The organism is Rugamonas rivuli (assembly GCF_009380165.1).
GTDB lineage: Bacteria > Pseudomonadota > Gammaproteobacteria > Burkholderiales > Burkholderiaceae_D > Rugamonas > Rugamonas rivuli.
Genome location: NZ_WHUF01000001.1, coordinates 974,933 through 1,029,976, shown reverse-complemented (window position 1 = coordinate 1,029,976; position 55,044 = coordinate 974,933). Strand labels below are relative to the sequence as shown.

The window sequence follows — 55,044 nt, the reverse complement described above, 5'->3', positions numbered from 1 at the left end:
TGGCGCGCCATCTCGCGCAGGTCGGCGGGATCGACCAACTGGTCGCCCTCGGCGCCGACGATCAGCACCGGGCACTTGATCTCCGCCAGGCGCTCCATCAGATCGGGGCGCTCCATCGACGCGGTGAACTGCGCCAGCAGCACGTCCTTACCCAGGTCCACCGCCATCTGCTGGATGGTGTCGATGATGGACTGGTCGCCGAGGTGCGTCTCATGCAGCAGCTCGCGCAGGCGCATGCGCGTCATGCCGGTGTAGGCGTTGTTCTTCAATATGGGGATGATGCGGCGGCGGGTTTCCTTTTCGGTCTCGCTCAGACCGCGCGCCGAATTCGCGATCAGCACCAGCGATTGCACGCGCTCCGGGTGCAGCAGCGCGTATTCGATGGCGAGGTAGGAACCTAGCGAGAACGCCACCAGATGCGCCGACGGCGCGCTGTGCGCCGCGATCAGCTCCTGCATCTGCTCACGTGTGTGCGCCTTGTGCAGCGGGACGTGGTTGAATTCGAAACCGTCGCCCAGCAGCGGCGTCAAACGGGACCACATCCTTTCGTCGCACAGCGTGCCGGGGATGAAGTCCAGTTGCGTCATACCGCCATCGGCGCCGTGATCGGCGCGTGGTGCTGGTAGCCTTCCAGCGAGAAGTCGGAAGGCTCTACCTTCTCCAGCCATTCCGGCTCGTACTTGCCGGTCTTGGCGAAGTCCGGCACGCGGTCGGATATGCGGAACTGCGGCGCCGGGAAAGGCTCGCGGGTCAGCTGTTCCTTGACCATGTCCATGTGGTTCTCGTAGATGTGGGCATCGCCGATGAAGTAGGTGAACCAGCGCGGCGTGTAGCCGGTCAGGCGGCCGACCAGGTGCATCAGTGCCGCGCCCTCGGCGAGGTTGAACGGCGTACCCAGGCCCAGGTCATTCGAGCGCACGTAGAGGCACATCGACAGTTCGCGGGTGTTCGGGTTGGGGATGAACTGGTACAGCAGGTGGCAGGCCGGCAGCGCGACCGAATCCAGCACGGCCGGATTCCAGCCATGGAACAGGATGCGGCGGCTGCCTGGATTGTTGACGATGGTGTCCAGGCATTCGCGCAGCTGGTCGATGGCCTTGTGCAGCAGGACTTTGGTCACGCCTTCGTCTTCGATCTGCGAGATCAGGCGGAAGCCGTTCTTTTGCGCGTCGGCGATCTGCGCCGGTTGGTCGACGGCGATCAGCTTGAAGCCCGGCCATTGGCGCCACTGCACGCCGTAGACCGGACCCAGGTCGTCTTCACCCAGGCGGTAGGGATTGTCCAGCCATTGCTGGTTTTCGTTGGCGTTCTGGTCCCAAACTTTGCAGCCCAGCGCGCGGAAATCGGCGGCGCTGCTGGAGGCGCGCAGGAAGGCGCACAGTTCGCCGACCACGGATTTGAATGCCAGTTTTTTGGTCGTCACGGCGGGGAAGCCGCCGTTCAGCAGGTCGAAGCGCATCATCGCGCCCGGTACGCTCAGCGTGCGGATGCCGGTGCGGTTGTCTTGCCAGCTGCCGGTATCGAGGACGGTCTGGATCAGTTCCTGGTATTGCTGCATTCAATTCTCCAACGTGGTGCGCGGGCCGCAACGGCCCGGAAAGGTAGCTATTTTATCAGGCGGCGCACATGGCCGCCCCAAGCGCTCAGCGTGGGCCAGTCTTGCGGCCGCCCGGCTTTGCGGTGGCCTTGCCCGCAGTCCGCGCAAGAGACTTGGCGCCACGTCCGCCGGTGACGACGACTGCCCCCTTGGGAGCCGCTGCTGCCGGCTTGGCGCCGCCGTAGATGCGGCCCGTGGGGGCCTTGCCGCCTGCGGAGCGCGCTCCACCGGCTGGCTTGCCAGACGGCGGAGGCGGTGCCCACGTGCCCAGCGAGGCGTCGCCGCCAGCCGGACGCGCGGTCACGGCGGGCTTGCCCGCCGCCGCAGCTGCCTTGCCGCCGGCAGGGCCGGTGAACGGGCGCTTCTTCTTGGCCGGCGCTTCGGCAGCGGCCTTCTTGGCCAATGCGGCGGCCACGCCTTTCGGGCCGGTCTCCGGCACGCGGTGGTCGGCTTCGAAGCCTGGCTCCTCGATGCGGGCGATGACTTGCCGCGTCAGCGTTTCGATGGCTTTCAGGATCTCGACTTCATCGGCGCAGACCAGCGACACGGCTTCGCCCTCCATGCCGGCGCGGCCGGTGCGGCCGATGCGGTGGATGTAGTCCTCGGCGACGGTCGGCATGTCGAAGTTGACCACCTGCGGCAGCGCCTCGATATCGAGCCCGCGCGCGGCGACGTCGGTGGCCACCAGCAGCTGGACCTCGGCCTGCTTGAAGCGGGCCAGCGCGCGCAGGCGGGCCGGCTGGGTCTTGTCGCCGTGGATGGAGTCGGCCGAAATGCCGTGTTCCTGCAAGGTCTTGACCAGGGTTTCGACGCCCTTGCGGGTCTTGACGAAGACGAGCACCTGGCCCCACTTCAGCTTCTTCAGCAGATGCAGCAGCAGTTCGGGCTTGCGGCGCTTGTCGGTCGGGATCAGCCATTGTTTGACGGTCTTGGTGGCGGTATTGCTGGCGCTGACCTGGATCGACACCGGATCGCGCAGCATGCCGCCGGCCAGCTTGCGGATCTCGTCCGAGAACGTGGCCGAGAACAGCAAGGTCTGGCGCTGCTTGGGCAGGGCCGCCAGCAGGATGTCCAGATCGCGCTCGAAACCCAGGTCCAGCATGCGGTCGGCCTCGTCCAGCACCAGCGTTTGCAGCATGGCGAAGCTGATCGCGCCCTGGTTGTGCAGGTCGATCAGGCGGCCCGGCGTCGCCACCAGCACGTCCAGGCCCTTGCGCAGCTTGGTGATCTGCGGCTCGATCGGCACGCCGCCATAGGCCACGGCCGATTTCAGCGGCAGGTTGCCGCCGTAGCTGCGGAAGCTCTCGTAGACCTGCTCGGCCAGTTCGCGCGTCGGCACCAGCACCAGGCAGCGTACCGCTTTCGGGCCGGTCACGCCGTCCATCGTCAGGCGCTGCAGGATGGGCAGGGCGAAGCCCGCCGTCTTGCCGGTGCCGGTCTGCGCCGCCGCCATCAGGTCGCGGCCCGCCAGCACGGCGGGAATGGCTTGCTTCTGGACGGGCGTGGGCTGCTTGTAGCCCAGCGTGTCCAGCGTGCTCTGTATGGGGGCGATCAGGCCGAGGGCTTGGAAGGTCATGATGTACTCAGTAATGTCAAAAATGCGCGAAAAGGGGCGCAGTGTAGCCGGTTGTACCGGCTTGTGCAGAATTTAGTTGGACATCGCGTCCGACCACAGCGTGAGGATTTCGCGCACGCGCTGGTCCGGCAGCTTGACCAGGTTGTCGCCGATGTACAGCTCCACCGAGCTGCGGCCGGGCAGCGCGGCATGGCTGGCGGCGTTGAACAGCCACACGCCGTGCTGCTCGGCGATGCGATTGCGGATCTCGTTGGCGCGCTCGCGGCTCACCGGCAGATGCAGGTGCAGCATGCTGGCTTGCGGACGGGCGGGATTGGGCGTCAGCAGCGGGTAGTCGCGCAGCACGTCGTACAGCCATAGCGTGCGCTGGAAGTAGACCGGCATGGCCGCCAGCCTGGCGTCGAACTGCATCGCGGCGGCCACCACGTACGGCGTGCGCTGGTAGACATTGCCGCCCTGGCGGCGGAACCACTCCTGGGCCTTGGCGACAAAGGCCGCGCTACCCAGCAGCATGGCGCCGCCCATGCCGCCTATGCCTTTGTACATCGACAGGTAGACGGAATCGAAGCCGGCCGCGATGTCGGCGGCGGGGCGGCCGTATGCGGCGGCAGTTTCCAGCAGGCGGGCGCCGTCCAGGTGCAGGTGGATGGATTGTTCGCGGCAGTAGTCCTTGATGGCTTGCAGCTCGTCCCAGCTTGGGCATTGGCCGCCGATCTCGCGCATCGGCAGTTCCAGCGTGGCTGCGCCAAGCTTGTCCGGTATGCCCTGCAGCTCTTCCAGCGTCCAGGGGCGGTGCGGGTCGCCGATTTGCAAGGCCTGGAAGTGCTCGAATAGTTGATGGTTGCCCCGTTCGTGGCGCAGGATGTGCGAGGTCGGATGCAGCGCGACCAGCCGGCTGCCGCGCTCCATGCAGGCGATGCGCAGCGCCGTGGCCTGCACCATGGTGCCGCTGATGCAGAACAGCGCCGATTCAAAACCCAGCAGGCTGGCGATCTTCTGCTCGAAATCCTGTATCAGCGCGCCGCTGCCGTAGGTATCGTGCGCTACGCCGTTGGCCTCGCACCATGCAGCCATCGCCCCGAACAGTTGGGCGGGCGAGGGCTGGCGGTGGCCTGGAAGGTGGGTTGTGCAGCTGAGCCGCAGTTCGGCGTCGGTCAAGGCGTTCTCCTGAAAGGGAGAATGTTACCGGCTTTTTGCGGAGGCGGCCAAAAACCCTGCTTTGCTGTAGTGCGTTTCATAGTCCGGCGACAGGGTGCCCATCATGCGGTCCCAGAATAAGAAGTACCAGCCGTAGTTGTATCGGCCCCGCGCGTGGTGGGTGTTGTGGGCGGTGGAGGTGTTGATCCAGCGGCCCAGCCAGTGCTGCGACATACCTCGCGGGAAGATCTCGTAGCCGAGGTGCGTGTAGACGGCGTATGCCGTGTTGAGCCAGGAAAAAATGAATAGCGCCACATAGTTCCTTGGCACTAGCAGCAGTATGACGATGATGGCGCTGCTGTCGACCACTGCCTCCACTGGGCTGATCGCGTAGGTGGACCAGGGGTTGGTGTTGGTGGAGCGATGATGAGTGAGATGCGTCCAGCGGAACAGCCGGCGGTGGTGCATCAGCCGGTGGGTCCAGTAGAACCAGGTGTCTTGTACTATCATCATCAACATCACGATGCCTGCGGTGGACGCCCAGCCGTGACTATAGTCATCCAGCCCGGTGTAGATCGGCGAATAGCGGCGCAGGCCCAGCGCAAAGGCCAGCGGCAGCACGGCGCCGATCACCGTCAGGCTGACAACGGTGGTGAGAACTTCACGCCGGAGTTGGGGCAGGCCGACGCGCTTGGCCTGCAAGCGCTGCCTGCGGCCTGGCAGGAAGTGCCACCACAGCCAAAGCAGCGTAAAAATACCGGCCACCAGGACGTATGACCAGGCGCCTCCGAGAATGTTATGCCATATGTTGCGTAGCAGACGTTCCAGCATAACGGTTCCTTGATTTTAAAATAACGCCATATTAGCGTGACCCGGAACCGTTGTGCTTATTTGCTAAATTATTTTTTAATTAACCCGCGTGCTGTTCGACGTGGACGTTATGGAACTGCAGCGCCGCCAGGTTGGCGTAGATGCCGCCCAGCGCCACCAGCGATGCGTGGGTGCCGGTTTCGACGATGCGGCCATCTTCCATCACGATGATGCGGTCGGCGCGCTGCACGGTCGCCAGGCGGTGTGCGATGATGACGGTGGTGCGGCCGACCATCGCCGCTTCCAGCGCCTTTTGCACCAGGCGTTCCGATTCCGCGTCCAGCGCGCTGGTGGCTTCGTCCAGCAGCAGCAGCGGCGGGTTTTTCAGCAGCGCGCGCGCAATCGCGATGCGCTGGCGCTGGCCGCCGGACAGGCGCACGCCGCGCTCGCCCAGGAAGGATTGATAACCCTGCGGCAGGCGTTCGATGAATTCATGGGCGGCGGCCAGCTTGGCGGCCTGGATCACTTCAGCGTCGGTGGCGTCGGCGCGGCCGTAGCGGATGTTTTCCATCGCGTCGGCCGAGAAGATCACCGTATCCTGCGGCACGATGCCGATGGCGCCGCGCAGCGTGTGCAGATCGAGGCGGGTGATGTCGACGCCATCGAGCTTGATGCTGCCGCTCTGCGGATCGTAGAAGCGCAGGAACAGCTGGAACAGCGTAGTCTTGCCGGCGCCGGAAGGGCCGACCACGGCCACCGTTTCACCCGGCTTGATGTCCAGTGAGACGTGGCCCAGCGCCGCCGTATCGGGACGCGAAGGGTAGGAGAAGCTGACGTCCTGCAAGCTCAGTGCCGCGCCATTGGCGGCGCGTGGCGGCAGCGCCAGCGGCTGCGCAGGCGACTGGATGGCCGACTTGACCGACATCAGTTCCAGCAGGCGCTCGGTGGCGCCGGCGGCGCGCTGCGCCTCGCCCATCACTTCGGACAGGGCGCCGATGGCGCCGGCCACGATGGACGCGTACAGGATGAACTGGCCAAGGTCGCCACCGGTCATGTCGCCGTTGAGCACCGCGTGCGCGCCCAGCCACAGCACGAACACGATGGTGCCGAACACCAGCACGATGGCGATCATGGTCAGCAGCGCGCGGGCGCGGATGCGGCGCATTGCGGTGGCGAAGGCGCCTTCGACCGAGGCGCCGAAGCGGTTCGATTCGATCTTCTCGTGCGTGAAGGCCTGCACCGTCGGCATGGCGTTGAGGATTTCGCCGGCCATGGCGGAAGCGTCGGCGATGCGGTCCTGCGAATCGCGCGACAGCTTGCGCACGCGGCGGCCGAACATCACGATAGGCAGCACGGTCAGGATCAGCAGGCCGATGATGATGGCCGACAGCTTGGCGCTGGTGACGAACAACATCACCAAGCCGCCGACGAACAGCAGCACGTTACGCAGCGCCATCGAGATGCTGGTGCCAACCACTGCCTGGATCAAGGTGGTGTCGGTGGTGATGCGGGACAGGACTTCGCCGGTCTGCGTGGTCTCGAAAAACTCGGGGCTCTGCGTGACCACGTGCTTGTAGACCGCGCTGCGGATGTCGGCGGTGACGCGTTCGCCCAGCCAGGACACCGTATAGAAGCGCGCCGCCGTGGCCAGCGCCAGCACCGTCGCCACGCCGAACAGGGCCAGGAACACCAGGTCGACGTGCTTGATGCTCTTGTCGCCGGCGCCGCCGAAGCCCAGGTCTATCATCTGCTTGAAGGCGGCGGGGATGGCCAGCGTGGAGCAGGCGGCCACCACCAGCGCGATGCCGGCCATGGCGAATTGACGTTTATACGGCAGCAGGAAAGGCGTCAGTCCGCGCAGGGTGGCTAGACTGCCTTTCTTGGCTTCCCTTGCTGTACTTGGAGCGGCGGCGGACATGGTGCTTGCGGTGGTGCTGTTGGTCATCGTGTGGCTGCGGTTTGTAAGTATTCTTTGTTGACGATTCGGGTGATGCTAAATTGTTCGGTGCTGCTAAAACTTGATCGGCTGGACATAGCCGGTCAGCTCCATGTAGGCGCGGCCGGCCGGTTTTCCGTCCCGCTCCAGCGTTACCGCGCCTTCCCAGTACACCGCGCCGGTGGAGCGCCGCGAGTCCAGTTCCTGATCGTCCTGCAAAGGGACGATCTGCCACACGGTGCTGCCGGTGGCCAGCTGGGTCGAGACGGGATACTCGGCATTGGTGCGGGGCGAACGCCACCGCCGTTGCGGGGTAAAGCTGACCTGCTCCGGCGAGAACTGTGTGATCTTACCGGATGCATCGCGCCATGTCGCGTGCGCCCATAGTTTAGCACCTGTCTTGCCGCGCATCTGGAAAGCCATCAGAGCACCTCCGTCGGCCAGGTTGGCGCCGAGCCAATCCCATCCTGCGGCATCGGCGGCGACGTATTGGGTGGACCATTCGTGATCGAGCCAGCTGGCGCCCGTGACGGCGACCGGCCGGCCGGCGCGCGTGACGGTGCCGGTGGTGGCCAGCTGCGGTTCGCTGTAGTAGTAGCTGCTGTCGATAGGCCGCGGACCTTTGCGCGAAAAGCCACGGTCGCCCTGCGGCAGCACGGGCTGCGTAGGCTTCAGTTTCAATTCCAGCTTGAAGCTGGCGGCGTCGAGATGCACCTGGTAGCTGCCGTCGGCGGCGCGGGTCATGTGCCAGTCTTCTAGCTTGACGTCGGTGTCGCCGACCTTGGCGTAGGACAGGCCGAAGCCTTCGCGCGCGCTGCGCTGGTCGTGCAGCAGCTTGCCGTTGGCCGGGTCGGAGACGGCCGCGTGGCCGATGATCAGCTGCTTGGGCGCGAACTTGCTGGGATTGGCGGGATCGTGCGGCGTGGCGGTGCGGAAGAACGTCACCTGGAAGCCCAGCGGCTTGCCGTCCGGTGTGTTCAGCCAGCCGGTGACGTACCACCATTCGGTCTTGTAGCCGGGATGGGCGCCGAAATCCGCCGGGAAGCGCAGCGCGGCGCCGGGCGCCAGCGGCGTCACCGTCTGGAATACCGGCTCGGCCGCCTGCGCGGACATGGTCATCAGCAGCGCCAGCGCCGCTGCACATAGTCGTATCAGTATCATCACCAGTCCTCCCTGACTGCGCGTATCGGCCCGCCCGACAGCGATTGGCGGCCGGCCAGCAGCGCGGTCAGTGCGGCGGCGGCCAGCAACAGTCCCGCCACAGTGGCCAGCAGAGGCCACGGCAGGTGCAGTTGCATGGACCAGTGGAAGGACTGTGGATTGACGACAAACACCAGTATCAGGCTGATGATCCAGCCCAGCACGAAGCCGGTGACGATACCGAGACCCGTCAGTGCGCCGCCTTCGATGGCCAATATCGACAGCACCTGGCGGCGCGTGACGCCGACGTGCCGGAGCATGCCGAATTCCTTGGCGCGTGCCAGCGTCTGCGCCGAGAAGGTCGCGGCCACGCCGAACAGGCCGATGACGATGGCGATTGCCTCCAGCAGATAGGTGATGGCGAAGCTGCGGTCGAAGACCTTCATGCTGATCTCGCGGATTTCGGTGGGCGCGGTGGTCGCCAGCGCGGCGCCGAACGGCAGCTGCTTCAGTGCCTTGTCCGTGTCGGCCGCCTTGGCGCCGGGCTTGAGCCACAGCGCGACGTTGCTGGCTTCCATGTCGCCGGTGATGGCGCGGTAGTCGTCCAGCCGTATCTGGACCGAGCCGGTAGGACGCGCATAATCGCGCCAGACGCCGGCCACCTGGAACGCATGCAGCTTGCCGTTGAGCGGCAGTTCGATGCGCTGGCCGACGTGCGTGCCGTACAAGTCGACCATGGCTTCGGACACCCATACCGGCGGCGGTGCGCCGGGCCCCGGCACCTGCGTGGCGCCGACAATGGCCAGCGCTGCGCCGGGATCGGCGACGTCGAGATTGCGCGCCATGAGGGCGACCGGCGGCCGGGCCGAGGTCAGCGAAACGGCGCGCACCCGCAGGAAATCAGCCTTGGCGACGCCGGGCAGGGCGGCGATGGCGGCCTGCTCCTGCGGCCGCAGGCCTGCCGTGGTGCCTGCGCTGGCGACGCTGACGTAGATATCTGCGGGCAGGATGTGCTGCAGCCAGTCGTCGAGCGACACGCGGAAGCTGGAGACCATGATCGCCATCGCCACCATCAAACTAAAGCTGGACAGCACGCCGCCCAGCGCGATGCCGGCCTGGCTGGAGGCGTTGGCAAGCCGCGACAGCGTCAGCGTCACCACCGGCGAGGCGCCAGGCTTGTGGGCTGTGGCGGCGCTCCAGCGCTGATGCGCCAGGCGAAACACGATGGCGGCCAGGCGCGGCATCAGGGCGATGGCGCCGACCAGCAGCAGGGCAATCGACAGATAGCCGAACAGCGGTAGTTCGAACACCGGCGGCGCCTGCGACAGCAAGGCGGCGAGCGCGATGCAGGCCAGCGCCGGCCAGGCCCGGGACAGCCGCGACATCGCCGCTTCCTCGGTGCCCGACTTGAGCGCGACCGCAGGCTTGGCGCGCGCCGCATCCAGCGCCGGCGCGGCGCATCCCAGCAGGGCCACGACCACGCCCAGCGTAAAGTAGACGATGGCGGCGACCGGCGTGAACTGCACCTGCGGCCGCACGCCGGAGAAGAAGCCCGCGCCCAGGTCGGCGCCCATGAAGTGCAGCGCCGCCGCCGCCATGCCGTAGCCGGCGGCGATGCCGATGACGGAACCGGCGATGCCCAGGCTCAGGCCTTCGATCAGGATCTGGCGCAGCAGGTGCTTGCGGTCCATGCCCAGCACGCGCAGCAGCGCGAACTGGCTGCGGCGGCGTATCACCGACAGCGCCTGCGTGGAGAACACTAGGAAGGCGCCGGTGAACAGCGCGACCAGCGCCAGTACGGTCAGGTTGACGCGGTAGGCGCGGCTCATGCCTTCGTTGCGGCTGTTCTGTTCTTCGTCGTTGGGCTGGTTGACGCGGAAGCGGCCGGGATAATCGTGCTGCAGCTGCTGCTCCAGCTCCGCCTTGAAGGCGTCGCGATTGACGCCGTCGCGCAGTTTGAGGTCGACGCGGGACAATTGGCCGAGCTTTTCGAAGCGCCACTGTGCTGCGCCGAGGTCCATCACGCCGATGCGCTGTCCGGCGCGGGCGCGTTGCAGCGAGCCGGCCACGCGCAGTTTCAGTTCGCCGACGCCCACTTGCAGCTTCAGTTGTCCGCCGTCGGCAAGCTTGAGCCATTGCTGGGCTGCGGTCGAGAGGAACAGGGCGTCGTCCGCCAGCGTATCGGTCACGTGGTCTTCGGACGGAGCGCCGACCAGGTCGGAGGAGATGAAGCTGGCGCGGAAGGCGTCGATGCCGAGGATTTTCAGCGCTGTAGATTCGCCGGGCACGGAGGCGTCGAACTCCAGCACCGGCGAGGCCACGGCCACGCCCTGGCGCTGCGCCAGCATCGGGTAGACGGCTTCGTCGAAGAACGGTTCGGTGCCGCGTACCTGGATGTCGGCCACGCCGGACAGGCCCTTGATGGCGGACGAGAATTCGTTGAACGCGGCGGCGTTGATCAAGTGGATGGCGAAGCCCAGCGAGATGCCGACGGCGATTGCGGCAATCGCCACCAGCGCCCGCAGCGGGTGCGCGCGCCATTCGCCCAGCAGCAGCCAGCGCGACAGGCGGCCCATGGCGGCGCTGCGAGTGGATTCCTGTATCGGTTCGGGCATTACTGTGGGCACTCCAGCGCCAGGGCTTCAGCGGCGCGCTTGGCACGAAGCTTGGCGTTATCGAGTTTGGCGACAGATGCGCGGCGCACGTCTTCGTCGGCCCATTGCTTGTTCAGTTTGAGCTTGCCGCACTTCTTGCGCTGTACGGCTGCGGCCTGCGCGGCCTTTTCGGCGGCGCGGTCGTCCTGGTCTTCGCGCCGGTGGCGGGCTTTCTCCAACGCGGCCGCTTGCTTCTTTTGCCGCGCCAGATCGGCCGCAGCCACCGGATCGGCCGGTGGCGCAGCCGGCACCGCCAGCGTCGTTGCGGATGCTGCGGCTGATGGACAAGGCGTGTCGCTATAACTGACCTTGCCGTCCACGGTGCATTTGTGGACGCTCTGCGCCTGTGCGGTCAACGCGGCGGCGCACATCAAGACCCCGCACAGCAATGCCTTCATAGCACCTTCCCCGGATTCATGATGCCCAGCGGGTCCAGCGCCGCTTTGATGGCTCGCATCATGTTCAGCTCCACCGGCGATTTGTAGTGGGCCAGCTCGTCGCGCTTCAGCGCGCCGATGCCGTGTTCCGCCGAAATCGAACCGCCGAAACCGACCACGCTGTCGTGCACCACGCGATTGACCTTGTCCTGATTGCGCAGGAAGTCTTCATTGGAGATGCCGTCCGGCGGCGCCACGTTGTAGTGCAGGTTGCCGTCGCCCAGATGGCCGAAGCACACCAGCTGACAGCCGGGGAACGCCGCCTCCAGCAAAGGGCCGGTGGCGGCGATGAAGTCGGCGATGCGCGACACTGGCAGCGAGATATCGTGCTTGATGTTCTTGCCGGCCTTGGCCTGCGCAAGCGGGATGTGTTCGCGCAGCTGCCACAGCCCGGCCGATTGCGCCACCGAAGCCGCCACCACGGCATCGCTGACGATGTCCCGGTCCAGCGCCGCGCCGATGGCGTTTTCCAGCAGGCCGACGGCGTGCTGCTCCGATTCGCTGCTTGACAGCTCCATCAACACGTACTGTGGATGCTGCGCGGCGAACGGCTTGGGCAGCGACGGGAACTGCTGCGCCACCAGGTTCAGGCAGTACTGCGACATCAGCTCGAAGCCGGTGAGGCTGGAGCCGCAATGGTCTTGCATCAGGTTCAGGAGCTGGAGCGCGTGCGTAGGCGAGGGCAGTGCGGCCAACGCGGTGATGCTGGCCTTGGGCTGCGGGTAAAGCTTGAGCACCGCGCCGGTGATGATGCCTAGCGTGCCTTCGGCGCCGATGAACAGGTCGCGCAAGTCGTAGCCGGTATTGTCCTTGCGCAGACCGCGCAAGCCACTCCAGATCTCGCCTTGCGGCGTAACGACCTCCAGCCCGAGGCACAGCTCACGCGTGTTGCCGTAGCGGAGAACCGCCGTGCCCCCGGCATTGGTGGACAGGTTGCCGCCGATGGTGCAGCTGCCCTCTGCCGCCAGCGACAGCGGGAACAGGCAGCCCTCGGCGGCTGCGGCTTCCTGCACTTGCTGGAGGATGCAGCCCGCGTCCACGGTCATGGTGCGGTTGATGGGATCGACCTGGCGAATGGCGTTCAGCCGCGCCAGCGACAGCACCACTGCGCCACCGCCGGCATCGGGCACGCTGCCCAGCACCAGGCCGGTGTTGCCGCCCTGTGGCACCAGCGGCACGCGCCACTGCGCGCAAGCCCGCACCAGCGCCGCCACCTGTTCCACCGTCGCAGGGCGCAGCACCGCCAGGGCCTTGCCGGTGAAACGGCCGCGCCAGTCGGTGAGGAAGGGCGCCATGTCCGCAGGCGCGTCGAGCACAAAAGCATCGCCCACCACGGAGCGGCAGTGGGTGAGGAAGTCAGTCATTTGACGGTGTTGACCTTGACCTTGTCCAGCAATTCCTTGGCCAGCTTCTTCGCTGCCTTTTTATACGGACGCAGATACATGACGGCGCACACGAAGTAGACGCAGACGATCAGGGCCTCGCCCCAGCCCAGCCACGCGGACAGGCTGCCCTTGTCGCTCCAGCCGCGCACCACGCCTTCGGTGAAGTACAGCAGTATCATCATCGAAGTCCACTGCAGGGTATAGATGTCGCGCTTCCACACTCCGTACAGCGGCAGCAGCAGCGGCGCGGCCTTCAGCACCAGCCACGAGCCGCCCGGATGCAGCGGCGCCAGCACCATCTCCCACAGCACGCACCAGATAATGAGCGTCACCAGGCTGCCGATGGCGCCCCAGTGACAATACTTTTGCATCGTGTTTTCCATCATGCGTCCCTGTTCAAGCGGCGGCGCGGAGTTTGACGGCCGTTTCGGCCAGGCGCCGGCCCAGCGCGATGGCCAGGCGTTTTTCATCTTCGGTGATGGTCTTCTTGCCGTCAAGGCCGGACCAGTGGCTGGCGCCGTAGGGCGTGCCGCCGCTGGAAGTGGTCATCAGTTCCGGGTTGGTGTAGGGCAGGCCGAGCACCATCAGGCCGTGGTGGAACAGCGGTATCATCATCGACAGCAGCGTCGATTCCTGGCCGCCGTGCAGGCTGCCGGTGGACGTGAACACGCATGCCGGCTTGCCGGCCAGCGCGCCGGACAGCCACTGGGCCGCCGTGCCGTCCCAAAAATACTTCATCGCCGAGGCCATGTTGCCGAAGCGCGTAGGCGAGCCGACCGCCAGGCCCGCGCATTCGGCCAGGTCTTCCAGTTCGACGTAGGGAGCGCCGTCGGCCGGCACGTCCGGCTCAGTGGCTTCGGCCACCGTCGATACGGCTGGAACCGTGCGCAGGCGCGCGTCGCAGCCTGGTACGCTTTCCACGCCCTGGGCGATCAGTTCGGCCAATTTGCGCGTGGCGCCATGGCGTGAGTAAAACAATACGAGAATAATCAGATTGGCTTGGTTCATCGGCGGTATTATAGGGCGCTTTAGCGGGTGGCAGCGTCGCCACCTTGTATTTCGATTATCGCTCATGTACGAAAAATATATACACCCGGTTTTACAGTATGTTTCCCGCAGTTGCCGTAGCGGGATAGACACAGTACGTTCGTTGTCCTGGCCCGAAGTGCGGGACCTGTTCCTGTTTGCCCATCGCCGCCTGCGCGAGGAGAGCCTGCCGCAAGTGGCCGGCAGTCTCACTTTCACCACGGTGTTCGCGCTGGTGCCGCTGCTGACCATCGCGCTGGCGATCTTCACCACCTTCCCGCTGTTTAATACCTTCCGCACGTCGCTGGAAGCCTACTTCGTGCAAAGCGTGATGCCGAAGTCGATTTCCAGCACGATCCTGAACTACCTGACCATGTTCGCCTCCAAGGCCACGCGGCTGTCGGCGGTGGGTGCGGTGGCGCTGATTTTCACGTCGATCGCGATGATGAATTTGATCGAGCGCGTTTTCAACCGTATCTGGCGCGTGCGCGCCGAGCGGCGTTGGACCAAGCGCATCCTGGTCTACTGGGCCATCATCACGCTCGGGCCCTTGCTGATCGGCGTGTCGCTGACCTTGTCGGGCCAGGTCTTCATGGCCACCAGCGACCTGATAGGCGACGTGCCGGTGATCGGCGCCTTGATCTACACGGTGTTGTCGTTGGCGCTGACCACGGCCACCTTCACGCTGCTGTACGTGGCGGTGCCGAACCGCGACGTCGACTGGTACGACGCGGCCTGGGGCGGCCTGGTGGCCGGCCTGGCGTTCGAGGTGGCCAAGCGCGGTTTCGCGGTGTTCATCACGCAGTTCCCGACGTATTCGAAGATCTACGGTGCGCTGGCGGCGCTGCCGTTGTTCCTGCTGTGGGTGTATGTGTCGTGGATGATTACGCTGTTCGGCGCACTGCTGGTGGCCGCGCTGCCGGTGGTGAAGTACGAGCGCTGGTGGCATGAGGCGCAGCCGGGCGGCGAATTTGTCGATGCGATGGCGATCCTGCGGGTGCTGCATGTGGCCTGCAAATGCGGCGACACGGCGCTGGTCAGCGCCGGCGCGATCCGCGCACGCACGCGGCTGGGCTTCGATGAGATGGACACGCTGCTGGAAAAAATGATGGCCGAAGGCTGGGTGGGGCGCGTGAAGGTCGATGCGCCGCAGCGCGTCCAGTGGGGCAAGCGTATCAGCGACGGCGGCGATCATTGGGTCATCCTGGCCAATGTCGAGAAGCTGACGCTGGCCGAGGTCTATCGCCTCTTCGTGTTCTCCGGCATGCCGATCAACGCCGGTGTGGTATCGGACAGCGACGATGAGCGCGACTTGCAGGCCGCTCGCGCCGCCGCCTCGCTGGCGCGTGAAGTGGAAGCGGCCGTCGAAGCAGGCCTGGGCAAGACCCTGGCCGAACATTTCGGACCGATCGACTGCCGTTAAGCGCTTGTCAAACTGCGCTGCTGGCGCGTGCCAGGCTTGAGCGTGCTCCCGCCACCGCTTGCAGGCGTTCCTGCAGGTAGGTGCTCAGGCGCGGATGCTGGCTGAACGCGACGTTGAAGCGGATATGCTGGTCGGGCGTGTCGTTGGCCGAGAAGGCGGCGCCCCGCATCAGCAGGATGTTGTTGCGGTAGGCGTCCTGCACCAGCAAGTCCACGTCCAGGCCTTCCGGCATGGTGCCCCACAAGAAGATGCCCGCGTCGCCGGGCTGCTCGAACAGCACGCCCGCTGCGCTCAGTTGCTGCGTGCTGGCGTTGCGGGCTGCCATGATCTTGCGTTGCATGCGGTCGAGGTGCTTGCGCAGGTTGCCGGCTTTGAGTACTTCCAGCAGCACGTACTCGTTCAGCGCCGGCATCGTCATGATGGAGTGGATCTTGGTCCGCATCAGCACTTTGAGCAAGGCCGGGGCGGCGGCGAGATAGCCCATCCGCAAGGCGGGACTGAGCGCCTTGCAAAAACTGGAGTAGTAGATCACGCCATCGAGTCCGGCCAGGGATGCCAGCCGCGTGCTGTGGCCTTGCTGGAAGTGGCCGTGCACGTCGTCCTCGGCGATCAGGAAGCCATGCTGCTGCGCCAGTATCAGGACCTTGTGCAAATTGGCGGCGCTGCTGCTCCAGCCAGTCGGGTTGTGCAGGGCCGTTTGCACGAACAGCAGGCGTGGACGGTGTTCGCGGCAGGCAGCTTCCAATGCGTTCAGATCGAGGCCATCGGGGCCGCGCTTGATGGGGACCAGACGGATGCCGTCCTGCCGCAGGCGGCCGAACATCAGGAAGTAGCCGGGATCTTCCACCAGCACGGTGTCGCCGGGCTGCAAAAAGCTGCGGCAAATCAGGTCGATCGCATGCGTGCCGCCGAAGGTCGTGAGTATGTGGCCGGCGTCGGCGGCAATGCCGATGCCGCGCAACAGCAAGGCAATATGCTCGCGCAGTTCCGGCAGTCCCTGCGGCGGACACCGCGAGGCCATGCCTGCGGCGCTGCGGGACAAGGCCTTTTGCACGGCGCTGGCCGGTACTGCGTCCTGCAGCCAGGTCGGCGGTAAGGCGCCGCTGCTGGCTAGCAGGATGCCGGCGCGCTGATCGTTGGCCTGCTGCGCCAGCCAGACCGGCTCTTGCTCCTCGCCGGCTTCCAGCGCGACTTCATCGGGAATCGACTTGCCCGCGTCGTTAGGCGCGCTCACAAAAAACCCCGCCGTGCCGTGCGAATCGATGACGCCTGCGGCGACCAGCCGGTCATAGGCCACCACCACGGTATTCGTGCTGACGGCCAGTTGGGTGGCCAACTGGCGTATCGACATCAGCTTGGCGCCGCCAGGCAGCGCGCGGCTCTCGACCATGTGGCGCAGCTGTGTCTCAATCTGCTTGGACAGGGCGATGGGGGAGGTGCGATCGATGGTGAACATGGCGAGAGTCTAGCGTAAAAACATCACGGCTAGTACGAGCAGAATGGCGCCCATCGTCAAATTGAAGATGCGCTGCTTGCGCGGGTCTTTCAGCAAATGGCGGATCGAGACGCCAAACAGCGCCCACATGGCATTGCACGGCGCTCCGACCGCAGTGCCTATCGCCGACACCAGCAGCGCATCGGCGACCGTGTTGTGCCCGGCGGGCATGAACACCGAGGCCACGGTAACGGCCTTGACCCAGCTCTTTGGGTTGAGCGCCTGGAATACCGTAGCCTGGAAAAACGATACCGCCTTGGGCGCCTGCGCTGCACTCATCGATGCTCCGCTGAGCTTCCAGGCCAGGAACACCAGGTATAACGATCCCGCGATGCGCAGCACCTGGTGCGCCAATGGGTAGGTAACGAACACGGTACCCAGCCCCACGCACATCAGCATGGTCTGCACGAACATGCCGGCCTGGATGCCCAACACGACCGGCAGCGCGCCGCGGCCGCCGAAATTGGCGCCGGTGGTGGCGAGCATGACGTTGTTCGGCCCGGGCGTGGCCGACATCACGAAGCAATAGCTTATCAAGGGCAGGAGTTCGGTCATGCGATGCCTTCACGGTTTGGGAGTGGTGCCAGTCTAGAAGCGCGGCGCGGCGGGCACAAGGCACAAGGGCCAGGGTACAGACCCATGCTGTATCAGTCGATTTACCGCTACAGTTGCCCATCGTTCGGATACCGTTATAGAATCGGCATTCATTAAAATCAACTAGGAGACGTCATGCTGAGAATGCCGATTGCGGTGGTCTTGTTGGGAATTGCAGGTATGGCGTCGTCAGCCCAGCAACTGCATCCGCCGGGTTTGGGCGAGCGCGGCAACGAGGCCAGCATCGCGGTCGACATCAACGCGGCGGGCCAGGTGGCCGGCATCATCGAGGAAGACAGCGGCCGTCAGCGCGCGGTGCTGTGGGATAAACGCCTGGTCGAACTGGGTACCCTTGGCGGCAGCGACAGCTTCACCCGTGGCATCAACATCGGAGGCGACGTCGTCGGCTCGGCCCAGGACAGCGACAACCACTGGCGCGCTTTCGTCTTCCGCGCCGGCCTGGCGATGCGAGACCTGGGCACGCTGGGCGGCAACAGCAGCTACGGCATGGGCATCAGCCGTTCCGGCCAGGCGGTCGGATACGCCGACACCAGCGACGGCTACTTCCACGCCTTCTCCACCGGCCGCAATGGCGACGGCCCCCTGGTCGACCTGGGCACCTTGGGCGGCAACATCAGTTACGCGGCCGGCGTCAACACCGACGGCGTGATCGTCGGCACGGCGGCGCTGTCGGACGGCTATCGCCGCGCCTTTATCTACAAGCCCGGTGAGGGCATGAAGGATTTGGGCACGCTGGGCGGCCGCTCAAGCGGCGCCACGGCGGTCAACGATTCCGGCGTGGTGGTAGGCACCTCGGAAACGCCGGATCGCCGCTGGCACGCCTTCGTCCATGACGGTAAAAAGATGGTCGATCTCGGCGCGCTGATCGGCTACGGCGACAGCTTCGCCACTTCCATCAACGCCGCCGGCCATGTAGTGGGCAGCATCCGCATCGGCGACGAGCGCCGCTCCTTCGTCTACCGCGACGGCAAGATGAGCGTGCATCCGGGTGGTTTCGGGCTGTACCTCGTCAATAACATCAACGCCGAGGAACTGGTGATCGGTGCGCGCTACGTCGGCAAGAAGTTCCAGGCGTCGACCATGCATTCGGCCCAACGCCCGGTTGTCACCCACGGAGGCACCGACCTGGTGTCGCTGATCCTGGTGGTACTGGCCTGCACCGCCGGCATCGTCATCTACCGCCGCCGCTATCGCGGCATCGTGATGCAGGGCGCGAACCGGATTATCCGCTTCAAGTTCCCGCAAAACTGAACAGCGCATCCAGCACCGCATCCGGCTGCTCGCTCATCAGCGAGTGGCCGCTGTCCACCGTCACCACCTTGCCGTGGCTGATGGTGGAGGTCAGCAGTTTGGTGGACTTGGGCGGCGTCATCATGTCGCGCGCGCCGAGCAGGAACAGGGTGGGGCAGCGCACCGCCTGCGCGGCCACCTCGCCGTTGGCGTAGGCGTTACAGGCCGTGAAGTCGGTATAGAACACCTGCTGCGGATTGATCTGCGAGATGCGCTGCATCAGCCGGCGCGAGCCTCCCATCGTATTGAAGCCCGGCCCCGGGCACGACGGCTTTTGCGCGATGGTCGAGTGCGACCAGATGTTGACCATGTCGATGGCGCTCTGCTCATCGGTGCGCGAGGTTTCCAGCAGCGAGTCCGATACCTTCATCGGGTAGGTCGATCCGACCATGCCCAGATGCGTAACGCGCGCCGGCGCCTTGTGCGACGCTTCCAGCGCGATCAACGATCCCATGCTGTGGCCGAACAGCGCGGCCTTTTGCACGCCCGCCGCGTCCAGCACTTGCAGCAGCCAGTCCGCCAGTTCGGGCACGCCGGTCTTGGCCGCGCCCTTGCTGCGGCCATGGCCCGGCAGGTCCACCGCCAGCACACTGTAGCCGTGATGGGCGAAGTAGCGGGTCTGCAAAGCCCACACCGAATGGTCGTTTTGCGCGCCGTGGATGAACACCACGGTCGGCAGTGCGGCGTCGAACGGCTTGCCGCCGGTGTAGCAGTAGGCGTCCACGCCTTGTACGGTCAGCAGCATGTCATGCTCCTTTCTGCGACAGCTTCAGGCCGCGCGCCAAATCTTCGATCAGGTCATCCACATCCTCCAATCCCACCGACAGCCGCATCGTGCCTTCGGTGATGCCCGACGCCGCCAGCTGGTCGGCCGGAACGCGGAAGTGCGTGGTGGAGGCGGGATGGATCGCCAGCGACTTGGCGTCGCCGACGTTGGCCAGGTGCGAGAACACTTTCAGGCTGTCGACGAAGCGGCGGCCGGCGGCGCGGTCGCCCTTCAGGCTGAACGAGAACACGGCGCCGCAGCCCTTGGGCAGCAGGCGCTTGGCCAGTTCGTAGTCCGGGTGCGAATCCAGCTCGGGATAGGACACCGATTCCACAGCGGGATTCGACAGCAGGAACTCGACCACCTTGCGGGTGTTGGCCACGTGCCGGTCCATGCGCAAGCCCAGCGTCTCCACGCCCTGCAGCACGGCGAAGGCGTTGTGGGGACTCATGACGGCGCCGAAGTCGCGCAGGCCCTCGCGCCGCGCGCGCAGCGCGAAGGCGCCCACGGTCGACTCTTCCGCGAACACCATGCCGTGGAAGCCGTCGTACGGTTCGCACAGTTCGGCGAAGCGGCCGGTCTTGTCGTGGGCGGCTTGCCAGTCGAAGGTGCCGCCGTCCACCAGCAGGCCGCCGATGGCGGTGCCATGCCCGCACAGGAACTTGGTCGCGGAGTGGAACACCAGGTCGGCACCGTGCTCGAAAGGCTTGAGCAGATAGGGCGTGGTGAAGGTCGAATCCATCATCAGCGGCAGGTGCTGCTCGTGCGCGATGGCGGAGACGGCTTCGATATCGAGTACGTCCAGGCCCGGATTGCCCAGCGTTTCGGCAAACAGCACCTTGGTGTTGGGGCGGATCGCGGCGCGCCATGCATCGAGGTCGCGTGGATCGACGAAGGTGGTCTCGATGCCGAAGCGCTTGAGCGTGTAGGCCAGCATATTGTGCGAACCGCCGTACAGCGCGCGCGAGGCGACGATGTGCGAGCCGGCGCCGGCGATGGTGGCCAGGCCCAGATGCATCGCGGCCTGGCCGCTGGCGGTGGCGATGCCGGCCACGCCGCCTTCCAGCGCGGCGATGCGTTCCTCCAGCACCGCATTGGTCGGATTCGAGATGCGCGAGTAGACGTGGCCGGCGCGCTCCATGTTGAACAGCGAGGCGGCGTGGTCGGAGTCCTTGAACGCAAAGGATGAGGCGAAGTAGACGGGCGTGGCGCGCGCGCCGGTGGCTGGGTCGGGCGTGGCGCCGGCGTGCAGGGCGAGGGTATCAAATCCGGGGTATTTGGGGCCGCTCATAGGGTCTCGTTAGAGTTATAGGAATGCCCGGCATCCTACCCTGAATCGCGACTGGGCAACAGCGCTGTAAAAATGTTGCGATTTGCTTATCCAGATCGCTGGATTTTTTGCCGGGCATAGGCTACATTCGCTATAAGGCTACAATAACTAGAAACTCCATTCACATAGCCCATATCAGCGGACAGGACGGCCCAAAATGAAAGTCTCCGAAATTCTTCAGGTTAAAGGCAGCATTCTTTATACGATTTCTCCTGACCAGCCGTTGGCGGACGCCGCCAACACGATGGCGGAAAAAGACATCGGCTCACTGGTGGTCATGGAATTCGGCGACCTGGCCGGCATGCTGACCTTCCGCGAAGTGCTGCGCGCGTTGCACGAAAACGGCGGCACCGTCGGCGCCGGCACGGTGCGCAAGCACATGGACGATCATCCGATCACTGTCACGCCGGATACCGAAGTCAATGAAGTGCGCCGCATCATGCTGGAAAAGCACGCGCGCTATCTGCCGGTGATGAACGCGAAAACCATCCTCGGCGTGATCTCCTTCTACGACGTCGCGCGCGCGGTGCTGGAAGCGCAAAGCTTCGAGAACCGCATGCTCAAGGCTTACATCCGCGACTGGCCGGCCGAAACGGCTGACCAATCCGACTAAGTTCAGCGGGCAGCGCCCACAAAATAAAACGCCATCCGAGGATGGCGTTTTTTATTATGCCGCGCCTTCCAGCGCGTCGTTGCTCAACCAGCCGTTGAGCGCTGTCGCCGTCATCGGCCGCGCGAACAGGAAGCCTTGCGCCAGCGGGCAGCCCAGCGCTTGCAGTATCTGCGCCTGGCGTTCGTCTTCCACGCCTTCCGCGATCACGGCCAGGCCGAGGTTGCGGCCCAGCTGGATCACCATCTCGGCGATGCTGCTGCCGCGCGCGGAGCCGGTGATCTCGGTGACGAAAGCACGGTCTATTTTCAGGCGGTCGATCTGCAGGCGCTGCAGGTAGGACAGCGACGAGAAGCCGGTGCCGAAATCGTCGATCGCGATGCTGACGCCGGTCTGCTTGATCTGGGCCAGCATCTTGATCAGCAGGTCCGGTTCTTCCATCGCCATCGATTCGGTGATTTCCAGTTCGACGAATTCCGGCGGAGCGCCCGTATCTTCAAGCGCCTTGCGCAGCATCTCGAGGAAATGCGGATGGCGGAACTGCACCTGCGAGACGTTAATCGACATCATGAAGTTCTGGTGGCCGGCCTTGCGCAGGTCCACCAGCTCGCGGCAGGCGGTGCGCATGACCCATTCGCCCAGGTCGATGATCAGGCCCGAATACTCGGCGATGGGAATGAAGCGGTCCGGCGAGATGAACTTGCCGTCCGGCGTCTGCCAGCGCAGCAGCGCTTCGGCGCCCACAGGGCGGCGTGTGGCGAGGTCGATCTGCGGCTGGTACACCACGAACAGCTGGTTCTGGCCGAAGGCCGTGCGCAGCGCGTGCATCATGCGCACGCGTTCGCGGATTTCCACGCCCATCGAGCGGGAGAAGTAGAAGTGGCCGGCGCGCTGCTGCGACTTGGCGCGCTTCAGGGCGATGTCGGCATCTTTCAGCGCGTCGGCGCCGCTGCCTTCGTGTTCGCCCAGGCGCACCAATCCCAGCGTGGCGGACAGCTGCACGTCCTGGCCGTCGATGCTGAACGGATGCTGGAACAGCGCCAGGATGTTGGCCGGGTTGACCTGCGACGAATCGCCCAGAACGCAGAAGATGTCGCCGCCGATGCGCGCCACCGTCAGCTGGCCGCCCAGCTGCGTTTGCAGGCGGCCGGCGACGGCGACCAGCAGCGTGTCGCCGAACTGGTGGCCCAGCGCATCGTTGGTCTCGGCGAAGTGGTCCAGGTCGACCAGCGATAGCGTGGCGTCGTCGCGCGCGGGGCCGGACAGCGTGGCGTCGAGGATCTCGACCAGGCGGGTGCGGTTGGGCAGCTTCGATAACTGATCGTAGAAGGCGGCGTTGTGCAGGTGCGTCACGAGCTCTACGTTGTCCAGGCCGACGGCCACGTTGGCGCAGAACACCTCCAGCAGGCGCTCGTCGATCTCGGTCGGCGCGCGGCCCACTTCCAGGTAGGCGACGAAGTCGCGGCTGGCCTTGCCCGCGAAGTACAGCGTGATGAAGTCCGGCCCGTAGACATTGCGGCGCTGGCCCAGGGTCAGCTCCATGGCGTCGTAGATGTGCTTGTGCTCGACATTGCACAGCGTGGTGTTGTCGAGGTGGCGGTAGCTGCCGGCGGTGGCCATGACCATCAGCTCGTGGCAGCCGTCGTCCGGGCACTCCTGCACGCACAGCACGCCGTTGCCGTCCTGGCCGAGCAGGTCGGTGATCTGGGTCAGCACGCCGGAGGCGAAGTTCTGCACGCCGTGCAGCGCCATCAGCTGGGTGCTGGCGTGGACGATCTGGTTCAGGCCGCGGCGGCTGTCGTTGATCTTGCGGATTTGTTCGTAGGAGCGGATCGCCGCCGTCACCGTGGTGAACAGCTTGATGCGGGTCAGCTCGGACTTGGTCTTGTAGTCGTTGATGTCGAAATCGCGGATGGCGTCGATCTCCGGCGCATAGCCGGGCTGCCCGGTGCGCAGGATGATGCGCACGTCGGCCAGGTTCAGCGTCTCGCGGATGTAGCGCACCAGATGCAGGCCGGCGTCGTCCTGCTCCATCACCACGTCCAGCAGGATGACGGCGATTTCGGATTCGTGCTTTAACAGTTCGCGCGCCTGGCCGGCCGAATACGCGTGCACGAATTCCAGCGGGCGCTGTTGCATGTCGAGGTTGCCGAGCGCAAAGGTGGTGGTCGAGTGGACGTCTTCGTCGTCGTCGATAATCATGACCCGCCATACGTTGCGGGCGCCCGGTACCGCAGGCGCCGCCGGATGCTCTTCTAAGAATACCAGATCGTCGTGATCATCCTTGGGTTGCGCAAGGGGTGTGATCGGTGGGGGCATGTGTAGCTTCTCCAGGATTTCTCGGTGTTCTTGAGATCAAGTATATAGCGAATTGTTAAAAAGAACGCGGATTTCCAGCGCTTTATACAGAACGTTGCATACCGGCGCGCAAGTTTGCCATGCTTACAACGGAAGAATGATATTTTACCAATAGAAACTTGCTTTGTGGAAATTATTGTGCCGGCCGGACGCCAAGCGCGGCAGGCTGGTAGAATTAGGTACTTTCCACCTTTTTCCAAAGATTCTCTTCCTATGTCCGGCAATACATTTGGCAAGTTGTTCTCAGTTACTACCTTCGGTGAGTCGCACGGTCCCGCGATTGGTTGTGTGATCGATGGCTGCCCACCGGGATTGCCTTTGTCGGAAGCGGACATCCAGCCGGAACTGGACCGCCGCAAGCCGGGCACCTCGCGCCACGTGACCCAGCGCAAGGAGCCAGATACGGTGGAGATCCTGTCCGGCGTCTACCAGGGCGTGACGACCGGCACGCCGATCGCGCTGCTGATCCGCAATGAGGACCAGCGCAGCAAGGACTACGGCAACATCACCGAGAGTTTCCGCCCAGGTCATGCAGACTACACCTATTGGCACAAGTATGGCGTACGCGACCCGCGCGGCGGCGGCCGCTCCTCGGCCCGCCTGACGGCGCCGGTGGTGGGCGCCGCGGCCATCGCCAAGAAATGGCTGAACCAGCAGTACGGCACCGTGTTCAAGGGCTGCATGAGCCAGCTCGGCGACATCGTCGTGCCGTTCCAGGACTGGTCGCACGTGCACGACAATCCGTTCTTCGCGGCCAGCGGCGACGCCGCCCTGATCGCCCGCATGGAAGATGCGATGGACGAACTGCGCAAGGCCGGCGACTCGATCGGCGCGCGCATCGACGTCATCGCGCAGAATATTCCGGTCGGCCTCGGCCAGCCCATCTACGACAAGCTCGACGCCGACATCGCCTACGCGATGATGGGCATCAACGCCGTCAAGGGCGTGGAAATCGGCGCCGGCTTCAAGTCGGTGGAGCAGAAGGGTTCCGTGCACGGCGACTCGCTGACGCCTACCGGCTTCATCGGCAACAACGCCGGCGGCGTGCTGGGCGGTATCTCGACCGGCCAGGACATCACGGTGTCGATCGCCATCAAGCCGACTTCGTCGATCCGCACGCCGCGCCAGTCGATCGACAAGGACGGCAACCCGGTGATGGTCGAAACCTTCGGCCGCCACGATCCGTGCGTCGGCATCCGCGCCACGCCGATCGCCGAAGCCATGCTGGCGCTGGTGCTGATCGACCACGCGCTGATGCACCGCGCGCAGTGCGGCGACGTGCGCGTGGCAACCCCGAACATCGCGCCGGCCATGCCGCCGGCCGCCCGCTAAGCGGTGCCGGTACAAGCCTTCAGCTTCGCTTTATTCCTCTTCTGCTACTACGCACACGCTGGAACCTGGAGCACCTACGCCACGCTGTTCTTCGCCGACCACGGCATGACGGTGGCGCAGATCGGCGTGCTGATGTCGATGATCCAGGTGCTGCGCATCGTCGGCCCCAACGTCTGGGGCTACGTCGCCGACCACTACGACCGCCGCGTGCTGGTGCTGCGCATGGCCGGCTTTGCCGCGCTGGTCGGCTTCTCAGGCTTCCTGTTCGGCAGCACCTTCACCCACTTCATGCTGGCCATGATCGTGCTGAACCTGTTCACCAGCGGCCAGGCGCCGATCTGCGAGGCGCTGATGCTGTCCGAGATGCGCGGCGACCTGACCTTCTATGGCCGCATCCGCATGTGGGGTTCGATCGGCTTCATCGTCTCCGTCACGCTGGCCTCGTACGCGCTGGAGCACTACGGCATCGTCTCGCTGCCGTGGGTGGCCGCCGCGCTGCTGGTGCTGACCATCGCCGCCGCCTTCCGCCTGAAGGACGTGCCGCGCCGCCAGCACAAGACGGCGCCGCCGCCGTTGATGTCGCTGCTGCGCCGGCGCGAGGTGATCGCCTTCTTCGCGTCGACCGCGCTGATGGTCTCGGCCCACACTTCGCTGTACACCTTCTATTCGCTCTACCTGGAGCGCAACGGCTACAGCAAGACCGTGATCGGCGGCATGTGGTCGCTGGGCGTGCTGGCCGAGGTGCTGCTGTTCTATTACCAGGCGCCGCTGTTCCGGCGCTGGGGCGCCAAGGTCATGATGTATGTGACGCTGGCCGTGGCGCTGGTGCGCTTCCTGATGATAGGCTTCGGCCCGCAGGTGGTGTGGTTGCTGGTCGTGGCGCAGATCATGCACGCGGCCACGTTCGCGCTGCATCACTCGTCGTGCGTGATGACCTTGCAGCGCTGGTTCTCCGGGCCCTTGCAGGCGCGCGGGCAGGCGCTGTACATGAGCATTTCGTATGGCGTGGGCGGCTCGCTGGGCGGGCTGTTCCTGGCGCAGTGGTGGGAGAGGGCGGGGCCGCAGTCGGTGTACTACGTGGCGGCCGTGCTGGTGTTGTGCTCTTCGCTGGCCGCCGTGCTGTCCTACCGCTGGCAGGAGCGCGACGGCCACTAGCCTGCTTGCTAGCTGCGGCTGGTGACGGCTTCCAGTTTGTGGCGGCGCTCGACCGCCCGCACCACCAGCGCGCGCATGTCGTTCAACAGCGAGAACTCGGTCTGGCTCAATTGAATCGGCGGGAAGGAATCGTCCCAGTCGCCATACAGGAAGCCTGCCGGCTGGCCGTTGGCCGACAGCGGCAGGATCACGAAGCTGCGCGCTTCGGATAATGAACTCTTCCACCACAACGGCAGCTTGGCGGCGAACTTGGCGTCGCGGGCGTTTTCGATGAAGATCACGCGGTCGCTATTGAGCGCGGCGTGGAAGACATTCGGTTCGTAGGCGTCGTCGAAGGTCAGCGCCGGCAGCAGCTCCTTGCTGCCTTCGCCGAAGCTGATCTTGGCGGCATACTGGTTGTCCTTGCGGTTGCGGACGAAGGCCACCGCGCGCGAGAAGTCCAGTCCCTTGTAGACGGTTTCCAGTGCGATCTGCACCATCTGGCCCGGGTTGGCCGTCTCCAGCATGTCGCGCATGTCGGCCAGGCCGCTGAGTAGGATCTTGTTGCCGGCCGCGCGCTGGCGCGTCTTGGCCAGCGCCTTGGCGCGGCGTTCCGCAGGGCGCGACAAGGGCGCGATGGTCAGGTCGTTGGCGGCCACCACCTTGGCCTGCTCGATGGCGTGCATCAGGTTGGCGGGTTCCACGCCCAGCATGGCGGAGTAGGCCTCGGTCAGTTCCTTGACCACGGCGGCGCCGGCGGGATCGTCGTGCCACAGCGATTCGGCGCACATGGCCGACATGGTCGACAGGCCGGCGATCCAGTCCGAGGAGCTGACTTCCGCACCGGGCTCCGGCGGCGTGACCTTGCGCATGCCGTTGACCAGCGTGGCAGGCAGGCCCCAGTGCAGGGCGGCGGCGTGGCCGATGGCTTCCATGCTCAGGCCCAGCATCTCCGGCGCGACATCGTCGATGTGGCGGCCGGCCTGGTCGGCGGCGTGCTGCAGGTCGTGCCAGCGTTCCGGCATGTAGAAGGTCATCATCATGCGGCCCAGCGTGTGCAGCATCGAGCACACCACGGCTTCCTCGCCGTGGCGGCTTTCGGCCGTGTAGGCGATCTGCTGGGCGACGATCCCGGCCAGCACGGCCTTTTCCATTTCGACGTGGGCCACGGTGGCGTCGGGCGAGCCGGCGGCCAGTTCCTCAATCAGCTTCAGGCCGAGCGCCAGGTGGCCGATGGCCTCCGTGCCCAGCACCAGCACCGCCTTGGAGACGGTGTTGACGTGCTGGCCGAAGGCCGAGTACATGCCGCTGTTGGCCAGCCGCAGCACCTTTTGCGTCAGCACCGGATCGGACAGCACGGTGCGGGTCATGTTGAATTCCTGATCGTCCTCGCCGCGCATCGCGCCCAGGATGGCGGTGATGGCCTTGGCGAAACCGGGCATGTCGCCGCGCCGGCGCGTGCATTCCCACAGCGTCGCCAGCGTGCTCTCGCCCAGCGGCGTGCCGGCTGTGAAACGCACGGTCATTGCAGCACCTGTCGCAGCTCGGCCGGCACCACCTTGACGTGGATGCTTTCCTTGAGCGCGGCCATGGCGACGTTGGCGGCCATCGGCTTGCCGGTCAGGTAGCCCTGGATGTACTGGCAGCCGCGCTGTTCCAGGTATTCCAGCTGGCCTTCGGTTTCGACGCCCTCGGCCACCACGGACAGGTCCAGGTGCTTGGCCAGGTCGAGCACGGCGTTGCAGATGGCGCCGTCCTTCTGCGAACCGGGCAGGTCGCGGATGAAGGTGCGGTCTATCTTCAACACGGAGATGGGGAAGCGCTTCAGGTAGGCGAGCGAGGAATAGCCGGTGCCGAAATCGTCAATGGCGATGCGGGCATTGCGCTCGGCCATTTTCGACAGGATGGACTCGGCATGCACCGGGTCTATCATCAGCGTGCCTTCTGTGATTTCTAATACCAATTGCTCACCAAGTAGGCCGGAGAAGGCGATCGCATCGTCCAGCACATCTAAAAATTTATCGTTGCGGAATTGCCGCGGGCTGATATTAACAGAGATGTACAGGCTGCGCTTGGCGACCTCCTCGAACTGCTTCAGCTGCACGCAGGCGGCCTTCAGCGCCCAGGCGCCCAGCAAATTGATGAGGCCGTTGGTCTCGGCGATGGGGATGAAGCGGGCTGGCGGCACCATGCCCAGCGTCGGATGCTTCCAGCGCATCAGCGTTTCGAAGCCCTGGATCTCGCGCGTGCGGGCGTCGACGATGGGCTGGTAGTACAGCAGGAACTCGCCCTCGCGCACGGCCTGGAACATGGCCGCTTCCAGCGAGATGTCGTGCTCCGGCGGCCCGGACTGCGACTGGCTGTAGACCACGCAGCGGGCCTTGCCGGTTTCCTTGGCGCGCGACATGGCGGCGTCGGCCAGCGCGACCAGGCGCACTTCGTCCTCGGCGTGCTGCGGGTAGACCGCCACGCCGACCGAGGCGCCGACGTAGATCACGTGGTTTTCGATTTCAAACGGCGACTGCAGGGTGGCGATCAGGCGGCCGGTGACCAGCTTGATCTGCGCTTCGGTGGCGGTGCCGGGCAGCACGGCGACAAACTCGTCGCCGCCGACGCGGGCCAGCGTATCGCTGTCGCGCAGGGTCTTGCGCAGGCGGGCGGCGGCGGTGCGCAGCACGGCGTCGCCGATCGGGTGGCCGAGGCCGTCGTTGACTTTCTTGAATCCGTCCAGGCCGATGGTGGCGACCGAGAAGCCCTGGCCGGAACGGCGCGCGTTGGCGATCACCATGCGCATGCGGTCCGACAGCAGCAGCCGGTTGGGCAGCTCGGTCAGGGCATCGTGGGTGGCCATGTGGCGCAGGCGTTCTTCGGTGGCGTGCTGCACCGTCATGTCGCGGCCGACCACCAGCAGTTCGCTCAGGCCGTGCTGGTTGGCGTAGCAGGAGATGCGCAGTTCGTGCCAGATCTCGGCGTCCGGGGTCTTGATGCGCGCTTCCAGCAGGCGGGAGGTGGTCGATGCGCCGACTTCGGCGAGCAGGGCGTTCAGCGGCGCCTGGTCGTCCAGCGACAGCAGGCGGGCCAGCGTGTCGCCGGCAAGCGGCGCCTGGCTGTTGATCAGCGCGACCGCGCGTTTGCTGGCAAACAGTATCTGCCCCAGTTGATTGAGGCGGAAGACAACATCGCCCGCCTCTTCCATGAGGTTATCCAATTCATGACGCGGGGATGGGGCAGGGATACTGGAAAACATCGCGAGGATTTAATCTTTCATTTTATGCATGTAACGTGGCTGCGCGAAACTTGCAAAACCAAATCGCAATGTATCACTGATGAGAGTGAAATTACATGAAAAATGACAACATCCGGGCTACTTTTACAGTTTTCTCTTGAGTTGGGCCAAAAAAACGGTGGCTATAGAGGGAAAGCACGGCTGTTTGGGGCAGCCGTGCTGGCGGACTTAGCTGCTTTGGGCGGCAGGCGCACTAGCCCAAGAAGCAAGCTCGGCATAACGCTGTGCGCCGATGTGCTGGACAAAGCGGATGGCGCCGCCGGTATGCGCTGGAAAACCGAACAGGCGCACGGAAACCAGGTCGGCTTCGTCGCCGCTGAGCGCACCGCTTTCAACTTGATCCCGGGCAGTGTTGGACAAGGCATACAGCAGGCGGTCGCGGACGTCGGCAAACGCAAGTGGAGGGACGTCCTGGTTTTCGATTGCAGCGACGGCGCCCTCGCCGGTGTCGGGCGGCGCAGGCAGCCCGGCGGCGCGGGCGGCGTTGCGCAGCAAGGCTACCGGCACCGCCGCCGCGCGCAAGGCGCGCACTTCGTCGGCGTAGCGCGTATGCAGCGCGGCGGCCAGTTCCAGCGCGGCCGGCGCCGCGAGGTTGGCGCGCAGCTGGCTCAAGCGCATCAGGTTGTACGCCACCGGGTTGATCGCCGTCTGGCAGAAGTAGCGGCTTTCGATCAGCAGCGCGCTGTCGAAATCGACTTGCAGGCCTTCGACCATCGCGCACAGTATCGTCTCGGGCGCGGGGAGGTGGCCGCCGGTGCGCTCGCGCAGCATGGCCGGCGCCACCTGCAGCAGGGTTTGCAGCGGCGCCGAATTGAGCGCGCCACCGGGCAGGCGATAGCCTTTGATATCCCATGGCTGCGCTGCGATCGCATCGGTGTCCATGGCGTCGCGCACCAGCTCGGCGGCGTCTTCGACGTTGTCGGCCATCCCGTGCAGCAGGCCGGCGTGCAGCGCCTGCTCGGCGCTCAGCGTCACGCCTTCCAGTAGCAGCGGCATGGCGGCCTGCAAGCCGGCCAGGCGCACGGTGCGGGCGATTTCGCCGGCCACCGGCGCTACGCCCAGCTGTACTTGTGGCAGGCTGAAGGTCGCGTCGTCCAGGCTGATGCGGCGATGGCAGGCCAGCGCCAGGCCCAGCGCGTGGCCGCTGACTGCGCCGCCCAGCGTGGCGATGACCGGGATGCCCAGGTTTTCCAGCCGGCGCAGCAGGGCGTTATAGGCGCCGAGCATGTGCATGCAGTCGCCGGCCTGGGCGGCGGTCAGCGCCATCAGGTGTTCCAGCTCGTGGTCGAAGTCGGACGGCTCGGCATGGAAGCCGATGATCACGCCATGCAGTGTGGTGCGCTTGGCTTCCAGGATGTCGATCAGCGCCGCCAGCTCGCGCTGGAACAGGCGGCTGAGGGGATTGATGGCCCGCGCGGCCAGCATGACGGTGATGGCGCCGCCGTTTTGATGTGTGGTGATCATGCTCGCTCCGTTCATACGCGTTCGATGATGGTGGCAATGCCCATGCCGCCGCCCACGCACAGGGTGATCAGGCCGCGCTTGAGTTCGCGGGCTTCCAGTTCGTCCAGCAGGGTGCCGAGCAGCATGCAGCCGGTCGCGCCCAGCGGATGGCCGAGCGCGATGGCACCGCCGTTGACGTTGACCTTTTCTTCCGGCACGCCCAGCTCCGTCATGAAGCGCATGACCACGGAGGCAAAGGCTTCGTTCACTTCGAACAGGTCGATGTCGGCGATGTCCAGGCCGGCCTTCTTCAACGCCTTGCGGGCGGCCGGGGCCGGGCCGGTCAGCATGATGGTCGGATCGGTGCCGGTGACGGCGGTGGCCAGCACGCGCGCGCGCGGCTTCAGGCCGAGGCGGTCGCCGGCGGCCTTGCTGCCGATCAGCGCAAGCGCGGCGCCGTCGACGATGCCGGACGAATTGCCGGCCGTGTGGATGTGATCGACGCGTTCCAGCTGCGGATATTTGCGCAGCGCCACGCTGTCGAAGCCCATCTTGCCGGCCGTTTCAAACGAAGGCTTGAGACCGCTCAGCGTGGCGATGGTGGTGTTAGGTTTGATGAACTCGTCCTCGGCCAGGATCAGCACGCCGTTCTGGTCGCACACCGGCACCACCGAGCGGAAACGACCGGCGGCGCGCGCGGCGGCGGCCTTCTGCTGCGAGCGCATGGCGTAGGCATCGACCTGCTCGCGGGTGTAGCCGTCCAGCATGGCGATCAGGTCGGCGCCTATGCCTTGCGGCAGGAAATCGGTGTTCAGGCTGGTCTCGGGGTCCAGCGCCCAGGCGCCGCCGTCCGAGCCCATGGCCACGCGCGACATCGATTCGACGCCGCCGGCCACCACCAGGTCTTCCCAGCCGGAGCGCACTTTCTGCGCCGCCAGGTTGACCGCCTCCAGGCCCGAGGCGCAGAAGCGGTTCAGTTGCACGCCAGCGACCTTCCAGTCCCAGCCGGCCGCCAGCGCGGCGATCTTGGCGATGTCGGCGCCCTGGTCGCCCACCGGCGTGACGCAGCCGAGGACCACGTCGTCGATCAATGCGGTGTCGAGCTTGTGGCGCGATTGCAGCTCACGCATCAGGCCCGACAGCAGCGTGATCGGCTTCACGCTATGCAGGCTGCCGTCCTTTTTGCCCTTGCCGCGCGGGGTGCGGATGGCCTCGTACACATAGGCTTCGGTCATGGAATCTCCTTGTCTGGACGATTATCATAGAGTGCAAACGACAACAAAGCAACTGCTTGCTTCGTGGGGGTATTTGCGCTAGTCTGGCCTGATCACCGGGGGAGAGGCCATGTTTGACAGCCACGAGCATCAGGAATTACAACGCACACTGAAGCGCTTCATCGAGAGCGAAATCAATCCGCATGTCGATGAGTGGGAAGAGGCGGGCATCTTCCCCGCGCACGCCCTGTTCAGGAAAATGGGGGAGCTCGGTTTGCTCGGCCTGACCAAGCCGGTCGAGTACGGTGGGCTGGGCCTGGACTATTCATATTCGATGGCGATGGCCGAGACGCTGGGCCATGTCGACTGTGGCGCGATCCCGATGGCGATCGGCGTGCAGACCGATATGTGCACGCCGGCGCTGGCACGTTTTGGCTCGGACGCCTTGCGGCGCGAGTTCCTGACGCCGGCCATCAGCGGCGAGATGGTGGGCTGCATCGGCGTGTCGGAGGCGCACGCCGGCTCGGACGTGGCGGCCATCCGGACCAGCGCCCGCAAGGATGGCGGCGACTACATCATCAACGGCAGCAAGATGTGGATCACCAACAGCCTGCAAGCGGACTGGATGTGCGTGCTGGTCAACACCTCCGACGGCCCGGCGCACAAGAACAAGACGCTGGTGATGGTGCCGATGGATACGCCGGGCGTCTCGGTCGGCAAAAAGATCCGTAAGATCGGCATGAACGCTTCCGACACCGGCCTGATTTACTTCGACGAGGTGCGCGTACCGCAGCGCCACGCGATCGGCGAGGAGGGGCAGGGCTTCGTGTACCAGATGCTGCAATTCCAGGAGGAGCGCCTGTGGGCAGCCGCGAACGCGGTGCAGAGTCTGGAAAACTGTATCGATCTGACGGTGGAGTGGGCGCGCGAGCGCGCCATGTTCGGCGGCCGCTTGCTGGATAATCAGCATGTCTATTTCAAGCTGGCGGAATTGAAGACGGAAGTGGAGAGCCTGCGTGCGCTGACCTATCGCGCAGGGCAGCTTTATATCAGCGGGAAGGATGTGACGGAGCTGGCGTCGATGTGCAAGCTGAAGGCCGGGCGCCTGCTGCGCATGGTGCCGGACGCCTGTATGCAGTTCTGGGGCGGCATGGGCTACAGCTGGGATAACCGCGTGGCGCGCATGTTCCGCGACGGCCGCCTGACGTCCATCGCGGGCGGCGCGGATGAGGTCATGTTGGGCATCATCGCCAAGCAGATGGGCATCTTGCCGAAAAAGGAGAGGAAATGAATCCATTCGATACGCATGAAGTACGCAACACGGTTGCGCCGTTTGAGAACGTCAATCTGTACGCGGCCGATCCGGCCTTGCAGGAAGCCTTGCTGCGCGAAGGCGGCGCGGCCGCCGCGGAATCGCTGCACGCGTTGGGCGCGCAACTGGGCCGGGCCGAGGTGCTCGACCTGGCGCGGCTAGCCAATCTGCACACGCCCAAGCTGCACAACTTCGACCGTGGCGGCAAGCGCATCGACGAGGTGGAGTTCCACCCGTCCTGGCATAGCCTGATGGCGCTGCTGATCGAGAACGGCGCGCACGCATCGCCATGGCTGGGCGGTGCCGGTGCGCAGGTCGTCCGCGCAGCGCGCTACATGTTGTTCGGGCAGTTGGAAAACGGCTCGCAGTGCCCTGTGACGATGACCTACGCCTCGGTGCCCGCGCTGAAGCAGGCGCCGAAGATCGCCGCCAAATGGCTGCCGAAAATCCTGTCGATGGAATACGATCCGCGTTCGCTGCCGGTGGAGCAGAAGCGCGGCGCCATCATCGGCATGGGCATGACGGAGAAGCAGGGCGGCTCCGACGTGCGCTCCAACACCACCCGCGCGGAGCCTGTGCTGCCGGCCGATGCGCGTGCGATGTTCGGCGATGAGGGAGAGGACGTGTACCGCATCGTCGGCCACAAATGGTTCTTCTCGGCGCCGCAAAGCGATGCCCACCTGATCCTGGCGCAGACCGACGACGCGGGCAGCGCAGGGCTGTCGTGCTTCTTCCTGCCGCGCTATCTGCCTGATGGCAGTCGCAACCAGATCCGCGTGCAGCGCTTGAAAGACAAGCTGGGCAACCGCTCAAACGCCTCGTCGGAAGTCGAGTTCACCGGCGCTTACGGCTGGTTGATTGGCAAGCCGGGGCGCGGCATCCCGACGATACTGGAGATGGGCAGCCATACGCGTCTCGATTGCGTCTTGGGTAGCGCCGGTACCATGCGTGCCGCACTGACGCATGCGCTGCACCATGCGCGCGGCCGCGCTGCGTTCGGCCGTCCCTTGTCTGAACAGCCGCTGATGCAGAACGTGCTGGCCGACCTGGCGCTGGAGTCGGAAGCGGCGACGGCCTTCGCCATGCGCTTGGCGCGCTGCTTCGACCAGGGCGACGATCCTGCGCAGGCGCTGCTGGCGCGCATCCTCACGCCGGCCGGCAAGTACTGGATCTGCAAGCGCGGCCCGGCCTTCGGCGCGGAGGCGATGGAAGTCATCGGCGGCAGCGGCTATGTGGAAGACGGCCCGCTGGCGCGGCTCTACCGTGAGCTGCCCGTCAATTCGATCTGGGAAGGCTCCGGCAACGTGATGTGCCTTGACTTGCTACGCGCCTTCGGCAAAACTCCTGCCGCGCGCGCAGCGCTGGCGGCGGAACTGGCGCTGGCTGGCGATGCCGATGCCGACTACGTCCGCTACACGCAATCGCTGCTGGCCGACCTGGAGCAACCGCAGTCCGACGAATTCGGCGCCCGCGTGCTGGCCGAGCGCGTCGTGCTGGCGGTGCAGGCGGGCCTGCTGCTGCGGCATGCGCCGGCTTATGTGTCGTCGGCGTTTGTCGAGTCGCGGCTGGCGCGTGAACCGGGCGGCGCGTTTGGACGCTTGCCGGCGGGCGTCGATTGCGCCGCGATCTTGGCGCGGGCATTAATTGAGTAAATTGGATAAACAGTTATGACGAATACAGCTCCTGTCGATAATCGCCGCGCCGATCTGGTGCGGGTGGCCGCGCGCCTGTTTCGCGAGCGCGGCTTCGACGGCACCACCACGCGCGATATCGCCGATGCCGTCGGCATGCGCTCCGGCAGTCCGTTCTATCACTTCAAGAGCAAGCAGGAGATCCTCGCCGCAGTGATGGAGGAGGGGCTGGTGGCGGGTCTGCCGGCCGCCGAAGACATCGTCGCCGGCAAGCTGCCGCCGCGCGTCAAGTTCCACGCGCTGGTGCGCGCCCACCTGGAGATCGTGCTGGGTGAAGGCCACGACTTCATCCCCGTGCTGCTGTACGACTGGCGCCGCCTCACGCCCGAGCTGCGCGAACGCGTGCAGGTGCTGCGCGACCGCTACGACCAGCTGTGGCAGGATGTGGTGAGCGAATTGTCAGCCGCCGGACTGCTGCGCAGCGACAGCGCGGTCGCCCGTTTGCTGCTGATGGGGGCCATCAACTACAGCGTGCTATGGTACAAACCGGGCCAGGGATCGGACCTGGACCAGATAGCGGAAGAGGCGGTCGCCATGTTTTTGGGGCCTGAGGCCTAGTATAATGAGCGGCACATACCGATTACAAAAGAGCACACAATGAAACAAGATCCGCGCTTTCCCAACCTGTTCATCACCGACCACCCGCTGATTCAACATAAACTGAGCCACATGCGCGCCAAGGATACGTCGACCCGTACCTTCCGCGACCTGCTCAAGGAAATCACGCTGTTGATGGGTTACGAAATCACCCGCGATCTGCCGCTGACCACCCGCACCATCGAAACCCCTCTGATGACCATCGATGCACCGGTCATCGCCGGCCGCAAACTGGCCATCGTTCCCATCCTGCGCGCCGGCATCGGCATGAGCGACGGACTGCTGGACCTGGTGCCGTCGGCACGCGTCGGCCACATCGGCGTGTTCCGTGATCCGGAAACCCACCAGCCGGTGGAATACCTGGTGCGCCTGCCGGACACTGTGGAACGCACCTTCATCCTGTGCGACCCGATGGTGGCGACCGGTAATTCGGCCGTGCACGCGGTCGACGTGCTGAAAAAGCGCGGCGTCACCGACGACCAGATCATCTTCCTGGCGCTGGTGGCCGCGCCGGAAGGCATAGCAGTGTTCCAGAAAGCGCATCCGGGCGTGAAGATCTACTGCGCCTCGCTCGATTCGCACCTGAACGACCACGCTTACATCGTGCCAGGCCTGGGCGATGCCGGCGACCGCATCTTCGGCACCAAGTAATTCAACGGACCCACGCGATGGCTACCCCAGTCGATCCCGATTTCCGCGCCCGCCTGGCGGCGTTGAATGAGAAATTCGCCGCCACCGTGCCGGTGACGATGGAAAAGATCGGCCAGGCGCTGGCCGCGTGCAAGGCTGCGCCGGGCGATTTGCCGCCGGAAGCCGATCTGCACCAGTTGCATGAACTGCTGCACGGTGTTGCGGGCTCGGCCGGCACCTTCGGTTTCGGCATGCTGGGGCAGCAGGCACGGCGCATCGAACACATGGTGCGCGGCGTTCTGGCCGAGCATACAGGCTGGCCGGCGGTGATTCCGGAGGTCGAACAGCTGCTGAAATGGGCCGCCCGTGACGCGCAAGCAACAACTTACGAATAAGTGTGCGCTTGATCCAGCTCAAGTCCGTTACTATTAAGTTGTCTATAGTGACACACACGCCCTAGTGGACGAGGGAGTTGAGCTACGGAAAGTCCTGTGTTTGCGGTGGTTTCTACCAAAAAATATCTGGCTTTGCATTTATTTTCGCGAAAACGTGCTTTTCTCTCGTAAATGGGTATAATGCGGGATCGTTTAGATTCAAGAGTAGTGCAGTTTGTCTGTCATTTCTTTCTTGCCTCAAACGATATCACGGGCGCAAGCCCAACTTAACTGAAATAGGAATTGTAATGGCAACTGGTATCGTAAAATGGTTCAATGATTCGAAGGGCTTCGGCTTTATCACCCCGGACGAAGGCGGCGAAGATCTGTTCGCTCACTTCTCGGCGATTCAGTCCGCAGGCTTCAAGTCGCTGCAAGAGAACCAACGCGTTTCTTTTGAAGTGACCGCTGGTCCTAAGGGCAAGCAAGCTTCGAACATTCAGCCACTGTAATACGCTGAATCAAACGAAATAAAGAAATCCTCGGTACCCGAGGATTTTTTTTCGCCCGCGTTTTTGTGCGGACTGTTAAATCGACATTATTTCCCGCCGCTATTTCCAGGATTTGCGCCAATAATCCGGCTGCGCGTAGGTGTGCCGCAGGAAGTCCACGAACGCCCGTATCCGCAGCGGCAGGTGGCGGCGCTGCGCGAACACCGCGTAGATATCGTTGCCTGGCGCCGAATGCTCGTTGAGCACGGTCTGCAGCTTGCCCGCTTCGATCTCATTGCCCACTTCCCACATCGAGCGCCACGCCAGGCCTTTGCCGGCCAGCGCCCAGTCGTGCAGCACCTGGCCGTCGTTGCTGCCCATGTTGCCGCTGACTTTCATCACCACATTCTTGCCGTTGTCGCGGAAGGTCCAGCCGCGCTGGCTGCCTTCGCTGCTGATCGCCAGGCAGTTGTGCTTGGCCAGGTCGGCCAGCGTTTTCGGTTCGCCGTAGCGTTTGAGGTAGGAGGGCGCGGCCACCACCACGCGTTCGTTGTCGGCCAGCTTGACGCTGACCAGGTTGGAGTCCGACAGGCTGGCGATGCGGATCGCCACGTCGATGCCTTCGCCGACAATGTCGACCACGCGGTCGCTCATGTTCAGCGTGACGCTGACATCGCGGTGCTCGGCCAGGAAGGACGGGATCAGCGGCGCCACGTGCTGGCGTCCGAAGCCGGCCGGCGCCGAGATCATCAGGTGACCGGTGGCGTGCGCGCTGCGTTCGGCGACGGCGGTTTCGGCTTCCTCCAGCTCGGCCAGGATGCGCTGGCAGTCTTCCAGAAAGGCCGCACCCTCGTTGGTCAACGCCAGTTTGCGCGTTGTGCGTTGCAAAAGTTTGACACCCAAACGGCTTTCCAGCGCATCCAGACGACGGCCTATCATGGCCGGGGCGATGCCCTCGGCACGCGCGGCAGCCGACAGGCTGCCCTTGGAAACCACCTCTACAAAGGTGGAAATCTGCCTGAATTGACCCATGAGCCTGCTGTCCCCGTCACTTGTGATAAAAACGCATAGATGATGTGATTTTTAGTCTTGTTTGCATAACTTATTAGTGAATATACTGTAAAACATATCGAGGCGTAACTGAGCCTGCACACTAAAAGAATCAACGTGCAACAAGAAGGCCAGTGCTTATAATTTGATCTTGTAGTTAATATTTTCTTTCGGAGATAGCACATGACGCAGTCCACCATCACTCTGCCGGCAGGCATGGAAATCACGGGCGAGATCAAGCCTGGTTACGCAAATATCCTGACCACCGAGGCACTGTCGCTGGTGGTCAAGCTGACGCGCGAATTTGAATCGCGCCGCCAACAATTGCTGGCCGTGCGCGTCGAGCGCGCCAAGCGCCTGGACGCGGGCGAGCGTCCCGACTTCCTGGCTGAGACCGCGCACATCCGCGCCGGCGACTGGAAGATCGCACCGATTCCGAAGGCGCTGGAATGCCGCCGCGTGGAAATCACCGGTCCGGTCGAGCGCAAGATGGTCATCAACGCCTTCAACTCGGGCGCCGACAGCTACATGACCGACTTCGAAGATTCGAACACGCCGAACTGGGATAACCAGATCACCGGCCAGATCAATATGTTCGACGCTGTGCGCCGCACCATTTCGCTGGAACAGAACGGCAAGTCCTACAAGCTGAACGACAAGATCGCCACGCTGGTGGTGCGCCCACGCGGCTGGCACCTGGACGAGAAGCACGTGCTGGTCGACGGCAAGCGCATCTCTGGCGGCATCTTCGACTTCGCGCTGTTCATGTTCCACAACGCCAAAGAGCAACTGGCGCGCGGCGCCGGCCCTTACTTCTACCTGCCGAAGATGGAATCGCATCTGGAAGCGCGCCTGTGGAACGACATCTTCGTGATGACGCAAAACGAACTGGGCCTGCCACAAGGCACGATCAAGGCCACCGTGCTGATCGAAACCATCCTGGCCGCCTTCGAGATGGACGAAATCCTGTACGAACTGCGCGAGCACAGCTCGGGCCTGAACGCCGGCCGCTGGGACTACATCTTCTCGTGCATCAAGAAATTCAAGCTGGACAAGGATTTCTGCCTGGCCGACCGCGCCAAGGTGACGATGACCGCGCCGTTCATGCGCGCCTACGCCTTGCTGCTGTTGAAGACCTGCCACAAGCGCAACGCGCCGGCGATCGGCGGCATGGCCGCGCTGATTCCGATCAAGAACGATCCGGAGAAAAACGAAGTCGCCATGGGCGGCGTGCGCAACGACAAGGCGCGCGACGCCACCGACGGCTACGACGGTGGCTGGGTTGCCCACCCGGGCCTGGTGGAACTGGCAATGACCGAGTTCACCAAGGTGTTGGGCGACAAACCTAACCAGATCGACAAGCAACGTCCGGACATCGACGTGACCGCCGCGCAACTGCTGGACTTCAAGCCGGAAGCGCCGATCACCGAAGCCGGCCTGCGTTACAACATCAACGTCGGCATCCACTACCTGGGCAGCTGGCTGGCTGGCAACGGTTGCGTGCCTATCCACAATCTGATGGAAGATGCGGCGACGGCGGAAATCAGCCGCTCGCAAGTGTGGCAGTGGATCCGCTCGGACAAGGGCGTGCTGGAAGACGGCCGCAAAGTGACCGCCGACATGGTGCGCGCAATGATCAAGGAAGAACTGGTCAAGGTGCAGCGCGATGCGCCAGGCGGCGACGGCCCGACCTACGTCCGCGCAGGCCACATCTTTGAAGAGATGTCGACCTCGACCGAGTTCGCAGAGTTCCTGACCCTGCCGCTGTACGAAGAGATCTAAAAGCAAACGGCCCGCAAGGGCCGTTTTTCATTAGAAGTCATTTTTCCACAAGCGCAGCGCGGTGAAGGTGGCCAGCGGCGTATCGACGCGGTCCAGCCGTCCGGCGCTGACCAATTGTTCGGCGATGGCCGTTTCGCGGTAGCGCAGGAAGGGATTGGTCGCTTTTTCCACGCCTATCGTGCTCGGCACCGTCGGTATGTTGTGCTCGCGCTTGTCGGTCTCCGTCTTCACCCTTTCCTGCAGCGCCAGATTATCCGGATCCACCACGCGCGCGAAGCGCAGGTTGGATAGCGTATATTCGTGGGCGCAGTAGATCTTGGTATCATCGGGAAGCGCGGCCAGTTTGCCCAGGGAGCTGATCATCTGCGCCGGCGTGCCTTCGAACAAGCGTCCGCAGCCGCCGGCGAACAGCGTGTCGCCGCAGAACAGCCAGGTCGGTTCGTCGTCGGACGGTTCGCGCACGTAGGCGATGTGGCCCATGGTGTGGCCGGGCACGTCCAGCACCGACAGCCGCAGCGCCAGGCCGGGCACGTCGATCTGCTTGCCTTCGCCGACGGGCAGGGTGATGGCAGCGATGCTCTCGTTGCGCGGACCGAAAACGGGAACCTGATAATGCTGTAATAATTCAGGAACGCCGCCAATATGGTCAGCATGGTGATGGGTGAGTAGAATGGCGGTGAGCTTGAGCCCGTTCGCCTTGAGTGCCGCCAGGATGGCTTTGGCGTCACCGGGGTCGACTGCGACGGCGTGGCTGCCGTCATGAATCAGCCACAGATAGTTGTCGTGGAACGCGGGAACCGTCAGAACACTAAGAGCTTGAGTAGAAGAATTGGTCATTGGATCGCAAAAGGCTGGGCATGGACAAGGCAGGATCTGAGAAATCCATTATAGCGCTGGAAGGCTGGCTGCAAACGCCCGCCGGTGTGTACTTGCGTGAGTGGGAACAAACCTGTCTCGATAATTTAACAGCCGATATCTTCGGATACAACGCGGTGCAGATCGGCATGCCTCAAATCGATGCACTGGCCGCGAGCCGCATGCCGTACAAGCTGCTGGCCGACCGCAAGGTGCGCCCGGGCTCGGCCGTCGATGCCGGGCTGCGTCCGGTCTCGCTGACGCTCGATTACACCGAGCTGCCGTTCGCTTCGCAATCAATCGATCTTGTGGTGTTGCCGCACGTGCTGGAATTTTCCACCGATCCGCACCAGGTGTTGCGCGAAGTGGAGAGGGTGCTGATCCCGGAAGGCCAGCTGATCATCTGCGGCTTCAACCCGGCCAGCCTGTGGGGCGCGCGCCATGTGCTGCGGCGCGTCGGCGGCACTTCCTTCCTGCCGCGCACGGAGGAGTTGATCTCTATGCCGCGCATGAAAGACTGGTTAAAATTATTGAATATGGGCGCCAGCCAGAGTCATTTCGGCTGCTACGCGCCAGCCTGCCGCACGGAAAAGTGGCTGCATCGCTACGCATTCATGGATAATGCCGGCTCGCGCTGGTGGCCGTATTTCGGCGGCGTCTACATCGTGCAAGCGATCAAGCGCGTGAAAGGCATGCATTTGATCGGTCCGGCTTGGACCAAAAAAACGGCGTCGGCCCCCGCGGTCGTCCCGGCAACAAATAAAAGGCGGGAACAGCAGGATGGATAAGGTAGAGATTTTTACGGATGGCGCATGCAAGGGCAATCCCGGCCTCGGCGGCTGGGGCGCATTCCTGGTGGCTGAAGGCGCCGAAAAGGAAATTTGCGGCGGTACGCGCGACACCACCAACAACCGCATGGAATTGCAGGCGGTGATCGAGGCGCTGAACGCGCTCAAGCGTCCCTGCATGGTGACGCTGCACACCGACAGCCAGTACGTGCAAAAAGGCATCAGCGAATGGATACACGGCTGGAAGGCGCGCGGCTGGAAGACCGCCGCCAAGGAGCCGGTCAAGAACGAAGACCTGTGGCGCGCGCTGGACGCCGCCCAGGCCATGCACACCGTCGAATGGCGCTGGGTGCGCGGCCACAACGGCCATCCGGGCAACGAGCGGGCCGACATGCTGGCCAACCGCGGCGTCGAGCTGGCCCGCAGCCGTTGACCGTACGCAGCCTGTTATACTTGACGATCAGATTCATCACGGAACACTATGCGCCAAATCGTACTCGATACTGAAACCACCGGTATCAACCCCAAGCTGGGCAACCGCATCCTGGAGATCGGCTGCGTCGAGCTGCACAACCGCATGCTGACGGGGAATAATCTCCACTTCTACATCAACCCGGAGCGCGAATCGGAAGAGGGCGCGCTGAACGTCCACGGCCTGACCACCGAGTTCTTGAGCGACAAGCCGAAGTTCCGCGAGATCGTCGAGCAGCTGCGCGAGTACATCCAGGGCGCCGAAGTCATCATCCACAATGCGCCGTTCGATCTGGGCTTTTTGAATCACGAGTTCAAGCTGTTGAACTTGCCGGACTTCAGCAGCCACATCGGCGGCGTCATCGACACGCTGGTGCAGGCCAAGGAACTCCACCCGGGCAAGCGCAACTCGCTCGATGCCTTGTGCGACCGCTATGGCGTGTCGAACTCGCACCGCAAGCTGCACGGCGCGCTGCTCGATGCCGAGCTGCTGGCCGACGTCTACCTGGCGATGACGCGCGGGCAGAACAGCCTGGGCATGGACGCGGAAGAGGAAGTGGTGGCCGGCGCGGAGCTGCTGGAGCCGGTGCCGCTGGCCGACATCATCTTCATGCCGGCATCGGAAGACGAGCTGGCGGCGCACGCCGCCACGCTGGCCGGGCTGGACAAGGCGGTCAAGGGCCAGTGCATCTGGACCGCGACCACGGCGCCGCCGGCCGCCGGCTGACAATTTTCATTGCGGGTCTTCCCTAGTCGGGACGATGTGTGCGATAATTCGCCCCGCTTCGGGAGGTTAGCTCAGGGGTAGAGCACTGCATTCACACTGCAGGGGTCGCAAGTTCGAAACTTGCACTTCCCACCAAGAATACGTTTGATATCAAAGGCTTACATCGTTTAGATGTAGGCCTTTTTTGTTTTGGGCCCTACCAGCGCATGGTCGGAATAAAATCCGCAAACGCGCGCAGCGGCGCCGGCAGATAGCGCCGGCCGGGATAGTACAGCGAGGGACCGTTAAAGGATGGCCACCAGCGCTCCAGCACCGGTTCCAGTTCACCGCGCTCCATATAGGGCTTCAGCCAGTCTTCAAACAGGTACACCAGGCCGCTGCCGGCCAACGCCGCATCCACCTTCAAGTCGGCGCCAGCGCCCAGGCTGACGATCAGCGGACCGGCCGGTTTGATGACGACTTTCTTGCCTTTGTGCTCGAATTCCCAATCCGGCATGGTACCGCTGGAAAAGCGCCCGCGCAGGCAAGTATGTCTCAGCAGGTCTTCCGGCCGCTTGGGCAGGCCGTGCTGTCGCAGATAGCCAGGGGACGCTGCCAGCGCAAAACGTTGTCGGCGCGGTCCAATCGGAATCGCCACCATATCCAGCTCCATGTGTTCTTCGTAGCGGACGCCGGCATCGCAGCCGGAGCGCTGCAGATCGACAAAGCTGTCATCGACGATGATCTCCAGACAGATGTCCGGATACGCGGCGATAAACGGCGGAATGATGCGCGGCAGGATCAGTTTCGATACGCTGAGCGGCACGTTGAGCCGCAGCCTGCCAGCCGGGCGGTCGCGAAAACCGTTCACCACATCCAGCGCGGATTCGACCGCGCCCAGCGCCGGCATCAGTTGCTCCAGCAAGCGCTGGCCGGCGTCGGTGGTGGCCACGCTGCGGGTGGTGCGGTTCAGCAGGCGCACGCCAAGGCCTGCCTCCAGCCGTCGCACCGCTTCGCTCAGTTGTGACGCGCTATTGCCCGTCATGCGCGCGGCGCCGCGAAAACCGCCGTGTTTGGCGACCGCGACGAAGGCGCCGATATCCTGCAGATCAGCCATCGGTGATTGTCCTGTATTTGGCACAAGTTGTGCCATTGCGATGTATTGTCGCACAAAGTTTTCGCGCCTAGACTGTGCTCGTCAACCCATCCTTCAGGAGCACATTTTGAACACCTTCCAACTTGGCGATCTGGCTGTCAACCGCATGGGCTATGGCGCCATGCAGCTCTCGGGCCCGCACGTCTTCGGCCCACCCAAGAACCGCGAGGAAGCGCTGGCCGTGCTGAGGGAGCTTGCTGCGCTGGGCATCAATCACATCGACACCAGCGATTTCTACGGCCCCCATGTCACCAACGAGTTGATCCGCGAAGCGCTGCATCCGTACGCGGACGATCTGGTGATCGTCACCAAGATCGGCGCTTCGCGCGGCGCCGGCGCTTCCTGGCAGCCGGCCCAATCGCCGAAGGCGCTGGAAGCAGCAGTGCATGACAATTTGCGCAACCTCGGTTTGGAACGACTTGATGTGGTGAACATGCGTCTCATGTTTGACGTCATGGGTCCGGCGGAAGGCGACATTGAAGCCCACATCACTGCACTGGCGGAACTGCAGCATCGCGGCCTGATACGCCATATTGGCGTGAGCAACGCGACCGCGCAGCAAGTGAGGCAGGCGCGCGGCATCGCCCCGATTGTCTGTGTGCAGAATCAATACAACCTGGTTCACCGCCACGACGACGCACTGATCGACGAGCTGGCAAAAGATGGTATCGCCTACGTGCCGTTTTTCCCGCTTGGTGGATTCTCGCCGCTGCAATCGGCTATCCTGTCCGAGGTCGCCGCGCAGCTGGGCGCCACGCCCATGCAGATAGCGCTGGCCTGGCTGCTGCAACGTTCGCCGAATATCCTGCTGATTCCCGGCACCTCATCTGTTGCCCACCTGCGTCAAAATGCCGCCGCTGCCGATCTGATACTGCCGCCGGAAGCAGTCCGTAAGCTGAATGGCATCATCACGTCGGCATAACTGCCGGCGGCCAGCAAGCCCATCATAGTTCTATCGCCGGTTATCGCAGGCTACTCTTATTTGGCCGATAGTTGAAGGTCAGGCCATGAATCAGCGCCCGACATAGGGCATCGTCGCGGTAGCCGTGACCGTGACCGCGGGGAAGCCGAGCAGGTTCAGGCTAATTCCCGGCAACACGTCGTCGGCGACGTATATCTGTATGGCGACATTCACCGAACTGGGCGTGAAAAAACCACTGCATATCATGCCGCCGCACAGTATCGTAACAACGGGGGCATAGGGCCCCGAACTCATCAGCGATCCCATTTCCTCGGTGATGATGGCCCTGGCCAGCGTCATGTGGTCGCCGATCCTGGCCGGGTTCTGCACATCCATCGCCGAGACTGACGAGAGGTAGCGCGCCGCGTCATGGGATGCCTTGCACGCGGTCTGATAGGCGAGCAGAACCTGGCCGAAGAACAGCGTGCAGGCGATCAGGATGAAAAAGGTCGGCATGACGAGGGCGAGCTCGACCGCGGCAATGCCGCTGGATCGGTGGCGCCGTGGCAGCGGCCGATTCGGGACCGAAGCTGATTTTCCCATTGGATATCCCTCCAATTGCTTTCCGAGAGACATCCTAGCCGCGGCAGCAATTAGTGAGGTTGATTCACGACAACTTTTAAGCGCGCCGGGACTATGGCGAGCCGCCATGCTCGTCGCTGAGCGCGGTGGCGATGTGACGGTTGATGGCGCCGCTGGCTTTCATCCTGGACAATATTTCCGTCAGGCGCGGCGCCAGGGCCGCATGCCGCTTGTGCAGGTAGATGTACACCGGCGTGTCCTGCACCAGGCCGGCGTTGTAGACTTGGGCGTAGCGGCTCTGCAATCGGTCCAGCTGCAGCTGCACGTTTTCCTCAAGATCGATAAAGACATCTGTGCGGCCCAACGCCACATTCTGCAGGCCGATCTTGCTGTCGACCACCGATGAAATTTGCTGGAGCGGCAGGATTTGTTCCAGCCGTGCCTTGAAAGTGCTGTATCCGCTACGGTATTCCACGCGATAGGGCGTACCTTTCAGGTTATCCCAACCGGTGATGCGCAAACCTGGAATCCGCGCAAAAGCAGCCACCCGGAAGGAGATCAGCGATTGCTCCACCCGTATCAGGTGGGGATGGGTATCGAGGTAGGTGTAGGCCCGGCCGACCTCGCCATCGACATTGCCGGCCTCCGCTTCGAGGGCGCCGCGCAAGGGCGGATACAGTCGCACTTCGACATCCATATTCAACTGTTGGAAGGCTTCCGAGCAGATCAGCGACAGCACGTGGGCTGCGTAAGTGGCTTCCTTGGGGTAGGGGTGGGCGAGCAATATGGTGTCGCGCGCAGTGGCTGTGGTCCCGTGCATCAGGGCAGCGCACAGTAGCAGGCAGGCGGCAGATCTCACGGTCGACCCCAGGGAGTAGAATTGGATGAGTAACTTGTTTTATTGTACTCCTCAGGAAAGAGCTATCGCGCTTGAAGACCTTCATTTTTGCCGGTCTGTTTGGGCAAGATGTACGCCGACGGCCAGGGCACGGCCAGGCCGCCGAACTAGGCCACGCCGGGGCGAAGTCGCGGCTGGAAGACCGCCGGCTTGGGGATTTTTGATCTGCATCATGGATTTCGGGGCGTCATCCGCCCATAGTCTGTGCTGGCGGCGCGTTCCGTGTCCGCTTGAACCACAGGGAGGACATGATGGACAATACCGGCTGGACCCCGGACATGGCGCTGGGCATACCGCTGTTCGACGAAGCGCACGAGGCGCTGGCCGAGCAGATCAAACTGCTGACACACTGCAAGGACGAGGACTTCGCCACCGGCCTGGCCCAACTGATCGATTGCCTGGAGGACGATTTCCGCCACGAGGAAACGCTGATGGAGGCGATCGACTATCCAGCCCTGCGCAGCCATCGCGAGCAGCACGCCCGCGTGCTGGCCACCTTGCATCAACTGGAAATGGGTGACATCAAGAGCGGCAGGGCTGCGGTAGGCCTGGTGCTGCCGTGGTTCCACGCCCACCTGGCCACGGCCGACACCGCGCTCGCCATCGCCCTGCAAATGAGCGGCATCGAGGCCGATGCCTGAACAGATCGGCCGTGCTTAAGGATGATGCACGGCGCGGCGGCCCAGCACTACGTGCAGTACGAACAGCAGCGCGGCGGCCAGTCCGATCACCCAATGCACCGACGACCATGCCGGCCGGTCGCTCTCGCCGGCCAGGTAGTACAGGCCGAAGCCGCTGGCGGTCAGCGCCAGCATGGCGGCGATCATGCCCCAGCCGGTGCGCAGATTGCGTCCGGCCTTGAGCGCGCGGCGGATATGCGCGTTCATCAGGCTGCCGATGAAGAACAGCATCGCCATCGCGGCGGCGCCATGCAGCTTCATGGACCACGGCTCCAATGGATTGATGGTTTCGCCGAACTGGCCGACCGGCCGGAAGAAGTAGCGCGCCAGCAGCCAGGCGGCGCCGCTCAGCAGCAGGGCCGCGAAGCTGGCGTAGATGCAGCGCCGGTGCCAGCGTTCGACGCGCAGGTTGATGTGGGGACGGTGACGGTGTGTGTGCATCGCTCAGATTATAAACGCTGAGGCCTGCAATCCGGCCAGCGCCGCGTGGTGCGCATCGCCGCTGGCCAGCACCACCTTGGTCAGCGCATCGGCGTTTGCACAGCGCGGCGCGCGCACGGAAGCGCTGGTCGCCATCACCAGCGGCTCGCCGCTGCGGCCGTCCACCAGCGCGCTGATTGGCCGACCCTCATGACTGCGGGCCGAGAAGTAGGCGGCCGATGTGGCCAGTGCTTCGTTGCGCAGTTCCAGCTGCGCGCCGCTGCGCCGAGGCTCCAGCGGGTCGCGTACAGCGACCGGCCAGGTTCGCTCACCGAAGCAGCGCAGATCGCCGCCCGCGTTGACGCAGCCGGCAACGACGCCCGCCCGCTGCAAGGCTTCCACCGCCAGATCGACCGCATAGCCTTTGGCGATGCCGCCCACATCCACCCAGCCCGCCGCCAGCTTGCGGACCTGGTGGCCCTGCTCGCAGCGGTACACGGCCAGCGCCGGTTGATAGGAGGGGATGTTTGCATTGTCCGGCTGCGGCAGGCATCGCCAGTCCACCAGCTTCGGAGCGCAGGCGATGTTGAACAAGCCGTGTGACAGCTCGCCGATCTGCCCTGCCAGCTGCAGCACCTGCCAGGTATGCGGATGCACGTCCAGCAGCTCACGGGCCGCCGCGCGGTTCAGGCGGGAGATGTCGCTGGCGGCGTCGTGAAAACTCATCAGCCGGTGCACCAGCGCGATGTCGTCGAAGGCCAGCGACACTGCCTGCGGATCGCCGTCCGCCGTGATATCGACCAGGGTGCCCAGCCAGGGCTGGGCGCGGCGCATCATTTTTTCAGCGCCACCTGGGCGACGGCGGCAATGCGCCGCACGCCGTCGGTCAGGTGGGTGCAGGAGAGGGTGGCGCCGCTGATGTTGGCGATGCCATCGCCCACCGTCAGGCCGCCCGTCTGCGCGGACTTGCCGGTGAACTGGCGGCGCCACGCGGGCAGGCGCACTTCGCCGCCGTGGCTTTCGCGGTAGGTCAGGATCTCGATCTGGCGCACGGTGGCGTCGGGATTGAGGCCGACCGCATACGAGATCAGCTCGAACTTGCCGATCACGTCGTCGAGCACCATGAAGCCCAGCAGCTTGTCGCCGTTGTAGGCGCCGACCACGCGCCAGTTGACCGAGCGCGCGGCCAGGCCGGCCAGCTTTTCCACCTGCTGCATCTGCGGCAGCGACAACGCCACGTCCTGCGGACGGAACGCGGTCGCCTCCGGGAAGATCAGCTTCTGCGCCTGCTCCGCGTTCAGGTACTGCGCCGAGAACGCGGGCGCGCAGATGGCGCAGGCGGCCAGCGGTATCCAGTGCTGGTAGCGCATCTTAGTACGAGAAGCCCAGGCCCAGGTTCAGGCGGTCGCGAGACTTGTCTTCCTTGAACTTCTGGTAATCGGCCTTCAGCACCACGCCTTCGCCTACCTTCAGGTTGGCGCCGACGGTGGTGACTTTTTCGTCAGGCGACGCTGCCACGCCCAAGCCCTGCGGCACGGCGGCATAGCTCTTCGCGGTGTTGAACTGCTCGTAGCGCACGAATGGGCTCAGCGTGTAGTCGCCCACTTCCAGCAGGCGGTACGCGGCCTGGGTGTACCAGCCGGCGAAGCTCTTCGGTACCGGCGTCGGGTTGCCGACCAGCGTTTCGTTGAGCGCTTCGGTGTTGCTGATCTGGCCGCGCGCGTACAGCGCCGACAGATCCCAGCGGCCCGGCGTGTAGCGGGTGTGCAAGTCGTACATGGTGATGCGTGCATCGTTGGCGGTGAAGCCGTCGGCCTTGTGGCCAGCCTTGCCGGTGAAGATGGAGCCGCCCACCAGCAGGCCCGGTACGCCGCGCCAGTTCAGCGCCGCGTGCACGCTCAGGTCGCGCGACTTGGCCTGCTGGCCTTCCTGGTGGATGGAGCCCAGCGGCGATTCGCGGCCGTCGCTGCCGGCGGCGTCCCATTTGCCCAGATCGAAACCGGTGGTGATGCCGGTGTCCCAGGTCAGGCCGCCGGCGGTGTCGCCGGACAGGCTCACACCCACTTCACGCCAGGTCGACGGGATGATCGCCGTTTCGACGAAGTTGCGCTCGACGCCGTAGTAGGCGGTCGGTTCGTGGTTGGCGTTCAGCAGGCCCATGGGAATCAGGTACAGGCCGACCTTGCTGCGCAAGCCGTTGCCGAATTCGCGTTCGACATACAGCTGTTCGACTTCGCTCTCGCCCTTGTCGTCGGCGGAGACGATGGCGTGTTCCCATTCGAATTCGGCGACCACTTTGGTCTTGGGATCGAAGCGGTGTTCGATGCCGATCACGGCGCGGCGTACATCGGCCTGCGCGCCGCTGGCGTTCTTGGTCGGACGGTTGTAATTGACTTCGCCGTAGCCGCCGAAGATGGTGGACGGTCCTGCTGCGGCCAGCGTGGTCTCGGCGGCCGGCGCCGAGGCGCGTGCAGCGACTGGTGCAGGCGCAGGCGCGGCAGCGGCGATGGCTTGCTGGCGCTGTTCGACGGCTTCGGTTTTCTTGACGCTGGCCTTCAGTTCAGCCTTCAGCTGTTCCAGTTCCGCGGCCATCTTTTCGATACGGGCCATCAGTTCAGCCTCGCCTGCGGTGGCGGCGAAAGGCGCGCTGAGGAAGGCGGCGGCGAGGGCGGTGGCGATCAGGTGTTTGTTCATGTTCATATCTCTGCTATTAAGCTCTGCGATTAAGGGTTGGTTTTGTAGCCGTCGGTCAGCGTGCCGAGGAATTTCACGACATCGTCGATCTCGCTGGGCGACAGCGCCGGCGCCATGCCGGGCTGGCGGTTGTAAGGAACTTCGGTGGTGTTGACGTTCTTGCGGTACTCCGGCGGCAGGTCGTTAAACTTCTGCACCACGCCGTCGGCGCCGGTCGGGTACCACTCTTCGGGATTGGTATCGCGCCGCACGTAGAAGGCCACTACGTCCTTCAGGTTGTCGAAGGCGCCGTTGTGGAAGAAGGTCTGGCGCGTGGCCACGTTGCGCAGGGTCGGCACTTTGAAGGCGCCGCACAGGTCCGCACGCGCTGCCAGGTCGGTGCGGTCCGGGCCGCACACGCCGAGGTCGAAGTAAGTTGGATCGGCGGTCGCCGCCAGCTTCTTGTTGCGCGGCAGGCCGAGATTGTCGAAGGTGAAGTCGGTGAACAGCGGCGGCGCACCGTCGGCGCCGCGCGCGCTGGTGTGGCAGCCGATGCAATTGCCTTTGGCCGGGTCGTTGAACAGCGCCAGGCCGCGCAACTCCTGGTCGGACAGCTTGACTTTACCAGCCAGGAATTGGTCGTACTTGGAATCGAACGGATGGAAATCCGGATCTTCCAGCTGGTATTTTTGCAACGCGAAGGTGATGCGGCTGAAGGCCTGCTCGGCGTTGTCCAGGATGCCGGCGCCGAACAGCGCGCGGAACTTCTCGACGTAGGCGGCTTTTTTCAGCTTGTCGACCACGCTCTGCTTGTTGGCGTTGTCCATTTCGTGCGGCGCCAGGAACGGGCGCTCGGCTTGTTCCGCCAGGCTTTGTGCGCGGCCGTCGCGATTGAAGCCGCCGGTCGGCGTGCCATCCTTGGCGAAGAAGAAGGCCGGGTTCTGGTTCAGGTAGCGCAGCGACGGCGCTGCGCGGAAGCCCTGCACGTCGCCGGTGGCGCCGCCCAGCTGGGCGGCCAGATTGTTGGTCGGTCCGTGGGCGTTGCTCGGATCGTGGCAGGTCGCGCAGGACTGCTTGCCGGAGGCGGACAGCGACTGGTCTTTGAAGATCAACTCGCCCAGCTGGGCGGCCTGGCTCAGTTCCGCCTGGGCGGGCGGTGTTGGTGTCGGCGTTGGAGACGGCGCGGAGGAACCGCCGCCGCTGCACGCCGCCAGGGTGGCCAGCAGCAGGGCTGCGGGGACGAGGGCGGTGCGGGAAAATTGTGTACGCATTGCGGATTTAATCGGTGAATGTAAATGATAGCAATTCGCATTATCGCCGATAGGTTACTTTTATGCCAATTTATGTGCGGCATTTGTGGTTTATCCGTCAGCCTGGCCGATAGTGTGACGTTCACCTGCATTCATGATGCCGTCACATTTGATTCATACACTTGCCGGTTTTTACACCTCGCAAACTGGAAAGTCCTATGAAGAACTCGCAGCAGCAGTTGATCCTGGCGGCACTGGCCCTGATGTCCGGCGCCGCGCACGCGCAAACCGCCACGCCTTCCATCGACGACGTCCCCGTGTCGAATACGGCGCTCGATTCCGAGGCGATCAAAAGCCGCGTAGTGATCACCGGCTCCAACGCCGTCAACCGCGCGCCGGTGCAGGCTTCCTTGCAGGCGACCCAGCCGCAGTCCATCATCACCGCGACCTTCATCGAGCAGGCCGTGACGCCGCTGGCGGACTTCAACGCCGTGGCGCGCATCGCGCCCAGCGTCGGCGCGGGCTTGTCGGCCAACGGTCCAGGCCTGGGCGAATCGAAGGTCTCGCTGCGCGGCTTCCAGGACGGCGAGTACAACGTCACCTACGACGGCATCCCGTTCGGCGACACCAACAACCCCACCCACCATTCGACGTCCTACTTCCCGGCCCGCATCATCGGCGGCATGGTGATCGAGCGTGGCCCGGGCAACGCCAGCAATCTGGGGCAGGCCACGTTCGGCGGTTCGATCAACCTGTTCTCCAAAGAGCTGGCGACCGAATTCCGCTTTTCGCCGTATGCCACCTACGGTTCCTGGAACACCAAGATCCTCGGCGCGGAAGTCGACTCCGGCCAGCTGGAGCAGTTCGGCGACGCGCGCATGATGTTCAACGCCTCGCGCCTGACCAGCGACGGCTACCAGACCTACAGCAGCGTCAAGGAAGACAACTACCAGTTCAAGTTCCAGAAGCCGCTGGGCAAGGACACCATGCTGACGGTGTTCTCGACCTATAACAAGATCCACAGCTTCGTGCCGGACAAGGCCGGCGTCACGCTGGCCCAGGTCGCGCTGTACGGCAAGAACTACTCGCTGAACAACGACAGGACCAGCCAGAACTACTTCGGCTACAACTACAACGACAAGCGCACCGACTTCGAATACATCCGCCTGCAATCGAACCTGGACGGCGGCTGGGCGATCGACAACACGCTCTACACCTACGCCTACGACAACAACACCTTCTCCGGCCAGGACGCCAGCGGCGCCACCGCCAACGGCACCAAGTCCGGCGCGGCAGGCAACAAGAACGTCCCGGGCTACAACAAGCTCAATTCCTATCGCGTCAACGGCGACATCTTCAAACTGACCAAGCGCCTGGATGTAGGCCTGCTGCGCACCGGCGTCTGGCTCGAAAGCTCGGACACCGAGCGCCACACCTTCGATCTGGACTGGACGCTGAACGTGCCGAACCCGAAAGAAGCGACCGCGCCGAAGGACGTTTCGTACAACCAGAACTCGTCGTGGAAGCAGTATCAGCCCTTCATCGAATTCGAATGGGCGGTGGCGCCGCAGTGGACTGTGACGCCGGGCGTCAAGTACGTCAACTTCAAGCGCTCGCTGGACGCCGTGGTCAACCAGGGCACGCGCATCCCGACCACGGCCGACCAGACCTACACCACCACCTTGCCGTTCCTGACCGCGAACCATGCGATCAACAAGGAATGGTCGGCCTACGCCCAGGTGGCGCGCGGCTTCCTGGTGCCGGACCTGTCGATGTTCTACGTGAATAACCCGAACCTCAGCACGCCGAAGCCGCAGACGTCCACCAACTACCAGCTGGGCACCGTGCACCAGTCGGGCAACCTGACCTTCGATGCGGACGTCTACTACATCGACTTCAACAACAAGATCGCTTCGACCGGCACCGGCAATGACCTGGTCTACTACAACCAGGGCGGCGTGGTTTACAAAGGCATCGAAGGCGCGGCCACGTGGTACGTGGGCAGCGGCTTCTCGCTGCATGCCAACGGCTCGGTCAACAAGGCCGAGGCCAAGGACACCGGCCTGCAGATCGCCAAGGTGCCTAAATCGACCGCCGCACTGGGCCTGCTGTACAAGGACCATGGCCTGTATGGCTCGCTGATCGCCAAGTCCAACGGCAGCCAGTACGCCAAGGACGGCGAACCGGCCGCCTACCAGATCGGTGCCTACACGGTGACCGACTTCACGGCCGGCTACCGCTGGCGTGTGGGCGGCGGCATCGTCAAGGTGATCAAGGCGCAGGTGGGCGTCAACAACATCTTCAACAAGCAGGATGTGACGTCGATCGCGGCCAACAGCAAGGGCGTGGCGTTCGACCAGTACACCTTCATTCCAGCGCGCAGCTGGACCGTGTCGCTCAATGCCGACTTCTAAGGAGCGGCGCATGCGCATATCGACGATGCTGCGCCATGCCGCTTGCGGCGCGGTGCTGGTGTTGAGCCAGGGCGCCGCGCAGGCGGCGTCCGATCCGGTGGTGATGTCGTTCGCCACCGTCGGCGATTCGCGCGCCGATCCGGCCACCGCCGAAACGGCGCAGGACAAGGTCTACCTGCAAAACACGCGGGCGTTGTCGCGCATCCTGCGCGAGATCCAGGCCGCGCGGCCGAAGGCGCTGTTCTTCAACGGCGACATGATCATGGGCTATACGGCCGACAAGGCCGTGATAGGCCGCCAGTACGCCTACTGGCGCGGCATGACGGCGGGCCTGATGGAAAGCGGCACCTACGTGGTGCCGGTGACGGGCAACCATGAAATGCAGTTCAAGGACAAAGACGCCGCCGGCAAAACCACCAAGATCGCGCGCCTCGAAAACGAGGAGCTGTGGCGCGAAAGCATGGGCGATCTGATACTGGACACGGCGCGCTGGAAGGCCGTCACCGGCATCGAGGCGACCGCCTTCGACGCCAGCAACGCGCCGCCCGTCGATGGGCCGGACGGCAACCGCACCAGCCAGTCGCAGTTGACTTACTCCTTCGATGCCGGCGGCAGCCACTTCGCCGTGATCGACACCGACCCTGTCGGCAACGACGGCCACGGCCCGGCGCACTGGCTGGCGGAGGACTTCAGGCAGGCCAAGGCGCGCGGCGCCAAACGCTTCTTCGTGTTCGGCCACAAGCCGGCCTACACCTACTACTTCAAGGACAGTGTGGAGCGGGACGGCATGGACATCTACCCGGACAACGTCAAGGCCTTCTGGAAGGTGATGGAGGAATACGGCGGCGCCTACTTCTGCGGCCACCAGCACATCTTCAACGCCCAGCAGCCCACGCGCACCGAAGGCGGCAAGGCATGGCAGGTGATGGTGGGCTCCGGCGGCTCGCCGTTCAGCGCCAAACCGGGCGATAGCCGCAATCCGCAGGATAGGGTGTATGCTTGGGCGCTGGTGCGAGTGCACGCAAGCGGCAAGGTGCGCATCGAGGTGTACGGCTTCGATGAGCACTACGGCAAAACTCAACGATTAAAAACTATCCAATTCTGAACATGAAAAAAACACTATCGGCACTACTGTCGCTGGCCTTGACTGCCGGCGCCGCCGGCGCTGCGGACTACGCGGTGCGCCAGCAATGGCCGCTGGACGGCGCCGGCCGCTGGGACTACCTCGATATCGACACCGCGCATCAGCGCCTGTTCATCACGCGCGGCGACCGTTTGCAGGCGCTGGAGCTGGCGTCGGGCAAGGTGGCCGGGGAGGTCGGCGGCTTG

The 55,044-nt window shown here is 64.2% G+C and carries 51 protein-coding genes and 1 tRNA gene (2 of these 52 only partly in view); 21 read left to right on the top strand and 31 right to left on the bottom strand.

All coding sequences use genetic code 11. The annotated features are described in order from the left end of the window. The 12 genes from GEV01_RS04380 to wrbA form a co-directional block, all read right to left on the bottom strand. Window positions 1-587, bottom strand: the 5' portion of a protein-coding gene (locus tag GEV01_RS04380) for an alpha/beta fold hydrolase (RefSeq protein WP_152801972.1). The gene continues 109 nt to the left of window position 1, outside the view; the window shows 587 of its 696 coding nt (coding positions 1-587); the start codon lies at window positions 585-587; the stop codon falls past the left edge of the window. Continuing rightward, on the bottom strand, window positions 584-1,558 hold the full coding sequence (locus tag GEV01_RS04375; protein ID WP_008448103.1) for a thymidylate synthase: 975 nt from the start codon (window positions 1,556-1,558) through the stop codon (window positions 584-586). Before GEV01_RS04375 ends, GEV01_RS04380 begins: the two co-directional genes overlap by 4 nt. An 85-nt stretch (window positions 1,559-1,643) precedes the next feature. Beyond that, window positions 1,644-3,173 carry a DEAD/DEAH box helicase gene (locus GEV01_RS04370; protein ID WP_152801970.1) on the bottom strand — a complete coding sequence of 510 codons (1,530 nt, stop codon included), beginning with the start codon at window positions 3,171-3,173 and terminating at the stop codon, window positions 1,644-1,646. A gap of 72 nt (window positions 3,174-3,245) precedes the next feature. Continuing rightward, entirely contained in the window at window positions 3,246-4,331 is a 1,086-nt protein-coding gene (locus tag GEV01_RS04365) for a threonine aldolase family protein (RefSeq protein WP_152801968.1), read from the bottom strand. Between the two features lie 24 nt (window positions 4,332-4,355). Then, window positions 4,356-5,141, bottom strand: a complete 786-nt coding sequence (locus GEV01_RS04360; RefSeq protein ID WP_152801966.1) for a sterol desaturase family protein — start codon at window positions 5,139-5,141, stop codon at window positions 4,356-4,358. Window positions 5,142-5,220: 79 nt separating this feature from the next. Next, window positions 5,221-7,065 carry an ABC transporter transmembrane domain-containing protein gene (locus GEV01_RS04355; protein ID WP_152801964.1) on the bottom strand — a complete coding sequence of 615 codons (1,845 nt, stop codon included), beginning with the start codon at window positions 7,063-7,065 and terminating at the stop codon, window positions 5,221-5,223. Between the two features lie 66 nt (window positions 7,066-7,131). After that, the gene (locus tag GEV01_RS04350; RefSeq protein ID WP_152802335.1) at window positions 7,132-8,217 is read right to left on the bottom strand and encodes a lipocalin-like domain-containing protein; all 1,086 of its coding nucleotides are present in this window, start codon (window positions 8,215-8,217) and stop codon (window positions 7,132-7,134) included. Then, the gene (locus GEV01_RS04345) at window positions 8,217-10,811 is read right to left on the bottom strand and encodes an FtsX-like permease family protein (protein ID WP_152801962.1); all 2,595 of its coding nucleotides are present in this window, start codon (window positions 10,809-10,811) and stop codon (window positions 8,217-8,219) included. Before GEV01_RS04345 ends, GEV01_RS04350 begins: the two co-directional genes overlap by 1 nt. Next, a complete protein-coding gene (locus GEV01_RS04340; protein ID WP_152801960.1) occupies window positions 10,811-11,248 on the bottom strand; it encodes a DUF4124 domain-containing protein in 438 nt (145 codons plus the stop codon). The genes GEV01_RS04345 and GEV01_RS04340 overlap by 1 nt, the downstream gene beginning before the upstream one ends. Continuing rightward, a complete protein-coding gene (locus GEV01_RS04335) occupies window positions 11,245-12,651 on the bottom strand; it encodes an FAD-binding oxidoreductase (protein ID WP_152801958.1) in 1,407 nt (468 codons plus the stop codon). Before GEV01_RS04335 ends, GEV01_RS04340 begins: the two co-directional genes overlap by 4 nt. Further along, on the bottom strand, window positions 12,648-13,055 hold the full coding sequence (locus GEV01_RS04330; RefSeq protein ID WP_152802334.1) for a DUF2069 domain-containing protein: 408 nt from the start codon (window positions 13,053-13,055) through the stop codon (window positions 12,648-12,650). The genes GEV01_RS04335 and GEV01_RS04330 overlap by 4 nt, the downstream gene beginning before the upstream one ends. 13 nt (window positions 13,056-13,068) lie before the next feature. Further along, window positions 13,069-13,680 carry an NAD(P)H:quinone oxidoreductase gene (gene wrbA, locus GEV01_RS04325; RefSeq protein WP_008448125.1) on the bottom strand — a complete coding sequence of 204 codons (612 nt, stop codon included), beginning with the start codon at window positions 13,678-13,680 and terminating at the stop codon, window positions 13,069-13,071. A 64-nt stretch (window positions 13,681-13,744) separates the two neighbouring features. Here wrbA and GEV01_RS04320 point away from each other — a divergent pair, with 64 nt between their 5' ends. Then, a complete protein-coding gene (locus tag GEV01_RS04320; RefSeq protein WP_152801956.1) occupies window positions 13,745-15,121 on the top strand; it encodes a YihY family inner membrane protein in 1,377 nt (458 codons plus the stop codon). 7 nt (window positions 15,122-15,128) lie between these two features. On the opposite strand, the gene GEV01_RS04315 is transcribed toward GEV01_RS04320, so the two are convergent. After that, the gene (locus tag GEV01_RS04315) at window positions 15,129-16,577 is read right to left on the bottom strand and encodes an aminotransferase-like domain-containing protein (protein WP_152801954.1); all 1,449 of its coding nucleotides are present in this window, start codon (window positions 16,575-16,577) and stop codon (window positions 15,129-15,131) included. Window positions 16,578-16,586: 9 nt separating this feature from the next. After that, window positions 16,587-17,171 (bottom strand): LysE family translocator, encoded by a 585-nt coding sequence (locus GEV01_RS04310; RefSeq protein WP_152801952.1) that lies wholly within the window; start codon window positions 17,169-17,171, stop codon window positions 16,587-16,589. Window positions 17,172-17,390: 219 nt separating this feature from the next. Here GEV01_RS04310 and GEV01_RS04305 point away from each other — a divergent pair, with 219 nt between their 5' ends. Beyond that, entirely contained in the window at window positions 17,391-18,482 is a 1,092-nt protein-coding gene (locus tag GEV01_RS04305; RefSeq protein WP_235914210.1) for an HAF repeat-containing protein, read from the top strand. Here the strand turns inward: GEV01_RS04305 and GEV01_RS04300 are convergent. Continuing rightward, window positions 18,463-19,266 carry an alpha/beta fold hydrolase gene (locus tag GEV01_RS04300; protein ID WP_152801948.1) on the bottom strand — a complete coding sequence of 268 codons (804 nt, stop codon included), beginning with the start codon at window positions 19,264-19,266 and terminating at the stop codon, window positions 18,463-18,465. The genes GEV01_RS04305 and GEV01_RS04300 overlap by 20 nt on opposite strands. A gap of 1 nt (window position 19,267) precedes the next feature. Next, window positions 19,268-20,578, bottom strand: a complete 1,311-nt coding sequence (locus GEV01_RS04295) for an O-acetylhomoserine aminocarboxypropyltransferase (protein ID WP_152801946.1) — start codon at window positions 20,576-20,578, stop codon at window positions 19,268-19,270. Between the two features lie 196 nt (window positions 20,579-20,774). Here GEV01_RS04295 and GEV01_RS04290 point away from each other — a divergent pair, with 196 nt between their 5' ends. Beyond that, window positions 20,775-21,230 (top strand): CBS domain-containing protein, encoded by a 456-nt coding sequence (locus tag GEV01_RS04290; RefSeq protein ID WP_008448140.1) that lies wholly within the window; start codon window positions 20,775-20,777, stop codon window positions 21,228-21,230. Between the two features lie 54 nt (window positions 21,231-21,284). Here the strand turns inward: GEV01_RS04290 and GEV01_RS04285 are convergent, their stop codons facing one another. Continuing rightward, on the bottom strand, window positions 21,285-23,546 hold the full coding sequence (locus GEV01_RS04285) for a putative bifunctional diguanylate cyclase/phosphodiesterase (RefSeq protein WP_152801944.1): 2,262 nt from the start codon (window positions 23,544-23,546) through the stop codon (window positions 21,285-21,287). A 252-nt stretch (window positions 23,547-23,798) separates the two neighbouring features. On the opposite strand from GEV01_RS04285, the gene aroC reads away from it, so the two are divergent. Together aroC and GEV01_RS04275 are read left to right on the top strand one after the other, a co-directional pair. Continuing rightward, on the top strand, window positions 23,799-24,917 hold the full coding sequence (aroC, locus tag GEV01_RS04280; RefSeq protein WP_152801942.1) for a chorismate synthase: 1,119 nt from the start codon (window positions 23,799-23,801) through the stop codon (window positions 24,915-24,917). A 3-nt stretch (window positions 24,918-24,920) separates the two neighbouring features. Then, on the top strand, window positions 24,921-26,072 hold the full coding sequence (locus GEV01_RS04275) for an MFS transporter (protein ID WP_328595432.1): 1,152 nt from the start codon (window positions 24,921-24,923) through the stop codon (window positions 26,070-26,072). Window positions 26,073-26,080: 8 nt separating this feature from the next. On the opposite strand, the gene GEV01_RS04270 is transcribed toward GEV01_RS04275, so the two are convergent. From GEV01_RS04270 to GEV01_RS04255, 4 genes are all read right to left on the bottom strand, one after another. Continuing rightward, the gene (locus GEV01_RS04270) at window positions 26,081-27,577 is read right to left on the bottom strand and encodes an HDOD domain-containing protein (RefSeq protein WP_152801940.1); all 1,497 of its coding nucleotides are present in this window, start codon (window positions 27,575-27,577) and stop codon (window positions 26,081-26,083) included. Then, window positions 27,574-29,247, bottom strand: a complete 1,674-nt coding sequence (locus GEV01_RS04265; RefSeq protein WP_152801938.1) for a putative bifunctional diguanylate cyclase/phosphodiesterase — start codon at window positions 29,245-29,247, stop codon at window positions 27,574-27,576. Before GEV01_RS04265 ends, GEV01_RS04270 begins: the two co-directional genes overlap by 4 nt. A gap of 258 nt (window positions 29,248-29,505) precedes the next feature. Next, window positions 29,506-30,801, bottom strand: coding sequence for an enoyl-CoA hydratase-related protein (locus tag GEV01_RS04260; protein ID WP_152801936.1), 1,296 nt, complete (start codon window positions 30,799-30,801; stop codon window positions 29,506-29,508). Window positions 30,802-30,812: 11 nt separating this feature from the next. Next, window positions 30,813-32,015, bottom strand: coding sequence for an acetyl-CoA C-acetyltransferase (locus GEV01_RS04255; protein WP_152801934.1), 1,203 nt, complete (start codon window positions 32,013-32,015; stop codon window positions 30,813-30,815). A 109-nt stretch (window positions 32,016-32,124) separates the two neighbouring features. Here GEV01_RS04255 and GEV01_RS04250 point away from each other — a divergent pair, with 109 nt between their 5' ends. The 6 genes from GEV01_RS04250 to GEV01_RS04225 all read left to right on the top strand — a co-directional run bounded on the left by GEV01_RS04250 (window position 32,125) and on the right by GEV01_RS04225 (window position 37,110). After that, complete coding sequence (locus tag GEV01_RS04250; protein WP_152801932.1) at window positions 32,125-33,285, top strand: acyl-CoA dehydrogenase family protein; 1,161 nt, start codon at window positions 32,125-32,127, stop codon at window positions 33,283-33,285. Next, window positions 33,282-34,958, top strand: a complete 1,677-nt coding sequence (locus GEV01_RS04245) for an isovaleryl-CoA dehydrogenase (protein WP_152801930.1) — start codon at window positions 33,282-33,284, stop codon at window positions 34,956-34,958. Before GEV01_RS04250 ends, GEV01_RS04245 begins: the two co-directional genes overlap by 4 nt. Window positions 34,959-34,973: 15 nt before the next feature. Beyond that, complete coding sequence (locus tag GEV01_RS04240; protein ID WP_152801928.1) at window positions 34,974-35,555, top strand: TetR/AcrR family transcriptional regulator; 582 nt, start codon at window positions 34,974-34,976, stop codon at window positions 35,553-35,555. Between the two features lie 39 nt (window positions 35,556-35,594). Then, window positions 35,595-36,245: a uracil phosphoribosyltransferase gene (gene upp, locus GEV01_RS04235; RefSeq protein ID WP_008448161.1), complete on the top strand. Its 651-nt coding sequence runs from the start codon at window positions 35,595-35,597 to the stop codon at window positions 36,243-36,245. Between the two features lie 17 nt (window positions 36,246-36,262). Beyond that, window positions 36,263-36,619, top strand: a complete 357-nt coding sequence (locus GEV01_RS04230) for an Hpt domain-containing protein (RefSeq protein WP_152801927.1) — start codon at window positions 36,263-36,265, stop codon at window positions 36,617-36,619. 287 nt (window positions 36,620-36,906) lie between these two features. Then, entirely contained in the window at window positions 36,907-37,110 is a 204-nt protein-coding gene (locus GEV01_RS04225; RefSeq protein WP_008448165.1) for a cold-shock protein, read from the top strand. A gap of 99 nt (window positions 37,111-37,209) precedes the next feature. Here the strand turns inward: GEV01_RS04225 and GEV01_RS04220 are convergent, their stop codons facing one another. Next, window positions 37,210-38,121: a LysR family transcriptional regulator gene (locus GEV01_RS04220; RefSeq protein ID WP_152801925.1), complete on the bottom strand. Its 912-nt coding sequence runs from the start codon at window positions 38,119-38,121 to the stop codon at window positions 37,210-37,212. A 201-nt stretch (window positions 38,122-38,322) separates the two neighbouring features. Between GEV01_RS04220 and aceB the strand changes: the two genes are divergently transcribed. Next, window positions 38,323-39,921: a malate synthase A gene (gene aceB / locus GEV01_RS04215; protein ID WP_152801924.1), complete on the top strand. Its 1,599-nt coding sequence runs from the start codon at window positions 38,323-38,325 to the stop codon at window positions 39,919-39,921. 30 nt (window positions 39,922-39,951) lie between these two features. Here the strand turns inward: aceB and gloB are convergent, their stop codons facing one another. Beyond that, the gene (gene gloB / locus GEV01_RS04210) at window positions 39,952-40,758 is read right to left on the bottom strand and encodes a hydroxyacylglutathione hydrolase (protein ID WP_152801922.1); all 807 of its coding nucleotides are present in this window, start codon (window positions 40,756-40,758) and stop codon (window positions 39,952-39,954) included. Window positions 40,759-40,778: 20 nt separating this feature from the next. On the opposite strand from gloB, the gene GEV01_RS04205 reads away from it, so the two are divergent. From GEV01_RS04205 to GEV01_RS04190, 4 genes are all read left to right on the top strand, one after another. Continuing rightward, the gene (locus GEV01_RS04205; protein ID WP_008448174.1) at window positions 40,779-41,564 is read left to right on the top strand and encodes a class I SAM-dependent methyltransferase; all 786 of its coding nucleotides are present in this window, start codon (window positions 40,779-40,781) and stop codon (window positions 41,562-41,564) included. After that, window positions 41,557-41,997 carry a ribonuclease HI gene (gene rnhA, locus GEV01_RS04200; RefSeq protein ID WP_008448176.1) on the top strand — a complete coding sequence of 147 codons (441 nt, stop codon included), beginning with the start codon at window positions 41,557-41,559 and terminating at the stop codon, window positions 41,995-41,997. Before GEV01_RS04205 ends, rnhA begins: the two co-directional genes overlap by 8 nt. Window positions 41,998-42,045: 48 nt before the next feature. Then, window positions 42,046-42,762, top strand: coding sequence for a DNA polymerase III subunit epsilon (gene dnaQ, locus GEV01_RS04195; RefSeq protein ID WP_152801920.1), 717 nt, complete (start codon window positions 42,046-42,048; stop codon window positions 42,760-42,762). A 60-nt stretch (window positions 42,763-42,822) separates the two neighbouring features. Further along, window positions 42,823-42,897: transfer RNA gene (locus GEV01_RS04190), tRNA-Val, on the top strand. 61 nt (window positions 42,898-42,958) lie between these two features. Here the strand turns inward: GEV01_RS04190 and GEV01_RS04185 are convergent. Further along, window positions 42,959-43,858 carry a LysR family transcriptional regulator gene (locus GEV01_RS04185; RefSeq protein ID WP_152801918.1) on the bottom strand — a complete coding sequence of 300 codons (900 nt, stop codon included), beginning with the start codon at window positions 43,856-43,858 and terminating at the stop codon, window positions 42,959-42,961. A gap of 106 nt (window positions 43,859-43,964) precedes the next feature. Here GEV01_RS04185 and GEV01_RS04180 point away from each other — a divergent pair, with 106 nt between their 5' ends. After that, window positions 43,965-44,819, top strand: a complete 855-nt coding sequence (locus GEV01_RS04180; protein WP_152801916.1) for an aldo/keto reductase family oxidoreductase — start codon at window positions 43,965-43,967, stop codon at window positions 44,817-44,819. A 90-nt stretch (window positions 44,820-44,909) separates the two neighbouring features. On the opposite strand, the gene GEV01_RS04175 is transcribed toward GEV01_RS04180, so the two are convergent. Next, the gene (locus tag GEV01_RS04175) at window positions 44,910-45,401 is read right to left on the bottom strand and encodes a TadE family protein (RefSeq protein ID WP_175022912.1); all 492 of its coding nucleotides are present in this window, start codon (window positions 45,399-45,401) and stop codon (window positions 44,910-44,912) included. Between the two features lie 91 nt (window positions 45,402-45,492). Beyond that, on the bottom strand, window positions 45,493-46,200 hold the full coding sequence (locus tag GEV01_RS04170) for a substrate-binding periplasmic protein (protein ID WP_152801912.1): 708 nt from the start codon (window positions 46,198-46,200) through the stop codon (window positions 45,493-45,495). Window positions 46,201-46,526: 326 nt separating this feature from the next. Between GEV01_RS04170 and GEV01_RS04165 the strand changes: the two genes are divergently transcribed. Beyond that, a complete protein-coding gene (locus GEV01_RS04165) occupies window positions 46,527-46,919 on the top strand; it encodes a bacteriohemerythrin (RefSeq protein WP_235914208.1) in 393 nt (130 codons plus the stop codon). A 15-nt stretch (window positions 46,920-46,934) separates the two neighbouring features. On the opposite strand, the gene GEV01_RS04160 is transcribed toward GEV01_RS04165, so the two are convergent. Genes GEV01_RS04160 through GEV01_RS04140 form a run of 5 tightly spaced genes read right to left on the bottom strand, consistent with a single transcriptional unit; the run spans window position 46,935 to window position 51,322 of the window. Further along, window positions 46,935-47,399 carry a DUF4405 domain-containing protein gene (locus GEV01_RS04160; RefSeq protein ID WP_152801911.1) on the bottom strand — a complete coding sequence of 155 codons (465 nt, stop codon included), beginning with the start codon at window positions 47,397-47,399 and terminating at the stop codon, window positions 46,935-46,937. A gap of 3 nt (window positions 47,400-47,402) precedes the next feature. Then, window positions 47,403-48,215, bottom strand: a complete 813-nt coding sequence (locus GEV01_RS04155) for an FAD:protein FMN transferase (RefSeq protein WP_152801910.1) — start codon at window positions 48,213-48,215, stop codon at window positions 47,403-47,405. Further along, window positions 48,212-48,748 carry an FMN-binding protein gene (locus GEV01_RS04150; protein WP_152801909.1) on the bottom strand — a complete coding sequence of 179 codons (537 nt, stop codon included), beginning with the start codon at window positions 48,746-48,748 and terminating at the stop codon, window positions 48,212-48,214. Before GEV01_RS04150 ends, GEV01_RS04155 begins: the two co-directional genes overlap by 4 nt. A gap of 1 nt (window position 48,749) precedes the next feature. Next, entirely contained in the window at window positions 48,750-50,078 is a 1,329-nt protein-coding gene (locus tag GEV01_RS04145) for a hypothetical protein (RefSeq protein ID WP_235914201.1), read from the bottom strand. Between the two features lie 23 nt (window positions 50,079-50,101). After that, window positions 50,102-51,322, bottom strand: a complete 1,221-nt coding sequence (locus tag GEV01_RS04140) for a cytochrome-c peroxidase (protein WP_152801907.1) — start codon at window positions 51,320-51,322, stop codon at window positions 50,102-50,104. Window positions 51,323-51,519: 197 nt separating this feature from the next. Between GEV01_RS04140 and GEV01_RS04135 the strand changes: the two genes are divergently transcribed. The 3 genes in view from GEV01_RS04135 to GEV01_RS04125 are tightly spaced (at most 10 nt apart) and all read left to right on the top strand, a layout consistent with a single transcriptional unit that may run on beyond the window. Then, the gene (locus GEV01_RS04135; RefSeq protein WP_152801906.1) at window positions 51,520-53,715 is read left to right on the top strand and encodes a TonB-dependent receptor; all 2,196 of its coding nucleotides are present in this window, start codon (window positions 51,520-51,522) and stop codon (window positions 53,713-53,715) included. Window positions 53,716-53,725: 10 nt separating this feature from the next. Continuing rightward, entirely contained in the window at window positions 53,726-54,820 is a 1,095-nt protein-coding gene (locus tag GEV01_RS04130; RefSeq protein WP_175022910.1) for a metallophosphoesterase family protein, read from the top strand. A gap of 2 nt (window positions 54,821-54,822) precedes the next feature. Continuing rightward, window positions 54,823-55,044, top strand: partial view of a YncE family protein gene (locus tag GEV01_RS04125; protein ID WP_152801902.1) — the 5' portion only. Its footprint extends 735 nt past the window's final position; 222 of the gene's 957 nt are visible here — the first part of the coding sequence; it begins with the start codon at window positions 54,823-54,825; the stop codon falls past the right edge of the window.

What these genes read in the sequence shown, in the direction of transcription:
- dnaQ (WP_152801920.1), top strand. Translation starts at nt 42,046, where the DNA reads ATGCGCCAAATCGTACTCGATACTGAAACCACCGGTATCAACCCCAAG.
- GEV01_RS04355 (WP_152801964.1), bottom strand. Translation starts at nt 7,065, where the DNA reads ATGACCAACAGCACCACCGCAAGCACCATGTCCGCCGCCGCTCCAAGT.
- GEV01_RS04165 (WP_235914208.1), top strand. Translation starts at nt 46,527, where the DNA reads ATGATGGACAATACCGGCTGGACCCCGGACATGGCGCTGGGCATACCG.
- GEV01_RS04320 (WP_152801956.1), top strand. Translation starts at nt 13,745, where the DNA reads ATGTACGAAAAATATATACACCCGGTTTTACAGTATGTTTCCCGCAGT.
- GEV01_RS04305 (WP_235914210.1), top strand. Translation starts at nt 17,391, where the DNA reads ATGGCGTCGTCAGCCCAGCAACTGCATCCGCCGGGTTTGGGCGAGCGC.
- upp (WP_008448161.1), top strand. Translation starts at nt 35,595, where the DNA reads ATGAAACAAGATCCGCGCTTTCCCAACCTGTTCATCACCGACCACCCG.
- GEV01_RS04360 (WP_152801966.1), bottom strand. Translation starts at nt 5,141, where the DNA reads ATGCTGGAACGTCTGCTACGCAACATATGGCATAACATTCTCGGAGGC.
- GEV01_RS04135 (WP_152801906.1), top strand. Translation starts at nt 51,520, where the DNA reads ATGAAGAACTCGCAGCAGCAGTTGATCCTGGCGGCACTGGCCCTGATG.
- gloB (WP_152801922.1), bottom strand. Translation starts at nt 40,758, where the DNA reads ATGACCAATTCTTCTACTCAAGCTCTTAGTGTTCTGACGGTTCCCGCG.
- GEV01_RS04175 (WP_175022912.1), bottom strand. Translation starts at nt 45,401, where the DNA reads ATGGGAAAATCAGCTTCGGTCCCGAATCGGCCGCTGCCACGGCGCCAC.
- GEV01_RS04205 (WP_008448174.1), top strand. Translation starts at nt 40,779, where the DNA reads ATGGACAAGGCAGGATCTGAGAAATCCATTATAGCGCTGGAAGGCTGG.
- GEV01_RS04285 (WP_152801944.1), bottom strand. Translation starts at nt 23,546, where the DNA reads ATGCCCCCACCGATCACACCCCTTGCGCAACCCAAGGATGATCACGAC.
- GEV01_RS04250 (WP_152801932.1), top strand. Translation starts at nt 32,125, where the DNA reads ATGTTTGACAGCCACGAGCATCAGGAATTACAACGCACACTGAAGCGC.
- GEV01_RS04300 (WP_152801948.1), bottom strand. Translation starts at nt 19,266, where the DNA reads ATGCTGCTGACCGTACAAGGCGTGGACGCCTACTGCTACACCGGCGGC.
- GEV01_RS04315 (WP_152801954.1), bottom strand. Translation starts at nt 16,577, where the DNA reads ATGTTCACCATCGATCGCACCTCCCCCATCGCCCTGTCCAAGCAGATT.
- GEV01_RS04270 (WP_152801940.1), bottom strand. Translation starts at nt 27,577, where the DNA reads ATGACCGTGCGTTTCACAGCCGGCACGCCGCTGGGCGAGAGCACGCTG.
- GEV01_RS04230 (WP_152801927.1), top strand. Translation starts at nt 36,263, where the DNA reads ATGGCTACCCCAGTCGATCCCGATTTCCGCGCCCGCCTGGCGGCGTTG.
- GEV01_RS04155 (WP_152801910.1), bottom strand. Translation starts at nt 48,215, where the DNA reads ATGATGCGCCGCGCCCAGCCCTGGCTGGGCACCCTGGTCGATATCACG.
- GEV01_RS04370 (WP_152801970.1), bottom strand. Translation starts at nt 3,173, where the DNA reads ATGACCTTCCAAGCCCTCGGCCTGATCGCCCCCATACAGAGCACGCTG.
- wrbA (WP_008448125.1), bottom strand. Translation starts at nt 13,680, where the DNA reads ATGAACCAAGCCAATCTGATTATTCTCGTATTGTTTTACTCACGCCAT.
- GEV01_RS04290 (WP_008448140.1), top strand. Translation starts at nt 20,775, where the DNA reads ATGAAAGTCTCCGAAATTCTTCAGGTTAAAGGCAGCATTCTTTATACG.
- GEV01_RS04150 (WP_152801909.1), bottom strand. Translation starts at nt 48,748, where the DNA reads ATGCGCTACCAGCACTGGATACCGCTGGCCGCCTGCGCCATCTGCGCG.
- GEV01_RS04240 (WP_152801928.1), top strand. Translation starts at nt 34,974, where the DNA reads ATGACGAATACAGCTCCTGTCGATAATCGCCGCGCCGATCTGGTGCGG.
- GEV01_RS04170 (WP_152801912.1), bottom strand. Translation starts at nt 46,200, where the DNA reads ATGCACGGGACCACAGCCACTGCGCGCGACACCATATTGCTCGCCCAC.
- GEV01_RS04330 (WP_152802334.1), bottom strand. Translation starts at nt 13,055, where the DNA reads ATGGAAAACACGATGCAAAAGTATTGTCACTGGGGCGCCATCGGCAGC.
- GEV01_RS04345 (WP_152801962.1), bottom strand. Translation starts at nt 10,811, where the DNA reads ATGCCCGAACCGATACAGGAATCCACTCGCAGCGCCGCCATGGGCCGC.
- GEV01_RS04340 (WP_152801960.1), bottom strand. Translation starts at nt 11,248, where the DNA reads ATGAAGGCATTGCTGTGCGGGGTCTTGATGTGCGCCGCCGCGTTGACC.
- GEV01_RS04225 (WP_008448165.1), top strand. Translation starts at nt 36,907, where the DNA reads ATGGCAACTGGTATCGTAAAATGGTTCAATGATTCGAAGGGCTTCGGC.
- GEV01_RS04375 (WP_008448103.1), bottom strand. Translation starts at nt 1,558, where the DNA reads ATGCAGCAATACCAGGAACTGATCCAGACCGTCCTCGATACCGGCAGC.
- aroC (WP_152801942.1), top strand. Translation starts at nt 23,799, where the DNA reads ATGTCCGGCAATACATTTGGCAAGTTGTTCTCAGTTACTACCTTCGGT.
- GEV01_RS04130 (WP_175022910.1), top strand. Translation starts at nt 53,726, where the DNA reads ATGCGCATATCGACGATGCTGCGCCATGCCGCTTGCGGCGCGGTGCTG.
- GEV01_RS04265 (WP_152801938.1), bottom strand. Translation starts at nt 29,247, where the DNA reads ATGGAAGAGGCGGGCGATGTTGTCTTCCGCCTCAATCAACTGGGGCAG.
- aceB (WP_152801924.1), top strand. Translation starts at nt 38,323, where the DNA reads ATGACGCAGTCCACCATCACTCTGCCGGCAGGCATGGAAATCACGGGC.
- GEV01_RS04295 (WP_152801946.1), bottom strand. Translation starts at nt 20,578, where the DNA reads ATGAGCGGCCCCAAATACCCCGGATTTGATACCCTCGCCCTGCACGCC.
- GEV01_RS04350 (WP_152802335.1), bottom strand. Translation starts at nt 8,217, where the DNA reads ATGATACTGATACGACTATGTGCAGCGGCGCTGGCGCTGCTGATGACC.
- GEV01_RS04255 (WP_152801934.1), bottom strand. Translation starts at nt 32,015, where the DNA reads ATGACCGAAGCCTATGTGTACGAGGCCATCCGCACCCCGCGCGGCAAG.
- GEV01_RS04185 (WP_152801918.1), bottom strand. Translation starts at nt 43,858, where the DNA reads ATGGCTGATCTGCAGGATATCGGCGCCTTCGTCGCGGTCGCCAAACAC.
- GEV01_RS04145 (WP_235914201.1), bottom strand. Translation starts at nt 50,078, where the DNA reads ATGAACATGAACAAACACCTGATCGCCACCGCCCTCGCCGCCGCCTTC.
- GEV01_RS04220 (WP_152801925.1), bottom strand. Translation starts at nt 38,121, where the DNA reads ATGGGTCAATTCAGGCAGATTTCCACCTTTGTAGAGGTGGTTTCCAAG.
- GEV01_RS04140 (WP_152801907.1), bottom strand. Translation starts at nt 51,322, where the DNA reads ATGCGTACACAATTTTCCCGCACCGCCCTCGTCCCCGCAGCCCTGCTG.
- GEV01_RS04260 (WP_152801936.1), bottom strand. Translation starts at nt 30,801, where the DNA reads ATGATCACCACACATCAAAACGGCGGCGCCATCACCGTCATGCTGGCC.
- rnhA (WP_008448176.1), top strand. Translation starts at nt 41,557, where the DNA reads ATGGATAAGGTAGAGATTTTTACGGATGGCGCATGCAAGGGCAATCCC.
- GEV01_RS04335 (WP_152801958.1), bottom strand. Translation starts at nt 12,651, where the DNA reads ATGACTGACTTCCTCACCCACTGCCGCTCCGTGGTGGGCGATGCTTTT.
- GEV01_RS04245 (WP_152801930.1), top strand. Translation starts at nt 33,282, where the DNA reads ATGAATCCATTCGATACGCATGAAGTACGCAACACGGTTGCGCCGTTT.
- GEV01_RS04310 (WP_152801952.1), bottom strand. Translation starts at nt 17,171, where the DNA reads ATGACCGAACTCCTGCCCTTGATAAGCTATTGCTTCGTGATGTCGGCC.
- GEV01_RS04160 (WP_152801911.1), bottom strand. Translation starts at nt 47,399, where the DNA reads ATGCACACACACCGTCACCGTCCCCACATCAACCTGCGCGTCGAACGC.